The sequence below is a fragment of the Nocardia sp. NRRL S-836 genome, assembly GCF_001279525.1.
Lineage (GTDB): Bacteria > Actinomycetota > Actinomycetes > Mycobacteriales > Pseudonocardiaceae > Lentzea.
On the sequence record NZ_LGDY01000118.1, the window covers coordinates 1 to 55515 of the forward strand.

At 71.3% G+C, this 55515-nt stretch carries 60 protein-coding genes and 2 pseudogenes (1 of these 62 only partly in view); 13 read left to right on the forward strand and 49 right to left on the reverse strand.

The window, feature by feature from the left end; genetic code table 11:
- The 5 genes and pseudogenes from ADL03_RS47535 to ADL03_RS30475 all read right to left on the reverse strand — a co-directional run.
- A pseudogene (locus ADL03_RS47535) lies at positions 1 to 2313 on the reverse strand (hypothetical protein); the annotation flags it as partial.
- On the reverse strand, positions 2310 to 2615 hold the full coding sequence (locus ADL03_RS30460; RefSeq protein WP_053737029.1) for a hypothetical protein: 306 nt from the start codon (positions 2613 to 2615) through the stop codon (positions 2310 to 2312). The pseudogene ADL03_RS47535 and the gene ADL03_RS30460, both read right to left, overlap by 4 nt.
- Before the next feature lie 55 nt (positions 2616 to 2670).
- Positions 2671 to 3759 carry a PLP-dependent cysteine synthase family protein gene (locus ADL03_RS30465; protein ID WP_053737030.1) on the reverse strand — a complete coding sequence of 363 codons (1089 nt, stop codon included), beginning with the start codon at positions 3757 to 3759 and terminating at the stop codon, positions 2671 to 2673.
- A 27-nt stretch (positions 3760 to 3786) separates the two neighbouring features.
- The gene (locus ADL03_RS30470; protein ID WP_197288773.1) at positions 3787 to 4056 is read right to left on the reverse strand and encodes a DUF4229 domain-containing protein; all 270 of its coding nucleotides are present in this window, start codon (positions 4054 to 4056) and stop codon (positions 3787 to 3789) included.
- A 4-nt stretch (positions 4057 to 4060) separates the two neighbouring features.
- Positions 4061 to 4522 carry an Lrp/AsnC family transcriptional regulator gene (locus tag ADL03_RS30475; protein ID WP_053737032.1) on the reverse strand — a complete coding sequence of 154 codons (462 nt, stop codon included), beginning with the start codon at positions 4520 to 4522 and terminating at the stop codon, positions 4061 to 4063.
- Positions 4523 to 4902: 380 nt separating this feature from the next.
- On the opposite strand from ADL03_RS30475, the gene ADL03_RS30480 reads away from it, so the two are divergent.
- Both ADL03_RS30480 and ADL03_RS48845 read left to right on the forward strand, forming a co-directional pair.
- Positions 4903 to 5112 carry a BldC family transcriptional regulator gene (locus ADL03_RS30480; protein ID WP_053737033.1) on the forward strand — a complete coding sequence of 70 codons (210 nt, stop codon included), beginning with the start codon at positions 4903 to 4905 and terminating at the stop codon, positions 5110 to 5112.
- Between the two features lie 56 nt (positions 5113 to 5168).
- Complete coding sequence (locus tag ADL03_RS48845; protein ID WP_086667950.1) at positions 5169 to 5336, forward strand: hypothetical protein; 168 nt, start codon at positions 5169 to 5171, stop codon at positions 5334 to 5336.
- 55 nt (positions 5337 to 5391) lie between these two features.
- Here the strand turns inward: ADL03_RS48845 and ADL03_RS49885 are convergent, their stop codons facing one another.
- The 4 genes from ADL03_RS49885 to ADL03_RS30500 all read right to left on the reverse strand — a co-directional run bounded on the left by ADL03_RS49885 (position 5392) and on the right by ADL03_RS30500 (position 10054).
- On the reverse strand, positions 5392 to 6735 hold the full coding sequence (locus ADL03_RS49885) for an AAA family ATPase (RefSeq protein ID WP_082373603.1): 1344 nt from the start codon (positions 6733 to 6735) through the stop codon (positions 5392 to 5394).
- A gap of 102 nt (positions 6736 to 6837) precedes the next feature.
- Positions 6838 to 7761 (reverse strand): c-type cytochrome biogenesis protein CcsB, encoded by a 924-nt coding sequence (ccsB, locus tag ADL03_RS30490; RefSeq protein ID WP_053737034.1) that lies wholly within the window; start codon positions 7759 to 7761, stop codon positions 6838 to 6840.
- Positions 7761 to 9236, reverse strand: coding sequence for a cytochrome c biogenesis protein ResB (locus ADL03_RS30495; protein WP_053737096.1), 1476 nt, complete (start codon positions 9234 to 9236; stop codon positions 7761 to 7763). Before ADL03_RS30495 ends, ccsB begins: the two co-directional genes overlap by 1 nt.
- Positions 9237 to 9277: 41 nt before the next feature.
- The gene (locus tag ADL03_RS30500; protein WP_053737035.1) at positions 9278 to 10054 is read right to left on the reverse strand and encodes a cytochrome c biogenesis CcdA family protein; all 777 of its coding nucleotides are present in this window, start codon (positions 10052 to 10054) and stop codon (positions 9278 to 9280) included.
- Positions 10055 to 10182: 128 nt separating this feature from the next.
- Between ADL03_RS30500 and ADL03_RS30505 the strand changes: the two genes are divergently transcribed.
- Positions 10183 to 11172: a M64 family metallopeptidase gene (locus tag ADL03_RS30505; RefSeq protein WP_053737036.1), complete on the forward strand. Its 990-nt coding sequence runs from the start codon at positions 10183 to 10185 to the stop codon at positions 11170 to 11172.
- 263 nt (positions 11173 to 11435) lie between these two features.
- On the opposite strand, the gene ADL03_RS30510 is transcribed toward ADL03_RS30505, so the two are convergent.
- The 18 genes from ADL03_RS30510 to ADL03_RS30600 form a co-directional block, all read right to left on the reverse strand.
- A complete protein-coding gene (locus ADL03_RS30510; RefSeq protein ID WP_053737037.1) occupies positions 11436 to 11993 on the reverse strand; it encodes a TlpA disulfide reductase family protein in 558 nt (185 codons plus the stop codon).
- Positions 11990 to 12619 carry a histidine phosphatase family protein gene (locus tag ADL03_RS30515; RefSeq protein ID WP_053737038.1) on the reverse strand — a complete coding sequence of 210 codons (630 nt, stop codon included), beginning with the start codon at positions 12617 to 12619 and terminating at the stop codon, positions 11990 to 11992. The genes ADL03_RS30510 and ADL03_RS30515 overlap by 4 nt, the downstream gene beginning before the upstream one ends.
- A complete protein-coding gene (gene hemL / locus ADL03_RS30520) occupies positions 12616 to 13911 on the reverse strand; it encodes a glutamate-1-semialdehyde 2,1-aminomutase (protein WP_053737039.1) in 1296 nt (431 codons plus the stop codon). Before hemL ends, ADL03_RS30515 begins: the two co-directional genes overlap by 4 nt.
- Positions 13912 to 13922: 11 nt before the next feature.
- The gene (locus ADL03_RS30525; protein ID WP_157529494.1) at positions 13923 to 14408 is read right to left on the reverse strand and encodes a hypothetical protein; all 486 of its coding nucleotides are present in this window, start codon (positions 14406 to 14408) and stop codon (positions 13923 to 13925) included.
- Positions 14409 to 14413: 5 nt separating this feature from the next.
- A complete protein-coding gene (locus ADL03_RS30530; RefSeq protein ID WP_053737041.1) occupies positions 14414 to 14836 on the reverse strand; it encodes a DUF3093 family protein in 423 nt (140 codons plus the stop codon).
- On the reverse strand, positions 14836 to 15501 hold the full coding sequence (locus ADL03_RS30535) for a hypothetical protein (protein ID WP_053737042.1): 666 nt from the start codon (positions 15499 to 15501) through the stop codon (positions 14836 to 14838). Before ADL03_RS30535 ends, ADL03_RS30530 begins: the two co-directional genes overlap by 1 nt.
- Positions 15498 to 15914: a hypothetical protein gene (locus ADL03_RS30540; protein ID WP_053737043.1), complete on the reverse strand. Its 417-nt coding sequence runs from the start codon at positions 15912 to 15914 to the stop codon at positions 15498 to 15500. Before ADL03_RS30540 ends, ADL03_RS30535 begins: the two co-directional genes overlap by 4 nt.
- On the reverse strand, positions 15911 to 16354 hold the full coding sequence (locus ADL03_RS30545; RefSeq protein ID WP_053737044.1) for a hypothetical protein: 444 nt from the start codon (positions 16352 to 16354) through the stop codon (positions 15911 to 15913). The genes ADL03_RS30540 and ADL03_RS30545 overlap by 4 nt, the downstream gene beginning before the upstream one ends.
- A 9-nt stretch (positions 16355 to 16363) precedes the next feature.
- Positions 16364 to 16879, reverse strand: a complete 516-nt coding sequence (locus ADL03_RS30550) for a hypothetical protein (RefSeq protein ID WP_053737045.1) — start codon at positions 16877 to 16879, stop codon at positions 16364 to 16366.
- Positions 16864 to 17838 (reverse strand): porphobilinogen synthase, encoded by a 975-nt coding sequence (gene hemB / locus ADL03_RS30555; RefSeq protein WP_053737046.1) that lies wholly within the window; start codon positions 17836 to 17838, stop codon positions 16864 to 16866. The genes ADL03_RS30550 and hemB overlap by 16 nt, the downstream gene beginning before the upstream one ends.
- Before the next feature lie 80 nt (positions 17839 to 17918).
- The gene (locus tag ADL03_RS30560) at positions 17919 to 19451 is read right to left on the reverse strand and encodes a bifunctional uroporphyrinogen-III C-methyltransferase/uroporphyrinogen-III synthase (protein WP_053737047.1); all 1533 of its coding nucleotides are present in this window, start codon (positions 19449 to 19451) and stop codon (positions 17919 to 17921) included.
- A gap of 18 nt (positions 19452 to 19469) precedes the next feature.
- The gene (hemC, locus tag ADL03_RS30565; RefSeq protein ID WP_053737048.1) at positions 19470 to 20405 is read right to left on the reverse strand and encodes a hydroxymethylbilane synthase; all 936 of its coding nucleotides are present in this window, start codon (positions 20403 to 20405) and stop codon (positions 19470 to 19472) included.
- A complete protein-coding gene (locus ADL03_RS30570; RefSeq protein ID WP_053737049.1) occupies positions 20402 to 21718 on the reverse strand; it encodes a glutamyl-tRNA reductase in 1317 nt (438 codons plus the stop codon). The genes hemC and ADL03_RS30570 overlap by 4 nt, the downstream gene beginning before the upstream one ends.
- Before the next feature lie 37 nt (positions 21719 to 21755).
- Entirely contained in the window at positions 21756 to 22610 is an 855-nt protein-coding gene (locus ADL03_RS30575) for a redox-sensing transcriptional repressor Rex (protein WP_369809039.1), read from the reverse strand.
- A gap of 82 nt (positions 22611 to 22692) precedes the next feature.
- Positions 22693 to 24162 (reverse strand): molybdopterin-dependent oxidoreductase, encoded by a 1470-nt coding sequence (locus ADL03_RS30580; protein WP_063798752.1) that lies wholly within the window; start codon positions 24160 to 24162, stop codon positions 22693 to 22695.
- 401 nt (positions 24163 to 24563) lie between these two features.
- On the reverse strand, positions 24564 to 25460 hold the full coding sequence (locus tag ADL03_RS30590; RefSeq protein ID WP_053737053.1) for an HAD family phosphatase: 897 nt from the start codon (positions 25458 to 25460) through the stop codon (positions 24564 to 24566).
- Between the two features lie 74 nt (positions 25461 to 25534).
- Entirely contained in the window at positions 25535 to 26611 is a 1077-nt protein-coding gene (locus tag ADL03_RS47540; RefSeq protein ID WP_053737054.1) for a DUF5667 domain-containing protein, read from the reverse strand.
- A 54-nt stretch (positions 26612 to 26665) separates the two neighbouring features.
- Complete coding sequence (locus tag ADL03_RS30600; RefSeq protein ID WP_197288774.1) at positions 26666 to 27241, reverse strand: sigma-70 family RNA polymerase sigma factor; 576 nt, start codon at positions 27239 to 27241, stop codon at positions 26666 to 26668.
- A 207-nt stretch (positions 27242 to 27448) separates the two neighbouring features.
- Between ADL03_RS30600 and ADL03_RS30605 the strand changes: the two genes are divergently transcribed.
- Entirely contained in the window at positions 27449 to 28924 is a 1476-nt protein-coding gene (locus tag ADL03_RS30605) for an AMP-binding protein (RefSeq protein ID WP_053737056.1), read from the forward strand.
- 1 nt (position 28925) lies between these two features.
- Complete coding sequence (locus ADL03_RS30610) at positions 28926 to 29162, forward strand: glutaredoxin family protein (protein ID WP_053737057.1); 237 nt, start codon at positions 28926 to 28928, stop codon at positions 29160 to 29162.
- Here ADL03_RS30610 and ADL03_RS30615 read toward each other — a convergent pair.
- Entirely contained in the window at positions 29151 to 29804 is a 654-nt protein-coding gene (locus ADL03_RS30615; protein ID WP_231642486.1) for a helix-turn-helix transcriptional regulator, read from the reverse strand. The genes ADL03_RS30610 and ADL03_RS30615 overlap by 12 nt on opposite strands.
- Positions 29805 to 29870: 66 nt before the next feature.
- Between ADL03_RS30615 and ADL03_RS48855 the strand changes: the two genes are divergently transcribed.
- Entirely contained in the window at positions 29871 to 31103 is a 1233-nt protein-coding gene (locus ADL03_RS48855; RefSeq protein WP_197288775.1) for an isocitrate lyase/phosphoenolpyruvate mutase family protein, read from the forward strand.
- Here the strand turns inward: ADL03_RS48855 and ADL03_RS30625 are convergent.
- The 13 genes from ADL03_RS30625 to ADL03_RS30680 all read right to left on the reverse strand — a co-directional run bounded on the left by ADL03_RS30625 (position 31072) and on the right by ADL03_RS30680 (position 42515).
- On the reverse strand, positions 31072 to 32031 hold the full coding sequence (locus tag ADL03_RS30625; protein WP_053737060.1) for a lysophospholipid acyltransferase family protein: 960 nt from the start codon (positions 32029 to 32031) through the stop codon (positions 31072 to 31074). The two genes, ADL03_RS48855 and ADL03_RS30625, sit on opposite strands and share 32 nt — an antisense overlap.
- Positions 32032 to 32046: 15 nt before the next feature.
- Complete coding sequence (locus ADL03_RS30630) at positions 32047 to 33084, reverse strand: NAD-dependent epimerase/dehydratase family protein (protein WP_053737061.1); 1038 nt, start codon at positions 33082 to 33084, stop codon at positions 32047 to 32049.
- A gap of 261 nt (positions 33085 to 33345) precedes the next feature.
- Complete coding sequence (locus ADL03_RS45975; protein ID WP_015105422.1) at positions 33346 to 33447, reverse strand: 30S ribosomal protein bS22; 102 nt, start codon at positions 33445 to 33447, stop codon at positions 33346 to 33348.
- A 131-nt stretch (positions 33448 to 33578) separates the two neighbouring features.
- Complete coding sequence (locus tag ADL03_RS30635; protein WP_053737062.1) at positions 33579 to 33791, reverse strand: helix-turn-helix domain-containing protein; 213 nt, start codon at positions 33789 to 33791, stop codon at positions 33579 to 33581.
- 117 nt (positions 33792 to 33908) lie between these two features.
- Entirely contained in the window at positions 33909 to 34718 is an 810-nt protein-coding gene (proC, locus tag ADL03_RS30640; protein ID WP_053737063.1) for a pyrroline-5-carboxylate reductase, read from the reverse strand.
- A 10-nt stretch (positions 34719 to 34728) separates the two neighbouring features.
- Positions 34729 to 35511 (reverse strand): thioesterase family protein, encoded by a 783-nt coding sequence (locus tag ADL03_RS30645; RefSeq protein ID WP_053737064.1) that lies wholly within the window; start codon positions 35509 to 35511, stop codon positions 34729 to 34731.
- Complete coding sequence (locus ADL03_RS30650) at positions 35508 to 36380, reverse strand: proline dehydrogenase family protein (RefSeq protein WP_053737097.1); 873 nt, start codon at positions 36378 to 36380, stop codon at positions 35508 to 35510. Before ADL03_RS30650 ends, ADL03_RS30645 begins: the two co-directional genes overlap by 4 nt.
- A 113-nt stretch (positions 36381 to 36493) precedes the next feature.
- Positions 36494 to 37336, reverse strand: a complete 843-nt coding sequence (locus tag ADL03_RS30655; RefSeq protein WP_063798753.1) for a sugar phosphate isomerase/epimerase — start codon at positions 37334 to 37336, stop codon at positions 36494 to 36496.
- Positions 37333 to 38724, reverse strand: a complete 1392-nt coding sequence (locus ADL03_RS48860; RefSeq protein ID WP_053737065.1) for a hypothetical protein — start codon at positions 38722 to 38724, stop codon at positions 37333 to 37335. Before ADL03_RS48860 ends, ADL03_RS30655 begins: the two co-directional genes overlap by 4 nt.
- On the reverse strand, positions 38724 to 39704 hold the full coding sequence (locus ADL03_RS30665; protein WP_053737066.1) for a Ppx/GppA phosphatase family protein: 981 nt from the start codon (positions 39702 to 39704) through the stop codon (positions 38724 to 38726). Before ADL03_RS30665 ends, ADL03_RS48860 begins: the two co-directional genes overlap by 1 nt.
- Before the next feature lie 27 nt (positions 39705 to 39731).
- Positions 39732 to 40412 carry a response regulator transcription factor gene (locus tag ADL03_RS30670; protein WP_053737067.1) on the reverse strand — a complete coding sequence of 227 codons (681 nt, stop codon included), beginning with the start codon at positions 40410 to 40412 and terminating at the stop codon, positions 39732 to 39734.
- Positions 40409 to 41578, reverse strand: a complete 1170-nt coding sequence (locus ADL03_RS30675; protein ID WP_053737068.1) for an ATP-binding protein — start codon at positions 41576 to 41578, stop codon at positions 40409 to 40411. Before ADL03_RS30675 ends, ADL03_RS30670 begins: the two co-directional genes overlap by 4 nt.
- A 190-nt stretch (positions 41579 to 41768) precedes the next feature.
- The gene (locus ADL03_RS30680; protein WP_053737069.1) at positions 41769 to 42515 is read right to left on the reverse strand and encodes a phosphoglyceromutase; all 747 of its coding nucleotides are present in this window, start codon (positions 42513 to 42515) and stop codon (positions 41769 to 41771) included.
- Positions 42516 to 42631: 116 nt separating this feature from the next.
- On the opposite strand from ADL03_RS30680, the gene ADL03_RS30685 reads away from it, so the two are divergent.
- Entirely contained in the window at positions 42632 to 43189 is a 558-nt protein-coding gene (locus ADL03_RS30685; protein WP_053737070.1) for a dihydrofolate reductase family protein, read from the forward strand.
- A gap of 65 nt (positions 43190 to 43254) precedes the next feature.
- Here ADL03_RS30685 and ADL03_RS30690 read toward each other — a convergent pair whose 3' ends face one another.
- The 6 genes and pseudogenes from ADL03_RS30690 to ADL03_RS30715 form a co-directional block, all read right to left on the reverse strand.
- Positions 43255 to 44820 carry an AMP-binding protein gene (locus tag ADL03_RS30690; RefSeq protein WP_053737071.1) on the reverse strand — a complete coding sequence of 522 codons (1566 nt, stop codon included), beginning with the start codon at positions 44818 to 44820 and terminating at the stop codon, positions 43255 to 43257.
- A 395-nt stretch (positions 44821 to 45215) separates the two neighbouring features.
- Positions 45216 to 46085 carry a DUF4349 domain-containing protein gene (locus ADL03_RS30695; RefSeq protein ID WP_063798754.1) on the reverse strand — a complete coding sequence of 290 codons (870 nt, stop codon included), beginning with the start codon at positions 46083 to 46085 and terminating at the stop codon, positions 45216 to 45218.
- A 60-nt stretch (positions 46086 to 46145) separates the two neighbouring features.
- Complete coding sequence (locus ADL03_RS30700; RefSeq protein WP_053737073.1) at positions 46146 to 46625, reverse strand: YbjN domain-containing protein; 480 nt, start codon at positions 46623 to 46625, stop codon at positions 46146 to 46148.
- Between the two features lie 14 nt (positions 46626 to 46639).
- A pseudogene (mshA, locus tag ADL03_RS30705) lies at positions 46640 to 47869 on the reverse strand (D-inositol-3-phosphate glycosyltransferase); the annotation flags it as partial.
- Positions 47866 to 48252, reverse strand: coding sequence for an alpha/beta fold hydrolase (locus tag ADL03_RS47550; RefSeq protein ID WP_157529499.1), 387 nt, complete (start codon positions 48250 to 48252; stop codon positions 47866 to 47868). The pseudogene mshA and the gene ADL03_RS47550, both read right to left, overlap by 4 nt.
- Positions 48253 to 48373: 121 nt before the next feature.
- Entirely contained in the window at positions 48374 to 49513 is a 1140-nt protein-coding gene (locus ADL03_RS30715) for an Ig-like domain-containing protein (RefSeq protein ID WP_157529500.1), read from the reverse strand.
- A gap of 52 nt (positions 49514 to 49565) precedes the next feature.
- Here ADL03_RS30715 and ADL03_RS30720 point away from each other — a divergent pair, with 52 nt between their 5' ends.
- Together ADL03_RS30720 and ADL03_RS47555 are read left to right on the forward strand one after the other, a co-directional pair.
- Positions 49566 to 50339 (forward strand): SDR family NAD(P)-dependent oxidoreductase, encoded by a 774-nt coding sequence (locus tag ADL03_RS30720; RefSeq protein ID WP_197288776.1) that lies wholly within the window; start codon positions 49566 to 49568, stop codon positions 50337 to 50339.
- 54 nt (positions 50340 to 50393) lie between these two features.
- Entirely contained in the window at positions 50394 to 50552 is a 159-nt protein-coding gene (locus ADL03_RS47555) for a hypothetical protein (RefSeq protein ID WP_157529501.1), read from the forward strand.
- A 3-nt stretch (positions 50553 to 50555) separates the two neighbouring features.
- Here ADL03_RS47555 and ADL03_RS30725 read toward each other — a convergent pair whose 3' ends face one another.
- Positions 50556 to 51563, reverse strand: a complete 1008-nt coding sequence (locus tag ADL03_RS30725) for a hypothetical protein (protein ID WP_053737076.1) — start codon at positions 51561 to 51563, stop codon at positions 50556 to 50558.
- 76 nt (positions 51564 to 51639) lie between these two features.
- A complete protein-coding gene (locus tag ADL03_RS30730) occupies positions 51640 to 52752 on the reverse strand; it encodes a UDP-N-acetylmuramate dehydrogenase (protein WP_082373610.1) in 1113 nt (370 codons plus the stop codon).
- Here ADL03_RS30730 and ADL03_RS30735 point away from each other — a divergent pair.
- The 4 genes in view from ADL03_RS30735 to purU are tightly spaced (at most 13 nt apart) and all read left to right on the forward strand, a layout consistent with a single transcriptional unit that may run on beyond the window.
- The gene (locus ADL03_RS30735) at positions 52739 to 53227 is read left to right on the forward strand and encodes a DUF2505 domain-containing protein (RefSeq protein WP_053737077.1); all 489 of its coding nucleotides are present in this window, start codon (positions 52739 to 52741) and stop codon (positions 53225 to 53227) included. The two genes, ADL03_RS30730 and ADL03_RS30735, sit on opposite strands and share 14 nt — an antisense overlap.
- Complete coding sequence (locus ADL03_RS30740) at positions 53206 to 54012, forward strand: hypothetical protein (RefSeq protein WP_053737078.1); 807 nt, start codon at positions 53206 to 53208, stop codon at positions 54010 to 54012. Before ADL03_RS30735 ends, ADL03_RS30740 begins: the two co-directional genes overlap by 22 nt.
- Positions 54013 to 54022: 10 nt before the next feature.
- Entirely contained in the window at positions 54023 to 54757 is a 735-nt protein-coding gene (locus ADL03_RS30745; RefSeq protein WP_197288777.1) for a maleylpyruvate isomerase family mycothiol-dependent enzyme, read from the forward strand.
- 13 nt (positions 54758 to 54770) lie between these two features.
- Positions 54771 to 55515, forward strand: partial view of a formyltetrahydrofolate deformylase gene (purU, locus tag ADL03_RS30750; RefSeq protein WP_053737079.1) — the 5' portion only. The gene runs 131 nt beyond the window's last position; 745 of the gene's 876 nt are visible here — the first part of the coding sequence; the start codon lies at positions 54771 to 54773; its stop codon lies off the right edge, out of view.

Sequence of the window (55515 nt, forward strand, 5' to 3'; positions counted from 1 at the left end):
GGCGGGGGTGCCCAGGTCGGCCGGGGTGCCGGTGCCGTCGTGCGGACGCGGGCCGGACGGGTCGTGCGGGGTGGTGTCGTGCGGACGGGTGCCGCCGTCGTGAGCGGGCGGACCGTCGTGCGGGCGGGTGGTGCCGTCGTGCGGGGTGGCCGAGGGGGTCGTGTCGTGGGGACGCGGCGTCGGCTGGTCGTGCGGCGCGGGGCCGGACGAGGGCGTGTCGTGCGGGCGGGGGCTGGTCGGGGTGTCGTGGGGACGGGTGTCCGTCGGGGTGGAGGCCTGCGGGGTGCTGTCGTGGCCTGCCGGGGAGGGCAGGGCCGAGCCGTGGCCGGCCGGGGTGGGCAGGCTGGAACCGGGAGCACCGGGCGCGTGTCCGGCGGGTGAGGGCAGGCCGGAACCCGAGTTGCCGTGACCGGCCGGAGAAGGCGAGCCGGAACCCGTGTCGTGACCGGCGGGCGAGGGCAGGCCGGAGCCGTGTCCGGCCGGAGAGGGCAAGCCCGAACCCGAGTTGCCGTGACCGGCCGGGGAGGGCAGGCCGGAGCCTGGACCGCCGGGCGCGTGGCCGGCGGGCGAGGGCAAGCCCGAACCCGCGGTGCCGTGACCAGCCGGGGAAGGCAGGCCGGAGCCGGGACCGCCGGGCGCGTGGCCGGCCGGAGAGGGCAGACCCGAGCCCGAGTTGCCATGGCCAGCCGGAGAAGGCGAGCCCGAGCCCGGAGAGCCGTGGCCGGCGGGCGAGGGCAGGCCGGAGCCGTGCCCGGCGGCTGAACCTGAGCCCGGACTGGTGCCGTGGCCTGCGGACGAACCCGGACCCGTGCCGTGCCCGGCGGGCGAAGGCAGGCCCGAGCCACCGGAGCCGTGGCCCGCGGGCGACGGGAGGCCACCCGGCGTCGGCCGTGCGCCGGAACCAGAGCCCGAAGCCGAACCGGTGCCGGTGCCGGTGCCGGTGCCCGAACCAGAGCCGGAGTGGCCCGCCGGTGAGGGCAGGCCGGAGCCGGACTGCGGCGAGGGCAGCGCCGAACCGGACCCACCGGCCGGGCGGTGCTGCGGGGGCACGGTGGGAGCGGCGCCGGACGTGCCGGTGGAGCCGGGCCGGGGGCCGGAGCGTTGCGTGTCGCCGCCGCCGGGGGCCATCGGCGCGCCCATCGGCATGGCGCCGACCGGGGTGCTGGAGTGCGCAGGCGGGGCGGCTGCGGGTGCGGCACCGGCGGCGTGGGTGGTGTCCGGGCGGACGACCGGGGCGCCACCGGCGGAGGGGCCGCCGGACGAGACCGGGGCGGAGGCAGCAGGGCCGCCGGAGCCGCCGGGACGGACGGGCGGCGGTGCGGACACGGTGGGAGCACCTGAGCCGCCGGAGGCGCCGGGACCACCGGAGGGGGCGGTGGTGTCGGAGCCGTGCACCTGCGGAGGCGCGGAGACCGGTGCGGCCACGGGGGTCGAGACGGAGGCGGCCTTGGTGCCGTCGGCGCCGCCGCCGGAGGGTGAGTAGACCTCGCGGACGGTCGAGCCGATGTCGCGGCCGCGGTCGGCGATCTCGGTGGCCGAGTCCTTGACCGCGGAGATGTCGTCGTGGATGTCGCGGACGCTGTTGCGCACGTCGCGGGCGCCTTCGGCCACCTCCTGGGTGGCGTTCATGGCCTCGGCGAGGGAGTCGGCGTCCTTCAGCTTGCCCAGGGCGGAGGCGACCCGGCCGACGGCGTCGAACAGGGCCTTCACGTCCGTGACGAGCTTCTTGACCGTGTCGATGATGTCCATGACACGGCGGTAGATCTGGTAGGCGTTCCAGACCATCTCGGCGGCCTTGATCCAGCCGGCCACCGGGACCCAGACGGTCGCGGCCGCCTGCAGGAGCTTGTTGATCAGGTAGTCCAGCAGGCGTGCGGCCTGCCTGCCCAGCGCCTCGGCGCCGGAGGCGAGCGTGTCGAAGCCCTTCGCGATGAGCTGGGCGACGCCCATCTCCGCCAGCAGGCCGGCCTTCCAGCCCAGCGCGATGTACTTCTCGTGGGAGGCGGCCGCCTCGCCGTCCCACGAGTTGCGCACCTTCCCGACGGCGTCGGTGAGGTTGTAGGACATGTCGTTCATGGCGTTGCCGACCATGCGCCACGCGTCGCCGTCGGCACGGATCTTCGTCCAGTCGCCGGTGATCGGCGTGATGATCGTGGCGACCAGGCTCTCGCCGGTCACGGCCTCGAACACCCAGTTGACGGCCTGGACGCCCCAGCCCTGGTCCTGGAGGACGTCGTTCAGCGCGGCTCTGTCGACCTCCGGCTGCTGCAGCGAGCCCGAGACCGGGCGCGGCGAGGAGTACGCGGTCGTCATCGCAGGAGGCCCTCGAAGATCTTCCGCTGGGCCATCTCGACCTGCTCGTAGACGGCGGCCGTGGCCTCCACGCCGGTGGCGGTGCCCTCCAGCTTCGACTTTCCGAAGTCGAGCGTCTCGTCGAAGAGCGAGCGCACGAGGTCCACGCCGGGCTGCAACAACGTGAGCAGGCCGGTGAAGCCGCTCTTGTCGCAGGCCGTGGCGTGGACGTACTTGCGGATCGTCTCGAACTCGCTGGCCTCCGTGCGCAGGTACTCGGCGTACGCGCGCAGTTCGGCAGCGTCTGTGGAAAACAGCGCCACGGCGGTCCCCCTCGGACTCAAGGTGCTCAGGTCACGCTGTGACGCAGCGCTCTCGTCACCAGTTCCCCGTGCGGTGGAAGTTGTTCAGCCGGTCCAGGCACGGGGCGAGGTCCATGTCCTGGGCGGCTACCCATGAGTCGTCGTAGTAGGTGTTGGCGTAACGCTCGCCGCCGTCGCACAGCAGCGTCACCACGCTCCCGCGGGTCCGCGACTGCCGCATCTGGGCCACGATTTGGAACGCACCCCACAGGTTCGTGCCGGTGGAGCCGCCGACGCGCCGCCCGAGCAGGTCCTCGACGTGCCGGATGGTCGCCACGGACGCCGCGTCCGGAACCTTGATCATCCGGTCGATCACCTGGCCGACGAACGACGGCTCGACGCGCGGACGGCCGATGCCCTCGATCCGCGAGCCGCGGGTGCCGACCAGACCGGGGTTGCCGTCGCGCCACGCGTCGAAGAACACCGAGTGCTCCGGGTCCACCACGGCCAGGCGCGTGTTCAGCTTGCGGTAGTGGATGTACCGGCCGATGGTGGCCGACGTGCCGCCCGTCCCGGCGCCGACGACCACCCACTCCGGCTCCGGCGACGGCTCCAGCCGCATCTGCTCGAAGATCGACTCAGCGATGTTGTTGTTGCCGCGCCAGTCGGTCGCGCGCTCGGCGTGCGTGAACTGGTCCATGAAGTGGCCGCCCAGCTCGGCCGCGAGCCGGCGCGACTCGTCGTAGATCGCCGACGGCTCGTCCACGAAGTGGCAGCGGCCGCCCTGGCGTTCGATCAGCGCGACCTTCTCCGCCGACGTCGACCGCGGCATCACGGCGATGAACGGCAGCCCCAGCAACCGCGCGAAGTAGGCCTCGGACACCGCCGTCGAGCCCGACGAGGCCTCGATCACGGGCGTGCCGCCGGTCACCCAGCCGTTGCAGATCGCGTAGAGGAACAACGACCGCGCCAGCCGGTGCTTGAGCGACCCGGTCGGGTGCGTCGACTCGTCCTTCAGGTAGAGGTCGATGCCCCAGTCGAGCGGCAGCGGGTAGCGCAGCAGGTGCGTGTCCGCGCTGCGGTTGGCGTCCGCCTCGATGATCCCGACGGCCTCGCACACCCAGTGCCTGGTCCTGCTGCAACATCGGTCTACAGAAGTGCTCACAGCGGGCACGATATCCGCGCCCGGCCGTCACGCCCGGGTGAGAGGGCCCTCATCACCGCGCAGCTCGGCGCGCAGCTTGTCCCGTTCGGCCCTGCGGACGGCGTCACGCGCGTTCAGACCGGCCGCCACGCGCTCGCGCAGCCCCTTGAACACGAACAACGACGCGGGCAGCGCCACCACCACACCGACCGCCAAGGCGACCAGGAACGGCACGTTGAAGAGCATGAGAGCGCCCGTCACCACCGCGACGAGACCGAAGCGGGCGAGAACGTACAGGGTCACATCTCGAGCGAGCACCCGTTCAGGTTACGTCGCCTTCGTCGGAGGTGTTCGGCCGTCCTTCGAAACGGGTGGACAGCACCACGGTCGTGCGGGTCCGCGCCACGCCGGGGATGCGCCGCAGCCGGCCCAGCGACTTCTCCAGGTCGTCCACCGTGGCCACCCTGACCTTGACGATGAACGACTCGTCGCCCGCCACCCGGTAGCAGGACTCGACCTCGATGAGCTCGGCCAGCTCGTCCGCGACCTCGTTGTCGTCCGCGGTGTCGGTGGGGTGGATGCCGATCAACGCGGTCACGCCCAGGCCGACCGAGCTGGGGTCGACGACGGCGTGATAGCCGACGATCACGCCGGCCGACTCGAGCTTGCCGACCCGCTCGTGCACCGCAGAGGCCGAGAGCCCGACCTGTCGTCCCAGGTCAGCGTAAGTGGCCCGACCGTTGGCACGCAGCGCGGCGATGATCTGACGATCAAGTGCATCCACGCGGACACCTTAGGCGCTGCACACGCGTACACGTCGTCCCGGTCACACGTCGTGCCACGCGGGGAGCTTTCGCACGACAGGAGCGGACGCGTGGGGATCACATGCCCCACGGCTTCGCGCCGACCAGCACCTGCGGGTTCGCGCCGGTCGTCCGGTTACCCCTTCGTCGTGGATTCGGCGAAGCCCAATCCACGACGAAGCGGTGGCCGGATGACCGGCTTCCCGGCGAACCCGCCGCGCGAGCGGAGCGAGCGCCACAAGCACTGTCCGATACGCGCACCTCGTCCCATTACTACCTCTTTACCAAAAAACAAGCGTTCGAGTACCTGACGGGTGAGATGCCACGATCAGACCGGAACGTCTGATCTGAGGAGGCAGTAGTGACTGCTGCAGCGACCGAGCGCCTGTTGACGCCTGGGGAAGTGGCCAACCTGTTCAGGGTCGACCCGAAGACCGTGACCCGGTGGGCGACCGCTGGCCGTATCGGCTCGATCCGCACCCCTGGAGGACACCGCAGGTTCCGTGAGACCGAGGTGAAGGCACTGCTCACGGAGCTCACGACCGAGGCAACTGAACCCGTTCGCCACTGAACCCGTAGTAAACCTGTGCCGCGGGTAATCTCGTGGCAAAGGGAGGTGGCGACCAGATGATCTACCTGCTGGCGGTGATCGGTGCGCTCACCGTGGCTGTGCTCGTGTGGCGAGCGTTCGCCCCACAGCATTCGGAGTACACCCCGGGCCGCAAGGTGATCGCACCTGACGACGACCCGGAGTTCCTGCGCAAGCTCGACGAGCAGCGCAAGCGCGACGAGTGAACGAAAAGGGGCCCCAGCACACCGGGGCCCCTCTCGCGTGAGCTCGCGTTCCGCGTCAGGTGTTGGGGAAGTCGTCCGCGACCACGGCGGCGAGTTCCAGCAGCGCCAGACGCGTCTCCGGCGCGAGCTTGTCGAGCTCGATCTCGGCGCCTTCTTCGAGGTGCGCGTCGAACGGCATGCGCACCACGGACCGGCAGCGCTGCGCGAAGTGCGCGGCGAGCTTGTCCAGGTCGACCTTGCCCGACTTCGGCCGCACCGAGTTGATGACGCACACCGACTTCGCGACAAGCGCGCCGTAGCCGTGCGCCTCCAGCCAGTCGAGCGTGGCGGCCGACGTCTGCGCGCCGTCCACCGAACCGGACGACACCAGGACCAGCGAGTCCGCCTCGTCCAGCACGCCCTTCATGGCCGAGTGCATCAAACCGGTGCCGCAGTCGGTGAGCACGATGTTGTAGAAGTGCTCCAGCAACGTCACCGTGCGCCGGTAGTCGTCCTCGCTGAACGCCTCCGACACGGCCGGGTCCTGCTCAGAGGCGAGGACCTCCAGGCGTGACGGCGACTGCGAGGTGTACGCGCGCACGTCGCTGTACTTCGTGATCCGCGAGGAGTCGCGCAGCAGGTGCCGCACGGTCGCCGTGGTCTCCCGCGGGATCTTCAACGCCAGCGTGCCGCGGTCGGGGTTCGCGTCCACCGCGATGACCCGGTCGCCGCGCAGCGACGAGAACGTCGAGCCCAGCGTGGTCGTCGTCGTGGTCTTGCCGACGCCGCCCTTGAGCGACAACATCGCGATCTTGTAGCACCCGCGCAGCGGCTGGTTGATCCGCGCGATCAGCTCACGGCGGCGCAGGTCCGCGGGGCTCTCGCCGAGGTTGACCAGGCCGCCGGTCATCGAGTGCAGCGACTTGCGCCAGCCGGAGGCCGGTGGGCGCTTCTCCTTCTTGATCAGCTGCTGCGACGAGACTTCCTGGGCCTGCGAGCGGTACGGCTGCTGCGGGAAGTTGTTCGGGTACTGCTGGCCGGCGAACTGGCCGTACTGGGCCGTGTTGTGCTGACCGGACGGCCCACCGCCCACCTGGTGCGGACCCGACTGGCCGGCCACCTGGTAGGCACCGGACTGACCACCGGGCACCGGGTAGGCGCCGGACTGACCACCAGGCACCGGGTAGGCACCGGACTGACCACCGGGCACCGGGTACGGGCCCGATCCGCCGGGCACCTGGTACGGGCCGGACGCTCCCGGCACCGGGTACGAACCTGACTGGCCACCGGCGACGGGGTAGGGACCTGATTGGCCGCTGATCTGCTGCGGACCGGACTGCTGCGGGTCGAGGTATGCCGTCTGCGGGTCGACGTACTGCGGGCCGGGGCCCTGTTCCTCACCCGGTGGTTGCCATGTCACCGCTGTGGCCCTCCCTGAGCAAGGAGGATCGAGACCTCCCCGACCCCCAGGTTGCGACGGTACGCAACCGGCATCGGTTCCATCGACGTGGGTGCCAACTCGTTAGAGACCCGCGTACGAATGCAACCCGCTGGTGACCAAGTTGATGAAGAAGAGGTTGAACACGTTCAGCGCGAAGCCGCCGACGTTGATCCAGGCGGCCCCGCGGCCACGCCAGCCGGCCGTCGCCCGCGCGTGCAGGTAGGCCGCGTAGACCACCCACGACACGAACGCCACGGTCTCCTTGGGGTCCCAGCCCCAGAACCGGCCCCACGCCGCTTCCGCCCAGATCGCGCCGCAGATGATGCCCGCGGTGAACAGCGGGAACGCCAGCACCGTCGTGCGGTAGGCCATCCGGTCGAGCACGTCGGCGGAGGGCAGCTTCGGCAGCCGGTCGTCCCTGCCGTCCTTGAGCAGGTAGAGGATCGAGGCGATGCCGGGGATCAGCAGGATGCCGGACGAGATCGAGATCACCGAGACGTGGATGACGAGCCAGTACGAGCGCAGCGCCGGCTGCACGGGCGCGGACTCGGCGTAGAGCACCGTGCCGCCGAGGAACAGCAGGACCCAGATCGGCACCAGCACGAACGCGCCGAGGCGGCGGATCGGGAACTTCGCCATCAGCACGATCCACGCCACCACCGCGGCCAGGCACAGCAGCGACATGTACTCGTACATGTTGCCCCAGGGCGCGCGCCCGGCGGACAGGCCGCGCATGACCAGCGAACCCAGGTGCAGCAGCGCGCCGAGCACGGTCAGCGCGGCGCCCATGCGGCCGAACCGCTCCGGGCGCGAGACCTCGCGCTGCTCCGGCTCGTCGGTCAGCCCGGTGATCGGCGCACCGGCGCCCACCAGCGCTTCGGCCTTGCGCGGCGCGCGCGTGAAGGCCTGTTCGACCAGGTAGAACGCCATCGCGAAGAAGTAGACCGCGAGCGCGCTGCGGTACAGCCAGTCGCTGTAGGTCGCGAGTGTCTCGTCAACCGGCATCAGGACTTCTCCCCTATCAACACCGCGCGGGCCAGCCGCGTGAACTCCTCGCCGTATCCCGCCTGATCAGTGCGGGCGAGGCCACCGACCTCGACCAACGTACGCCCGTCCGGCCGCGGCGTCGCACGCACCCAGACACGACGGCGCTTGACCGTGAGCGAGACACCGAGCCCGAGGATGATCAGCAGCGCGAACACGAGCACGTACCCCTGCGTCGGGTCGTGCGAGACCTGCAGCGACACCCAGTCGTTGACCGAGTCGAACCTGACCCTGGTGCCGTCGTCGAGGGTGATCTCCTCGCCGAGCGCGAGGTTCTTGCGGGCGACCTTCTGCAGCCGGCCCTGCTCGACCAGCTTCTGGTCGATCGAGAAGATCGACTGACCGCGCCCGTCGTCCACGCCCAGGTCGCCGCGGTACACGTCGACGGCGACCATCGGGTTGTTCAGCTCGGGGAACTTCGAGTTCAGGATGTTGCCGTGCAGCAACGGCGTGGGCGCCAGCAGACCGGTGACCGCGATCTGGTTCTTGCGGCGCTGCTCGGAGTCGAGCACGCCGGGCGGGTCGAACTTCGTCGCGCCCTCGGAGGCCAGGGTGCGCTGGTCGGTCGGCAGCCACTGGATGCCCTGCGTGCGCTTCTGGCCGTTCGGGAACGTCACCGTGAACGTGGGCGTGTAGCCGTGGCCGAGCAGGTAGAGCCGGTCGCCGCTGGTCCGCAGCGGGTGGTTGACCTGGAGGTTGTACGGCCGCCAGGTGTTCGTGGCGAGATCCGCGCCGGACTGGTAGCGGATGTCGGCCCGGTAGCCGACCGGCTGGCCGTTGTCGAGGTACTCCGCGGAGAACTTGCCGATCTCGACGCAGAACGGCGTGAGGTCCGTGCCGTCGACGCGCAGGCCGGGCCGGAACTGGTCGTAGTTGAAGATGCCGCCGTTGCAGAACTGGCCGCCGTCGGCCTGGACGATGACCTGGCCCTCGTAGTTGTACATCTTGCCCAGCGCGAACGAGACGAGCAGGCCGAGCAGCGCGAAGTGGAAGACCAGGTTGCCGGTCTCGCGCAGGTACCCGCGCTCGGCGCTGACCGTGCCCTCGCCGGTCTCCATCCGCCAGCCGCGCATGGCCTTCTTCGCCCGGCCGAGCGCCTCGTCGGGCGTGATGTCGAGCTCGGCCTGCGCGTGGTGCGGCATGCGCGAGAGGTTGCGCGGCGTCAGCACCGGCTTCGCGCGCATCTGCTTGAAGTACTCGACCGTGCGCGGCAGCAGGCAGCCCACGAGAGAGGTGAACAGCAACAGGTAGATGGCCGCGAACCACGGTGTCGCGTACACCTCGAAGAAGCCGAGCTTCTGCAGGAGCTCGCCCCACCAGCCGTGGTCGCGGACGTACTGGTCGACCTTCGCCGCGTTCAACGACAGCTGCGGCAGCAACGCGCCGGGCATGGCCGCGAGCGCGAGCAGGAACAGCAGGGTCAGCGCGGTCCTCATCGACGTGAGGCCGCGCCACGTGTTGCGCAGGAAGGCGATCACTAGAGCGGCAACTCCACGACGTCGACGAACGAGTAGCGCAGCCACCCGACGAACTCACCCCAGAGCCCGGTGACGAGCGCGATGCCCACGAGGATGAGCAGCACGCCACCGAAGATCTGCACCTGCCGCGCGTGCCTGCGCAGCCAGCCGGTCACGCCCAGCGCCCACCGGGCCCCGAGCGCCAGCACGACGAACGGCAGCCCCAGCCCGAGGCAGTAGGCCAGGACCAGCACCACACCGCGTGCCGTCATCGACCCGACGTCGGTGCTCTGCGCGACCGCGAGCACCCCGGCGAGCGTCGGACCGAGGCACGGCGTCCACCCGAGCGCGAACACCGCGCCGAGGAACGGCGCCCCGACCAGCCCGGCCCTGGGCCTGGTGTGGAACCGCACGTCCTTCTGCAGCTGCGGCACCAGCCCGAGGAACACCAGCCCCATCAGGATCGTGACCACGCCACCGACGCGCTGGAACAGGTCGGCGTTGAGGAACAACGCCTGCGACGCCCCGAGCACCGCGATCGACGCCAGCCCGAAGACCACCGTGAACCCGAGCACGAACAGCAGCGACGCACCGGCGACCCGCCACCGCCCCGCCTTGGCCGGCTCGTCCGCGTCGACCCGCGGCGCCTCGGCACCGACCAGCCCGGCCAGGTACGCCAGGTAGCCGGGCACCAGCGGCACGACGCACGGGGAAGCGAAGGAGAGGAACCCGGCGAGCAGAGCAACCCCGGTGGCCAGCAGCAACGGCCCGGAGATCGCCAGATCGGTGGGGTTCACACACCTCAGGGTAGGTAGTTGCCCAGATCACGCCACGACCGGTGTCACCTTTCCCGCCAGGCGGCTGGGCCGGAAGTGCCGACGATTGCCGCCTTGTGGGTGACATCATGTGTGCTTAGCGTCATCACATGCGACGTTCCCGGCTGGTCCTCCCCGCGTTGACGGTCTCCGCCCTCGCTCTCTTCGCGCAGGTACCGGCCGGTGGCGCGGCGCCCGCGATGGAGTGGCGCGAGGTTTTCCACGAGGACGGCTCGATAACGCAGGCCCTGACCCCGCGGGCGCCGAAGGAGAGATCCTCGGACCTGCGGACCCTCGCCGCGACCGACGTCGTCGGCGTCCAGGTGACCGGCGACTCCGCCGACCGCTTCGACCTCGTCTTCGTCGGCGACGGCTACACCGAGGCCGACCTGGAGACCTACACCGCCAACGTGCTGAGCAAGTGGACCGAACTGTCCGCCGTGGAGCCGTTCGCGTCCTACAAGGACTACTTCAACGTCTGGCAGGTCAACGTCGTCTCGCCCGAGTCCGGTGTGGACAACGACCCGGCCAGGGGCGTCGAGAAGAACACCGCGCTGGACATGGGTTTCTGGTGCCAGGGCCGCGACGCCAACACCGAACGCCTGCTCTGCGTGAACGAGACCAAGGCCAAGCAGTTCGCCGCCCTCGCACCGGCCGCCGACCAGGTGATCGCCCTCGGCAACACCGCGAAGTACGGCGGCGCCGGCGGTTCCGTGGCCACCGCGGCCGGCTCCAACGCCCAGGCGGGCCAGATCGCCATCCATGAGCTCGGCCACTCCATCGGCGGCCTCGCCGACGAGTACGACTACCCGTACGGCACCTACACCGGCACCGAACCGCGCGAGATCAACGTGACGAAGGACCCGACCGGCGCGCTGAAGTGGGCGTCCTACCTCGGCCAGCCCTCCCCGGACGGCGGCGTGATCGGCGCCGTCGAGGGCGCCCGGTACTACAAGAACGGCCTGTACCGGCCGACGGCGAACTCGATCATGCGCACGCTCGGCAAGGAGTTCAACTCGATCGGCCGGGACGCGATGGTCAGGGCGTTCAAGGCGAAGATCCCGTCGTTGAACACTCCCGTGGCACCGCCAGCGGGGTGATCGGGCCCCGAAGGCCCCGGCCGCACCCGCCATCGAGGGCCGAAGGCCCGGCTGTCCAGGTATCGAGGGCCGCAGGCCCGAGCCGTCTTTTCGAACGAACCGCCCGCAAGCACCAACGCAACAGCAAGCCGCCCAAAGCACCAGGCGTGCCATCTACCCACGCACGGCGCTGGCCAGTCTTTGATCAGTTGTCAGGGGGTCGAGGGGGACGGAGTCCCCCCGAAACGCCGAAGGCGTTGCACACAACCAGCCCCGGCCCCGACTCACTCCTTCGCCAACTCCTCCACCACCGGCTTCAGGTCCGACTCCAGCACCGGCAGCAGGAACACGGCGGCCACCCGGTGCTCCTTGTCCACGACGAACGTCGACGGCACGGCGTTCGGCGACAACCCCTTGAACACGTTGATGAAGCTCCGCCCGGACGGGTCGTAGATGGACGGGTACGTCAGCTTGCGGTCGTTCATGAAGTCGCGCGGGTGATCCGGCGACGTCTCCTTGACGTCGACCCCGATGACCTGCGTCCCCGACTCGAACAGCTTCTGCATCTCCGGCGCCTCGGTGCGGCAGGGCCCGCACCACGCACCCCAGATGTTGATCACGACCGGCTTGCCCGCGTGGTCGGAGAGCCGGACCGTCTTGCCGGGCTCCAGCAGCGACTCGCCCTCGAGCCCCTTGAGCTGCTTGCGCTCCTCCGGCGCGAACCGGAGCTTCACCTGGCCGCCGGGGGCGACGAGGTAGAAGTCGCCGCCGCCGATCTGGGCCGCGTCCTTGCCGACCGTGCAGCCGGAGACCAGCAGCAGCAACACGAGCAGCCGCTTCATGCGCCGGTCACCCGCGGGTTGGTCGCGCCGACCGGCTCGGAGTACCTGATGCGCACCAGCTGCTCGCCGTCGAAGTGCAGCGAGGTCAGCGACGCGAGCGAGCACTCGCGGCGGCGCGGGTCGTGCCACATGCGCTTGCCCTCCAGGAACCGGCGGACGGTCCAGATGGGCAGCTGGTGCGACACGCAGACGGCCTCGTGGCCCTCGGCCTCGACGCGGGCGCGCTGGATGGCGCCGAGCATGCGGTGCGCGATCTCGATGTACGGCTCGCCCCAGGACGGCTTGAACGGGTTCACGAGCTTCGGCCAGTGCTCCGGGGAGCGCAGGGCGCCGTCGCCGACGGACACCTTCAGGCCCTCGAACTGGTTGTCGGCCTCGATCAGCCGCTCGTCGGTGGCGAGCTCCAGGCGGTGCGAGTCGGCGATCGGTGCCGCGGTCTGCTGGGCGCGGTCCAGCGGTGAGGCGACGACGTGCACGATGTCGTGGTCGGCGAGGTGCTCGGCCACGGTCAGCGCCTGCTTCTGGCCGCGTTCGGACAGCTTGAAGCCGGGGATGCGGCCGTACAGGATGCCGGTCGGGTTGTGCACCTCGCCGTGGCGGAGCAGGTGGACGACGGTGCTGGTCACTTGCGGGCCTCCTTGGCGGCGCGGGCCGCGTGCGGCAGCGCGTCGGCGATCACGGCGAACTCCTCTTCACCCATGGCGGCGTTGACGAACCACGCCTCGAACGCCGAGGGCGGTGCGTAGACGCCGCGTTCGAGCAGCGCGTGGAAGAACGGCGGGAAGCGCCACGTCTCGCACGCCTGCGCGCCCGCGTAGTCCGTCACCTCTTCAGAACCGAAGAACACGCTCACCAGGTTCCCGGCGAACTGCACGCGGTGCTCGACGCCGGCCTCGGTCAGGGCGGCGGTGAACAGGGCGCCCAGGCGTGTCGCGTTGCGGTCCAGCGCCTGGTAGACGGCCTCGTCGGCGGCCCGCAGCGTCGCGAGACCGGCGGCCACGGCGACGGGGTTACCGGACAGCGTGCCGGCCTGGTAGACGGGGCCGGAGGGAGCAAGCCTGGCCATCACGTCCGCGCGGCCGCCGAACGCCGCCGCAGGCAGCCCACCGGACATGACCTTGCCGAACGTGTACAGGTCGCCGCGGACGCGCTCCAAGCCGTACCAGCCGGCCCGCGAGACGCGGAAGCCGGTCATGACCTCGTCCATGATCAGCAACGCGCCCTCGGCGTCGCAGAGGTCGCGCAGGCCCTGGTTGAACTCCGCCAGCGGTGCGACGGCGCCCATGTTGCCCGCCGCGGCCTCGGTGATCACGCAGGCGATCTCGCCGGGGTTCTCGGCGAACGCCGCGCGCACGGCCTCGATGTCGTTGTAGGGCAGCACGAGCGTGTCCGCGGCCTGCGCGCCGGTCACGCCGGGCGAGGTCGGCAGGCCCAGCGTGGCGACGCCGGAGCCGGCCTGGGCCAGCAGCGCGTCGACGTGGCCGTGGTAGCAGCCGGCGAACTTGATGATCTTGCGGCGCTCGGTGAAGCCGCGGGCGAGGCGGATCGCGCTCATCGTGGCCTCGGTGCCGGAGTTGACCAGGCGGACCTGGCGGACCGGCTCGACCCGGTCGACGATCTCGGCGGCGAGGTCGATCTCACCCTCGGTCGGCGTGCCGAACGACAGCCCGTGGACGGCGGCGGACCGCACGGCCTCGACCACGGCGGGGTGGGCGTGCCCGAGGATCATCGGACCCCACGACGACACCAGGTCGACGTACCGGTTGCCGTCGGCGTCCCACAGGTGCGGGCCTTCGCCGCGGACCATGAACCGCGGGGTGCCGCCGACGGAGTGGAACGCCCGCACCGGAGAGTTGACCCCGCCGGGGGTCAGCGTCGACGCGCGCTCGAACAGGGCCTGGGATCGACTCGCAGTCACGTACCCCAGTCTCACACGTCGGCGTCGGCGGCTTTCCCCGGCCGGGTGCGCGCGGCCAGCAGGCCCTGGCGGACGGCGTCGAGCAGGAGGATCGCGGCGACCGTGACGGCGGCGACGGCCGTGCCCAGCCAGTTGCCCTGGTAACGGGTCGAGATCAACGGCTCGTGGCCGTCGATCGGGTAGGCGAGCTTGCTGATGCCTCGGTTCCACGCCCACACGGCGACCAGAACCAGTGCGACGGCGGCCACGACCTCGGCGGCGGCGATGAGGGCGCGCCGCGGCTGGTGCAGCTCGGGGCCGCTCTGCGGTGACGGCTGCGGGTCCGGCGGGAACGCCGCCGCGTAGGAGCGCTCCTCCGCGGTGGGCTCGAACTCCTCGGCCAGTTCCGCGGGCCTGCCGCCGGTCGGCGACGCCGCTTCGGCCGATCCGGTGCCCGCCGCGTCCGGTCCGGCGTCCGGCGCTGCGCCCGACCCGGTGTCCGACCTTGCCTCTGTCACGTCACTCACCCTCTCACGACCTTGCGCAGCGCGGCGACCAAGGCTTCCGGGTCACGCGCCCACCCGAGCACCACCGTGCCGTCGAGCAGCCGCAACGGCACCGCCGTCGTGCCCTTGGGCACCGACCAGCCGCCGCCGAGCACCCGTGCCCCGGCCGGCGCGCCCACGTCGCGGAAGGCCTCGACCATCGCGAGCGGCAGCCGTTCCCGCCCGAACTGCACGTCCTCGGCGGTGAGCCGCACGCTGCCGACCTTCACCCGCCCGTAGACCCACAGGAACGCGCCGAGCAGCAACCCGAGCCCCACGATCGTCCACAGCGCGGCGGACGCGGGCCCGGTGATCAGTTCGACCAGGTATCCGGCCACGGCGAACGCCGGGCCCCACAGGAGCGGCCACCAGCTGCTGCCGGACTCGCGGTACAGGGGCACTAACGCACGTACCTGTTCGACGCGGGCAGGAACTGCAGGACCACGGCCGCGACGGTCAGCCCCAGCACCAGGACGCTCAGCACGACGCCCGGCTGCCACGCCGGTGCGTTCAGCGCGAACAGCAGGGTCCCGATCATCGTCGGGACGCCGAGCGCGCCCAGGATGGTCAGCAGGATCCGCGCCCAGCTGTGGCCGTTGCGCAGCACGACGGCGAACGCGACGTACGGCGCGGCCGCCACGAGCATGCCGAAGCCCGCGAACACCGCCAGCGACGTGACCCCCAGCTCGGCCGCCGACCGGTCCTCCGCGGTGACCGTCGAGTCGCCGATCAGCGACGCGGCGTTGCCGAGGATCAGCACCGGCAGCACGGCGATGGCCAGGACCGCCGCCGCGATCCACGTCCACATCGCCGCGGTGATCGTGGCCGGCCGCGGCGGTGCCATCTCCTCCGGCAGCACCGGGTTCAGCGGGGTCATCGACCACGCCGGGTTGTGCACCGGCTGCACCTGGTACTGGCTCGTCGGCGGGTACTGGCCGGCCGGGTGCTGATCCACCGGGTACTGGCCCGGCTGGTACTGGCTCGCCTGGTACTGGCTCGCCTGGTACTGGCCGGTCGGCTGCTGCCACTGCTCCGGGTTCTGCCAGGGGTTCTGCGGGTCGGTCACTCGTCACGCACCTCCGCGAACCACTGTGCCGTACGCGCCTGCCACGTGAAGACGATTGCGACGCAGATGAGCAGCAACGTGACCAGGTTGGCCGCGCTGACGCCGAGGAACAGCAGCCAGACCATGTGCAGGACCGCGATGGCCGACAACGCGATCCGCGCCCAGTTCCGGCGGCGCAGGAACAGCCGGGTCAGCCACGCGTAGGCGGCCGCGAAGAGCACCGCGATCACCGTCAGCGTGGTCAGGAAGCTCGTGACCTGGCCGGAGGTCCACCGGGTCAGCTCCTGCACCTGCCCGCGCTGGAACCACAGCCCGGCGGTCACGAACAGCACGAACACGGCGATCGCGAGCCACAGCCCGACGGCGATCCGGACCGGCCTGGGCGTCGCGTCGTCCTTCAGCGGTCCGGTCACAGCGCCTGCTCACGGGTGAGGTACTCGGAGGACTGCCGGAAGAACATCATCGCCAGGCCGCCCAGCGCGATCACGACGACGACCAGCCCGAGCAGGTTGTCCACGACCAACTGGAAGAACAGCGCGATCATCAGCGTGATGAACAGCCCGGTCCGGCTCTTGCGGACGCCCTGGCGGACCCGGTTGCCGAGCAGGACCGCGATGGCGGCCAGCAGGACGTTCACCCCGAGCGCCACGAGCAGCACGACGTTGACGGCGGAGGCGACCTGGTCCGGCGTGAACTCCGGGTTGAGGCCGGCCTTCACCTGGGCGTCGACCAGCACCTGCCGGTTGACCCACAGGTAGACCGAGGTGAGCACGACGAACGCCATGCCGACGACGACGAGCCAGAAGCCCGCGGTGATCGTGCCTGGGGCGTCCGGTTGCTTCGGAGACGTCACGGTCGGAACTTAGGGCCGCAGGAAGTCGGTGTCCACCGTGACGCGCGTCCTGAAGTGCGCGGACGCCCGCCACATCAGCACGACCGCGGTGGCGTCCAGTCCGGCGGTGACGACCGTGACCGCCAGGTCCACCGGCCGCAGCACCACGCCGACCTCGGCGGCGAGCCCGCTCGCCCACGCGACCACCCGGAACAGACCGAAGAGGACGGACGCGGCACCGAGGACGGTCAGCACGATCCGCGCCCAGTTCTTCCCGCGCGCCATGGCGTTCGCGAGCCGGGTGTAGGCCAGCAGGACCGCGGTGACGATCAGGAGTCCGAAGAGGATCCCGCCGTTCACGCCGGCGTCGATCTGGTCCTGGCCCATCTCCGGGTTCTGCCGCCGGGCCTCCGCGACCAGCGTCTCCCGGTCGAACAGCTCGGCGACGAAGCGCAGCATCCCGAGCAGCGCGCTGGAGATCCACAACCAGCGCGCCGCGTCGACGAGCTTCGGGACGGGCCGCGGTGTGGTTACCGGTCCAACCACCGCGCGGCTTCCACGGCCCAGTAGGTCAGCACGATGTCCGCACCGGCCCTGCGGATGGCCGTGAGCGACTCCAGGACCGAGCGCTCGCGGTCGATCCAGCCGTTCGCGGCGGCCGCCTCGATCATCGAGTACTCGCCGGAGATCTGGTACGCCGCAACGGGAACGTCCGAGATCTCGGCCACGGACCGCAGCACGTCCAGGTACAGCAGCGCGGGCTTGACCATGACCATGTCCGCGCCCTCGGCGAGGTCCAGCTGCACCTCGCGGATCGCCTCGCGGGCGTTGGCGGGGTCCTGCTGGTAGGTCTTGCGGTCACCCGCGAGCTGCGACTCGACGGCGTCGCGGAACGGGCCGTAGAACGCGGAGGCGTACTTGACCGCGTAGGCGAGGATGCCGGTGCCGGTGAAGCCCGCCGCGTCCAGGGCGTTGCGGATGAACGCGGTCTGGCCGTCCATCATGCCGCTGGGGCCGACGACGTGGGCACCGGCACGCGCCTGGGCCACGGCCAGCTCGCCGTACGCCTCCAGCGTCGCGTCGTTGTCCACGGTGCCGTCGGGGGCGAGCACGCCGCAGTGGCCGTGGTCGGTGAACTCGTCCAGGCAGCAGTCCGACATGAGCACGGTGCTGTCGCCCAGCTCCGAGCGCAGGTCGGCCAGTGCGACGTTGAGGACGCCGCCGGGGTCGGTGCCGGCGGAACCGACGGCGTCGCGCTCGGTGGGCACGCCGAACAGCATGATGCCGCCGACACCTGCCTGCACGGCCTCGACTGCGGCTTTGCGCAGCGAGTCACGGGTGTGCTGGAGGACGCCGGGCATGCTCGTGATCTCGGCCGGCTCGCGCAGGCCCTCCTTGACGAACATCGGCAGGATCAGCTGCCTGGGGCGCACCTCGGTCTCGGACACGAGGCGGCGCATGGCGGGCGTCGTGCGCAGACGCCTGGGCCGGTGCAGTGGGTACATCGCTTGACTCCCTGACTTCGAGAGAGTCGAAGGGGCCACCCAAAAGGATCTTGGAGTGGCCCCGACGGCTTCAGTGTCTTCTAGCTCCTGCGCAGGCGCTTGGTCTTGCGGGGAGGAGGCAGCGCTCCCTCGGCGCGCAGCCGGGCGGCGTGGGCGGCCAGCGCGTCGACCAGCGCGGGCACGTTCGCCTCCTCGGGCTGCACGTCGACCCGGAGGCCGAACTCCCGCGCCGTCTCGGCGGTCTGCGGGCCGATGCACGCGACGAGCGTGCGGGCGTGCGGCTTGCCCGCGATGCCGACCAGGTTCCGCACGGTCGACGACGAGGTGAAGCACACCGCGTCGAAGCCACCGGACTTGATCATCTCGCGGGTGTCGGCGGGCGGCGGGGCCGCACGCACGGTGCGGTACGCCGTCACGTCGTCGATCTCCCAGCCACGGTCGCGCAGGCCGGCGGCCAGCGTCTCGGTGGCGATGTCGGCCCGCGGCAGCAGCACGCGGTCGACCGGGTCGAGGATGTCGTCGTAGGGCGGGAAGTCGTTCAGCAGGCCCTCGGACGACTGCTCACCGGACGGCACGAGCTCGGGGATGATGCCGAACGAGCGCACCTTCGCGGCCGTGGCCTCACCGACGCAGGCGATCTTCACGCCGGAGAACGCACGGGCGTCCAGGCCGAACTCGCGGAACTTCTCCCACACCGCGCGGACGGCGTTGGTCGAGGTGAAGATGACCCACTGGTAGCGGCCGTCGACCAGACCCTTGACCGAGCGTTCCATCTGCGCGGGGCTGCGCGGCGGCTCGACCGAGATCGTCGGCACCTCGACGGCGATCGCGCCGTGCGAGTGCAGGCGCTCGCTCATCGCACCGGCCTGCTCCTTGGTCCGCGGGACCAGCACGCGCCAGCCGTACAGCGCCCGCGACTCCCACCAGGAGAGCTTCGAGCGGGCAGCGGCGGCGGCACCGACCGTGACGACCAGCGGGCCGCCCAGGTCACCGGCGTCCGCGGCCGCGGCGGCCAGCGTCGTGTCGATGGTGCGCTGCTGGAAACCGGTGCCCTCGGCGGTCACGGCGACCGGTGTCTGCGGCGCGAGGCCGTTCTCCACCAGGTTCGACGCGGCCTCCGCGAGGTGCGAGCCGGTCGCGTGCAGCACGAGCGTGCCGGGCGCGGACGCGAGTCCGGCCCAGTCCGTCACCGTGCGCACGTCGACCTCGGTGTGCACGCCACCGAGCGCGACACCCGCGTACGCCGGTACCGCGGTGCCCGAGGGCACGCCGGGTACGACGTCGAACGGGATCGTCGACTTCGCGACGGCCTGCGCTTCCTTCACGACCGAGTCGAGCGTCAGCGGGTCACCCGCGACGAGGCGAACCACGGTCGCGCCGTTCTTCGCCTCGTTCACCAGGTCCTTGGCCACGTCGGCGGACTCACCGACGGCGGGGCGGACCTCGACTCCCTCGGCCACGGTCGCGAGGACGTCCGCGGGGACGTCCGGGTCGGTCACCACGAGCTCCGCCCTGGTGAGCAAGTCGCGGGCCCGGACCGTGAGCAGCCCGGTGTCGCCTGGGCCGGAGCCCACGAAGGCGATGCGTCCGGGGGTCTTGCGTGCGCGGGTCATCAGGGCACTCCCCATCGATTACGCCTCTGGGCCGCTGAGCACCGCGGCCCCGAGGTCGAGCAACTCGGCGGCCAGCGCCCGGCCGAGTCCCTCAGCTTCGGTCAAGTCACCGGTGGCGGACGCGCGGAGGAGATCGTTCTCCGGCGTCGCTGCGACCCCGCGCAGGGAAAGTCGGTACACGACCTTGCCCTCGTCGTCGAGGTCTTCCACCACATCGGCCAGCGCGCCGACCGGCGCGCTGCAGCCCGCTTCGAGCGCGGCCAGCATGGCGCGCTCAGCGGTCACAGCGGCCCGGCTGGCCGAATCGTCCAAAGTGGACTGGATCAGGTGCTCGGCATCGACGTCGTCGATCCGGCACTCGACTGCCAACGCACCCTGCGCGGGTGCGGGAAGCATCTGGATGGGCTCCAGGTTCTCGGTGATCTCGCTCGTGCGACCGAGGCGCGCGATGCCGGCACGGGCCAGCACCACCGCGTCGAGCTCGCCCTTGCGGACCTTGCCGATGCGGGTGTCCACGTTGCCGCGCAACGGAACGATGTTCAGCCCGAGGCCCAAGGCCTCCAGCTGGGCCGCGCGGCGCGGGGAACCGGTGCCCACAGTGGACCCCGGCGGCAGCTCGCCGAGCGTGAGGCCGTCGCGCGCCACCAGGGCGTCGCGCGGGTCCTCGCGCAGCGGCACGGCCGCGAGCACCAGACGGGGGTCCGGCGCGGTCGGCAGGTCCTTGTAGGAGTGGACAGCGATGTCGATCTCGTTGCCGGCGAGCGCGTCGCGCAGGGCGGACGTGAAGACGCCGATGCCGATCTGCGCGATGGGTGCGTCGGAGAGGTCACCCGGCGTCTTGACGACGACGATCTCGACCTGGGCTCCGGCAGCCTTGAGCGCCTCGGCCACGGTCCCCGTCTGGGCAAGCGCCAGCGCGCTGCCACGGGTACCGATCCGTAGGGTGCGGGTCACCGCGTTTCACCATCCACAGGAGCTTGCTTGGTCTGACTGACAACCCCAGGCGACTGGGGGTCGAGCCCGAACAGTTCGCGGAGAGCCTCCGCGTAGCCGGTCCCACCGGGCGAGGTGGCGAGCTCCTTCACCCGGACGGTCGGCGTGTGCAGGAGCTTGTCTACAACGCGGCGCACCGTCTTGGCCAATTCGCCGCGTGTCGCCGGGTCCAGTTCGGGAAGTCGCGAATCAAGGCGGAGCAGCTCGGCGTCGACCACCTCGGCCGCCCGCTTGCGCAGTGCCGTGACGGTCGGCGTGACCTCGGCGGACCGCTGCGTGGCCAGGTACGCCTTCACCTCGTCGGCGACGAGCTGGGCGGCCATCCGGGCGTCCACGCCGGCGGGGGCGTCGGAGAGGCGCCGCTGCAACGTTTCCAGGTCCACCACACGAACGTTCGGCAACCCGGCCGCGGCCGGGTCGACGTCCTTGGGCAGGCCGAGGTCGCACACGACGAGCGGGCGCGTGCGGGTGCCGATGTGGTCCGCGCGGACCACCGTGTCGACCGACCCGGTGCACGCGAAGACGATGTCCGCGAGATCGATCTCCACGGTCAGCGCGGAGAGGTCCACGGCCAGCGCGGGCACGCCGTCGGCCTGCAGCGAAGTGGCGAGACGCACACCGTTGGCCTGCGTCCGGTTCGCGATCACGACCTCGCCGATGCCCGCCCTGCGCAGGTGCGCGGCGGCCAGGCCGCCCATGGCGCCCGCGCCGACGAGCAGCGCGCGCTTGCCCACGAGGGTGCCCAGCTCGGCCTCGGCGTCACCGAGCGCCTCGGACACGACCGACGCACCCGCGTGGTCGATCCCGGTCTCGGAGTGCACGCGCTTGCCGACACGCAGCGCGTTCTGGGTGAGCTCGTGGACGGTCCTGCCGACGGTGCCCGCCTCGTCCGCCGCCGCGTACGCGCCGCGCAGCTGGCCGAGGATCTGGGCCTCGCCGACGACCATCGAGTCGAGGCCCGCCGCGACGGAGAACAGGTGCTCGACGGCGGCGGCGGCGTAATGGACGTAGAAGTGCTCGTACAGCGACTGCGGGTCGACCTGGGCGTGCTGGGCCAGCACGTCGACGACCTCGGACATGCCGCCGTGGAACGACTCGACGACGGCGTAGACCTCGACCCGGTTGCAGGTCGACAGGACCATCGCCTCGGAGACGCTCGGGGCGGCGAGCAGCTGGCCGAGTACCTTGGGCAGGTCCGGTTCGGCCACGGTGACGCGTTCGAGGACCGGGACGGGTGCGGTGCGGTGCGAAAGACCGACTACGAGCACGCTCATGCACTCACCACGTCTGCCGGAGCCGTCTGGCTCACGCTCACGGGCGAATCACCATCCCGTCCACACCGAGTCCGTTGTTGCCTGCCGAGCCGATCCCCGCCGAAACGCTGGCAGCCTCGTCCGCACGTCGAGCGACGTGGAACGACAGGATCTGCATCTCGACCGCCAAGTCAACCTTGCGCACCTCGACGTTGTCTGGAACCTGGAGGACAACCGGTGCGAAGTTCAGAATGCACTGCACGCCCGCAGATACCAAACGGTCGCAAACCGACTGAGCGGCGGGCGGCGGCGTCGCGATCACGCCGATCGACACCTCGCGCTCGATGCACACGTCGGTGATCTCGTCGATGTGGTTGACGGGAATGCCCCCAACAGGCACTCCGACGAGATCGGCGTCCACGTCGAAGAGCGCGGTGACCGGGAACCCGCGGCCGGGGAAGCCGCCGTAGTTGGCCAGAGCGTGACCAAGGTTACCGATGCCGACGACGGCCACGGAGTGGTTGCGGGTGAGGCCGAGGATGCGCTCGATGTGGCTCACGAGGACCTCGACGTCGTAGCCGACGCCCCTCGTGCCGTACGAGCCGATGTAGCTCAGGTCCTTGCGGAGCTTGGCCGCGTTGACGCCCGCGGCCTGGCTGAGCTCCTCGCTGGAGACGGCGGTCACACCCTGCTCCGACATGCCGGACAGGACGCGGAGGTACACGGCGAGCCGGGCCACGGCGGCCTCGGGGATCGCACGGGCGCGCTCCCTGTCGGCGGGCTCCAGAGGGGTGGCGGACGTCTCACCTTCGCCCCGCTGTGCTGCCACGCGTCCGACCTCCGGGTGTGCTCCACCGCAGGGACCCCGCGGCGTTGGTGACACCCACACCGTACCGCTTGTGAACGCATGCACAAAGTCGGCGCTCGCCGATCAGGGCGGCGGTGACGGGCTGTGACCAGCGCTTCCTTCGCCCATGATCATTACGGGTGAGCGCCTACTCGACGGTGAAGGTGACCGAGTGCCATCCCGTCGCACCGTCGGGAACCGGGTCGAGCCGCGCCTGGTCCTGGGTGAACCCGGACTTGTCGGTGGCCCGGCACTCGGCCGTGTGGCTGCCGGGCCGCAGGTCCACCTCGGCCCGCCACATCCGCCACGTGCTGTCGCTGACGTCGGCGGCGAGCTCGGCCTCCTGCCACGGTCCGCCGTCAACCCTGACCTCCACCTTGGCCACGCCCGTCGGCTGCGCCCACGCCGTGCCCGCGAGCACGGTCTTGCCGCGGACCCTGTCCATCCGGCCGGGACGGTCGATCCGCGAGGAGGTCTTGATCGGCGCCCTGGTCGCCCAGCCGCGGGGGATCCAGTAGCCCTGCTCCTTCTCGAACGTGGTCACGTTGAGGTCGGTGACCCACTTGGTGGCCGACACGTACCCGTAGAGCCCCGGCACGACGAGCCGCGCCGGGAAACCGTGCTCGGCGGGCAGCGGTTCACCGTTCATGCCGATCGCGATCATGCCGCGCTCCAGCACGTAGTCGAGCGGGCTGCCCGCGGTGAACCCGTCGTCGCTGGTGCTGAACAGCTGGTCGGCGCCCGCCTTCACGCCGGCCTCGCGCAGCACGTCGCCGATCGGCACGCCGATGAACCGCGCCGTGGAGATGTAGGGGCCGCCGATCTCGTTGGACACGCAGGTCAGCGTGACGACCTCTTCCTTGAGCTCGCGTTTGCGCAGCTCGTCGAACGTCAGCACCATCGGGCGCTCGACCATGCCGTGGACCCGCAGCGCCCACTCCTCCGCGCGGATCCTGGGCACGCTCAGCGCCGTGTCGATCCGGTAGAAGTCCTTGTTGCCGGTGATGAAGCTCGGGGTGCCGTCCTTGACGAAGTCCGCGTTGAACGGCGGCTCCGGCGCGGGCGTCGCGGCCTTGAGCTCGCCGATCGCCTGCCGCGAGCCCTCGACGTCGGTCCGGCTGCCGAACACCTGCCCCGCGATCCCGGCGACGGCCGCGAGCCCGGCCGTGACGAGGAAGTCCCGCCGCGAGCCGCTCTGCTCGCTCTCCCGGTGCAGGTAGCGGAACACGTAGAGCCCGGCGGCGAGGCTGGCCACCGGCGCCAGCACGCTGAGCTGACCGACGTCCGGCCTGCTCAGCACGGCCGCGATGCCCACCACGCCGAGCGCGACGGCCACCACGGACCCCGGCGTGGCGCTGGTGCGGCTCAGCAGCCCCGCCGCGACGCCCACACCGGCCAGGACCAGCGCCATGCCGGTGAGCAGCACGAGCTTGTCGTAGGTGCCGAACGTGCTGACGGCGAAGTCCTTGAGCCACGACGGCGTGAGGTCGATGGCCGCGTTGCCGACCGCGAGGTACGGCGACGAGCCCAGCCCCACGAAGGCGGCGACCAGGTGCCCGGCCGCGAGCGCGGCGACGACGGCGAGCAGACCGGTGAGAGCGGCCTTGGCGGGCTTCATGCTCCTCATTCGACACCTGTCCGGCCCCGGTGCGCACGGCTCGTAAGGGGTCGGTAATCAGCTCGTGCCGACTTACGCTCGTCGCGTGACCGACAGGCCGTGGGCCGAAGCGGACTACGTGGCGTACCTGGAGACCGAGCGCGCGCACTACGCGTGGGCCATGCGGCACTACGCCGGACTACCCAGGCCGGATCGCGGGCGGGTGACGTGCCGGCGGCTGCGCGGCTCGCGGCCGGTGGGCCGGTCACCACGCCGACTCAGCGCCGCCGCATCCCCGGCCGACTTGTCCCGCCGCCATGACGCCTCGTCGAACTCGACCCAGCGCGCGTCCGACCCGCCGCGCCAGACCCGGTCCAGCACCACCGCGCCGCGTCTGACCTGGCCCGAAACGGCGTCCCGGTCTACCGGACCCGGCGCCGCCACGCCATCGTCGCCGCCACGGCCCCGGCCAGCGCTCCCACGCCCAGCACGGACGGCACGCCGATCTTGGCCGCCTTGCGGCCGGTGCGGAAGTCGCGGATCTCCCAGCCCTTGCGGCGGGAGATCTCGCGCAGCTGCGAGTCGGGGTTGACCGCCACCGCCGTGCCGACCACGGACAGCATCGGCACGTCGTTCGACGAGTCCGAGTAGGCCGTGCACCGCCGCAGGTCGAGGCCTTCCTTGGCGGCCAGGGACCGGACCGCCTGCGCCTTGGCCTTGCCGTGCAGCAGGTCGCCGACGAGCCGGCCGGTGTAGATGCCGTCGGCCGACTCGGACACGGTGCCGAGCGCGCCGGTCAGGCCCAGGCGGCGGGCGATGATCTGGGCCAGCTCGACCGGGGTGGCGGTGACCAGCCACACCCGTTGACCCGCGTCGAGGTGCATCTGGGCCAGTGCCTGGGTGCCCTTCCAGATGCGGTCGGCCATCAGCTCGTCGTAGATCTCCTCGCCCAGCGACACGAGCTCGCCGACGCTGCGCCCGGCCACGAACGACAGCGCCTGTTCGCGCGAGGCCTTCACCGAGGACGGGTCCTCGCGGCCGCCGACGCGGAACTTGAGCTGCTGCCAGACGAAACCGGCCAGGTCGGACGTCGAGAAGTACTTGCGCGCGGCCAGGCCGCGGGCGAAGTGGAAGATCGACGCGCCCATCATCATCGTGTTGTCGACGTCGAAGAACGCGGCGGCCGTCAGGTCCGTCGGCACCGCCAGCGAGGCTTCGAGCTCGGGCGCGGCGGCAGCGGCGGCCAGGGCCGCTTCGGCCGACGCCTCGCCCGCGAGTTCGGCCAGCCGGTCGCTCTCCACCTCACGCTTGCCTGCCATGTGACAAGCCTAGCGATCTGGTCCGTCCGCGAGCCTGCAACTGCGCCGAAGCCGATTCCAAGTCGAGACGCCGGTCAGCCGAAGCTGATCCCCGGCAGCAACGGCAGCGAGATGCTCGGCAGCGGCAACGGCAGCGGGATCGTGATCCCCGGCTTCGACGGCGACGGCGGCGTGGACGTACCCGGCTGCCCGGACGGAACGGGCGCCGACGGCAGCCCCGGCGTCACGGACTGCGTGGGCAGCACCGGCGGCTGCGCGGACCCGGAGGGCACCGGCAAGCCGGACGGCGTGGGGTTCACCGACGACTCGCGGCCGGGCGTCGTGCGCGGGTCGGCCACCGCGGAGCAGTCGTCCTTCGACGGCACCGGTCCGAGCGGGTCCGACGAGCCGCTCACCACGGCGGCGCACGAGGCGCGGGCGGCCAGGTCGTGGGCGCGCTGGGCGATCGACGCGAGCAGCCACATGGTCGTGTCGGCGTGCTCGCCGGCGTCACCGGGCAGCCGCGGCCGCAGCGTGCCGAGCTTCTCGTACTGGTCGAGGGCCCAGTCGCGCAGCGACGGCAGCACGGTCTTGTCGGAGGAGGTGCCGTACGCGGTGAGCTGGCGCGCGCCCTCCACGGCGTCGGCGTCCAGGTCGGCGAGGGCGGTGAGCTGGCTGGCGGAGTCCGCGCCGCGGTCGGCGAGGGTCTCCATCTCGGTCACGCGGGAGGCGGCGAACTCCAGGTGCTTGAGCGCACGGGACTCGTCGTCGAAGGTCAGGCCGAGCGAGGCGCCCTCGGCGGTGCGCTTCACGCCGTAGAGCGGGTCTCCGGGGAGCGCGTCACGGCTGAGCAGCACGCTCATGCCACCGAGCGACATCAGCAGGCACAGGACGGCGGCGGCCGCGACCGCTAATCGGCCACGCGCTCCCACGCGTCTTACCGACGGCAACACCAGCGGCCGCTCCTGCGGTGGCGCGGTGAGGACGCGCCGTCTCATCCGCTCGCGCGTCTCGGCGTCCGGGCCGACGTCCATGCCGCGGAGCAGCTCGACCACCGCCAGCTCCTCCGCGAACGAGTCACCCCCGACCGGCTGAGGGCCGCCTTCCACGGCACGGGCGAAGCGCTCGTGCTCTGTCTGCCGCCACCGCGGTGTTCTTCCCTTGCCGTCCATCTCAGCCCGAGTAACGAAATTGATCTTCTTTGGGTTACGCGCCTGCGATCACGATCACCGCAACCACGACGGGAGGATCTGTGCGAGCCGCCGCACGGCCCGGTGCTGCAACGCCTTCACGGCGCCCTCGTTGCGGTCCATGAGCTCCGCGACCTCGGACACCGACTTGCCCTCGATGAACCTCAGCCGGATGCACTCCTGCTGGTCGTCCCCCAGCTGGGAGACGCAGCGGAGCAGCTCGGCGTTGGTCGCCTCGGTCATCACTTCCTGTTCGGGGCCGCTGGTCTCCTCGCGGTTGTCCTGCAGCTCCGCCGTCGTGACCTCCAGCCGGTAGCGACTGGACTTCACGTGGTCATACACGATGTTGCGGGCGATCGTCACGAACCACGCGCCGACGTCACGGCCCTGGTAGCTGACCGATCCGATGCTGCGCAGCGCGCGCAAGAACGTCTCACTGGTCACGTCCTCGGCGAACGCGCGATCGCCGCCCACCCGGAAGAGGACGTAGCGGAACACCATGTCGACGTAGTTGTCGTAAAGCACCCCGAACGCGTCGGTGTCACCCTCTTGGGCGGCCCTGACGAGCTGCCACGGCTCGTCGCCTGCGTCGTCGTGCTGACCCCCCGTCATGGTCCGGGTGGTCCTGATCGTCGGTCGTGCCCGCGCGGTCATCGGCTCGCGGCACCTCCACAGAGTCGCCGTGGCGGCAGCATACGTGTTGTTACTCCGTAGTAGGTAGTGGGCGGGTTGTGATGTGAGGACGCACGAACCGCGTATTCGTGACGCCGGCCAGGCGTGGAAGACTGCCCGGAGCGCCCTGTTGTTCATGAGGAGGCCATGTTGACTTCCGCTCGCAATGTCGCAGATCTGGTCCGCACGTCGGCACAGCGGGGGCCTGGCCACGTCGCCCTCGTCGACGTCGCGAGCGGTAAGAGCCTCACGTGGGAAACCATCGACGGTGCGGTCGACGCTTTCGCCCGCCGTTTGGCCGATTCCGGTCTCGAACCCGGCGACCGAGTGGCGGTACGGCTGCCCACCTGCCCCGAGTTCGTGGTCGCCGTGTTCGGCGTGCTGCGCGCGGGCGGTGTCGTGGTGCCGGCCGGTCCCGGCAACCCGCCGCGCGAGCTGCAGCGCATCCTGGCCGACTCCGGTGCCGCGTTCCTGGTCGGCGACGGCGAGGGATCCGACGCCACCGTGCTCGACCTGCCCGACGTCACGGCGACCGCCGAGCCGTTCGAGGCGGTCCGCGGCGGCGAGGACCTGGCCGTGCTCGGCTACACCTCCGGCACCTCGGGCGTGCCGCGCGGCGCGATGCTGTCGCACCGGGCGCTGCTCGCGAACGTCGCCCAGTGCGCCTCGCTGCGTCCCGCCCCCGTGACGGCGGGCGACCGGGTGCTGCTCGCGCTGCCGCTGTTCCACGTCTACGGCCTCGGACCCGGCCTGCTGCAGGTCGCGGGCGCGGGCGCCACGGCCGTGCTGCTGGAGCGCTTCGACCCGGACACCGCGCTCGACGTGATCGAGCAGCACCGGATCACCACGATGGTCGGCGTGCCGCCGATGTACCGGGCGCTGCTGGCGCACCCGGTCGAGGTGCTGCGCGAGAAGCTCGCCACGGTCCGGCTCTTCACCTCCGGCGCCGCACCGCTGCCGGCCGCGCTCATCACCGAGATGCGCACAGCGGTCGGCATCCCGGTCTTCGAGGGCTACGGCCTGACCGAGACGGGCCCGGTGCTGACGTCCACGCTGGTCGGCGGTGTGCCGAAGCCGGGGTCGGTCGGCCAGGCGCTGCCCGGCGTCGAGATCCGGCTGGTCGACACCGACGGCTCTGTCCTCGACATCGACGAGGACGAGCCGGGCACGGGACTGGTGTCCGCGAAGGGCGACAACCTGTTCTCCGGCTACTGGCCCGACGGCGCGCACGGGCCGGACGCGTCCGGCTGGTTCCGCACCGGCGATGTCGGCTTCATCGACGCCGACGGTGACCTGCACCTGGTCGACCGGGCCGGCGACCTGATCATCGTCAACGGCTTCAACGTCTACCCGCACGAGGTCGAGCAGGTGCTCTGCGAGCTACCGGCCGTGCTGGAGGCGGCGGCGGTCGGCGTGCCGGACGAGCGGACCGGCGAGTCGGTGAAGGTCGTCATCGTGCTGCGCGACGGGCAGGAGCTCACCTCCGACGAGGTCGTGGCGCACTGCGCGGCCCGGCTGGCGAAGTTCAAGGTGCCGGCGTCGGTGGAGTTCGCGCCCGCGCTGCCGCACTCGCCGACCGGCAAGCTGGCCCGTGCCGTGCTGCGCAAGCCGCTGGGGGCCTGAGATGCACCACGTGACCGTCATGGGCCGCAAGGACTGCCACGCGTGCGAGGTCGCCCAGGCCGAGATCGCGCGCATCTGCGGCGAGACCGGCGCGACCTGGTCCGTCGAGGACGTCGACACGAACCCGGAGTGGCGGGCCGAGTACGGCGACCAGGTGCCGGTGTTCCTCGTCGACGGGATCGAGCACGGGTACTGGCAGGTCGAGGAGGACCGCCTGCGGGCAGCGCTAGCCGAGTAGTCCCAGCTCACGCCAGCCGTGCTCGCCCGCGGGGGTGAGCACGACGGCGCGGCTCGTGCCGACCCGCCGGACCCAGCCGCGGCCGAGGAACTCGGCGCACAGGTGGGCCCCGGCGGCACCGGCGACGTGCGGCACGCGTTCGGTCCAGTCCAGGCACGCCCTGCTGACCTGATGTGTCGACGGCGTGAAGCTGAGCTGTCCCAGCCACGCCAGGCCGTGGTCGGTGACGGCCAGGTCGGCGGTCAGCACGCCCAGCCCCAGCAGGCCGGTCTTGAGCGCGATGCCGAGCTGACCGGCGAGGTGGTCGTAGCAGGTCCGGCCGCGTGCCATGGCCTCGGACGCGGAGGCCGCCCTGAGCGTGCGCGGCCGTGGCCGCGGCCCGGCGAACGCGGTCATCGACTCCAGCAGCTCGGCGACGTGCGGGCCCGCGAGCGAGACGTACCGGTGCCGGCCCTGGCGGTGCTCCACGAGCAGTCCGCCGTCGACCAGCCTGGTCAGGTGCTCGCTGGCGGTCGAGGGCGCCACCCGCGCGTGCCGGGCGAGCTCGGTCGCGGTCCAGGCCCGGCCGTCCAGCAGCGCGGAGCAGAACGCGGCCCGCGTGCCGTCCGCCAGCAGCGCGGCCACCTGCGCCAATGCCTCCATGTCCGCCATTCTGCGCCCGTGACGCTTCGGCCGGCGCCGAAGCGTCACGGCCCTAGCGTGCTGACCATGACCGAGAAGCTGCTGACCCTGCCCGTGCCGCACGTCCCCGCGGGTGAGAGCGGGGTGGCGTGGCTGCGCTCCACCGTCGTCCGCTTCAGCAACGGCACCGAGCACGCCCGCCGCCGCGCGCTCACGACCGCCTTGCTGGAGGGTGTCGACGCCACCACGCTCGACGAGCTGGCCGCGCAGGTCCTGCCGGGCGCGCTGGACGACGTCGCGGTGATCGCGCCGAGCTACCAGCCGCACGAAGACATCACCTCAGCGGCTGACAGGGCCGTGGAACGTCTGGTGGCCCGGCACGGGCGCACGGAGACCACCGCGGCCCGGATCGGGCTCCTGGTGCAGGCCTGGGCCGCAACGCGGGCGTTCGCCGGGCACCTGACCGCCGGGAACCCGGCTCCCCCGGTCCCGCTGACCCGCCGCGAGACCGCCGCGGGCGTGGTCGAGGTCGACCTCACCGGCCACCCGTTCGGCCACGGCGCGCACGCGTGCCCCGGCCGCGAGCTCGCCACGAAGATCGCCAAGAACATGGCGTTCCGCGCCCTGCACCACCGCGACGAGCCGTTGCTGCTGCCGAACGCCTGGGACCACGCCACCGCCGTCGCGCTCCAGGAGGCCGGCTACCTCGCCGTCGGCACGACGAGCTTCGGGGTGTCGGCCGCGCACGGCGTGCCGGACGCGTCCGGACTGGCCGAGGAGCCCACCCGCACCCTCGCCCGCCTGCTCACGACCCTGCCGTGCCCGGTCACCGCCGACGTCGAGGCCGGCTTCTCCGCCGACCCCGGCGAGGTCGCCGAGTACGTCGCCTCGCTGGGCGTGTCCGGGGTGAACCTGGAGGACGGCCGCGCCGACCACCTCGCGGACCCGGCCCACCAGGCCGAACTCGTCGCGGCGGTCAAGCGGCGCTGCCCCGGCGTGTTCGTGAACGCCCGCGTCGACACGCACTGGCTCGGCATCGACGCGACGCTGCCCGAGGTGCTGACTCGCGCGGAGCACTACCTCGCCGCCGGCGCCGACGGGATCTTCGTGCCGCGCCTGCCGCTGCCGGACGTGGCGGCGTTCACGGCCACGTTCGACGCGCCGCTGAACGTGCTGGCCGGGGAGCCGGTGCGGCGGCTGGCCGACCTGGGCGTGCGGCGGATCAGCACGGGCTCGCAGCTGTTCCGCGCCGCCCGCGCCGCGGCCGTGGCGACCGCTGACGCCCTGCTCAGCCCAGGAACACGTTCCGGCGCTGCGTGAGCAGCCGGTACAGCGTCTGCTGGATCGTCTCGCGCACCTGGTCGGTCAGGTTGAACACCAGCATCGGGTCGTCGGCGGCGTTCTCGCCGAAGGCGTCCGTGCGGATCGGCTCACCGAACTCGATGTACCACTTCGACGGCAGCGGGATCGCGCCCAGCGGCCCCAGCAGCGGGAAGAACGGCGTCACCGGGAAGTACGGGAAGCCGAACAGCCGCGCCAGCGCCTTGATGTCGCCGATCATCGGGTAGATCTCCTCGGCACCGACGATCGAGCACGGGATGATCGGCGTGCCGGTCTTGAGCGCCGCCGCCACGAACCCGCCGCGGCCGAAGCGCTGCAGCTTGTAGCGGTCCTTGAACGGCTTGCCGATGCCCTTGAAGCCCTCCGGCCACACGCCCACCAGCTCGCCGGACGACAGCAGCCGCTCGGCGTCCGGGTTGCACGCGAGCGTCTGCCCCGACTTGCGGGCCAGCGCGCCCAGCACCGGCGTGCGGAACACCAGGTCGGCGCCCAGCATGCGCATGTGCCGCTGCGCCGGGTGCTCGGACGCGATGCCGAACGACGTCATCAGCGCGTCGAGCGGCAACGTGCCGGAGTGGTTCGCCACGATCAGCGCGCCACCGTCCGCCGGGATGTTCGACATGCCGATCGTCTCGACCCGGAACCACTTCTCGTACAGCGGCTTGAGCGGCGGCATCAGCACGTTCTCGGTCAGGTCGCGGTCGAACCCGAACTCGTCGACCTGGTAGTCGCCCGTGATCCGCCTGCGCGCGAACGCCAGCAGGTCGGCCAGCCTGCGTTCCCAGTCCGGCGGCGCGGACCGGTGCTGCTCCGGCTCCGGGACCACCTCGACGTGCCGCGCTCTGCGTGCGGCGTCGCGCTCCGGGTCGTGCAGCGGGATAACGCGTGCACCTGCCACTGCGTTCATCTCCTCAGGCAAAGATCAGCGGAAACGAGCTGCCGCGTCGAGGATTCCCCGTTCCGCGGCGTCGATCGTCTCCTGGTCGACGAGCGGCTTGAGACCCCGGCCACTCACGTAGTCGTCGAAGGCCTGCTGGGTGGTCCACCGCGGCGTGAACCCGAACTCCTCCTTCAGCAGGGTGGTGTCAACCACGCGCCCCCAGTTGAGGAACCTCATCTGGTCGGGCGAGAAGTCGACGAGCCGGGCGCTCCGGAAGAAGCCGCCGACCGTGGGCACGGCCATGCTGGGCACCGGCAGGTTCAGCCTGCCCGCCCTGCGGATGGCCTGCGACAACAGCAGCACGCCGTCGCCGCCCACGTTGAACACGCCCGGCAGGTCGTGCAGCGTCGCGCGTTCGAGGACGGCGAGCGCGTCCTCGGAGTGCAACAGCTGCACGCGCGCGTCGTAGCCCAGGACCGTGGGCACGACCGGGAGCGCGAAGTAGCGGGTGAGGACCGTGTCGATGCGCGGCCCGATGAAGTTGGTGAAGCGCAGCGTGGTCACGTTCACGTCCGGCCTGCGGCGGCCGAACCCGCGCACGTACCCCTCGACCTCGACCGCGTCCTTGGCGTAACCGGACGACGGCAGGTCCTTGGGCCCCATGTCCTCGGTGAACACCGCCGGGTCCCGCGAGCTCGACCCGTATACGGCGCTCGTGGACTTCACGACGAGCTTGCGCACCTTCGGCGACTTCTGGCACGCGGCCAGCAGCTGCATGGTGCCGATGACGTTCATCTCCTTCATCACCGTGCGGCCGGTGGGCCCGGCCGGGTTGGCGGTGACGGAGGCGTGGACCACCGTGTCCACGTTCGCCGTGGCGATGACCTTGCTGATCAGCGGGTTGCGGATGTCGGCCCGCACGAACTCCGCCCGTCCCATCCGGCGCAGCAGGTCACGCGGTGGCGGCTCGGTGTCGACCCCGAGCACGCGCTCGACGTCCGGGTTGGCGGCGAACCGCGCGGCGAGGTGGCCGCCGAGGAAGCGGCTGACTCCGGTGACGAGGACGACCCTGGGCGTCATGCGACTCCAAGCAGACGGGCGTGGCGATTGGTCGATGTTACAAGCCGGATGTGAAACCGAGCGGGGCCGGAACGCCGTCTTGACGCAGGTCACGCGGGCTTCACGGCCCAATCACCCGATCGGCGGCGACCGTTCCCGTGTTTCCGGGCAAGCGTCTCACTGGGTGAAATTCCGTGCCACCGCAACTACCCGGCGTGGCCGGAAAAGCAACCACCGCCGGCCCCTGCGAGAGGGACCGGCGGTGGTGAGAGCCGCACGGGCTTACTTACCGCGCTTCCTGCGCTGGACGCGAGTCTTGCGCAGCAGCTTGCGGTGCTTCTTCTTCGACATGCGCTTGCGGCGCTTCTTGATGACCGAGCCCATGCGGGTTCCTTAGCTCTAGACGTTGCTTTGACTGGCGCGCCCCAGCCTTGGCCGTGTCAAGCACGGCGCGCCGGTAAGCACGATCGGCCTACCAGTCTACCCGCTGGGGTTCGCCCGTCCTGCAACGCCCTTCAGCCGGCGTCGAAGTACGCGTTCTCGAGGTAGGCGTGCACCGCTTTCTCGGGCACCCGGAACGACTTGCCGACCCGCACAGCGGGCAGCTCACCGGAGTGCACCAGGCGGTACACGGTCATCTTCGAGACCCGCATCATCGAGGCCACCTCAGCCACGGTCAGGAACTGCACCTGAGCGAGACCAGTTCGTTCGTTCTCCTTCGCAGACATACATCACCGCATCCTTCGACACGTGTCGTGCCGTCGGTCTTCCCCACCGACGGTTCGACACGCACGTGCTGCTCTGAGAGTAGCGGGACTGGTGTGACTCCTGCGACGACCAACCGGTCAGTCCTCGTGCTGGCGGCCCAGTTCGACGGAGCGGTCGCGGGCGGACTCGATGGCGGCCAGCAGTGCGGCGCGGACGCCGTGCTTCTCCAGCTCGCGGATCGCCATGATCGTCGTACCGGCCGGCGAGGTGACCGCCTCGCGCAGGATGACCGGGTGCGACTGGCCCTGGGCCAGCATCGTCGCCGCGCCCACGGCCGACTGGATGATCAGCTGGGAGGCCAGGTCGCGCGGGATGCCGAGCAGGATGCCCGCGTCGATCATCGCCTCGACCAGGAAGAAGAAGTACGCCGGTCCGGAACCCGACAACGCCGTCACGGCGTCCTGCTGCGACTCCGGCACGACCGCGACCTTGCCCACGGTCGACAGCAGCTCCTCGACGACCTTGAGGTGCTCGGGCGTGGCGTTGGAACCGCCGGAGACCGCGCTCATCGCCGCACCGACGACCATCGGCGTGTTCGGCATCACCCGGACCACCGGCGTGCCCTCGGGCAGCCTGCGTTCGAACAGGGCGGTCGGCAGGCCCGCGCACAGCGACACGATCAGCGTGCCGGCCCGCAGCACCGGCGCGAGCTCGGTCAGCAACGGCTCGATGTCCTGCGGCTTGACGGCGACGATCAGCACGTCCGCCTTCTGCGCGGCACCGGCGACCGTCACCGCCTCGAACCCGTACTGCTCGGTGAGCGAGCGCGCACGGGCCTCGTGCTTCTCGGTGAACATCAGATCGGCGGCCGGCCGGCCGCCCTGCAGAAGCCCGGACAGCAGCGCCTCACCGATCTTGCCCGCGCCGAGCACCGCGATCTTCGTCATCGGTCAAGTCTCACACAGCCGGCGTCAGCGCCAACTGCCGTGCCTGGCACACCAGCCGGCCCGCCGCGTCGATCACGGTGGCGTCCTCGTCGAACCACTGCCCGTGCACCGCCCGGCAGCTGACGTGGATGCGCAGCCACCCCGGCACCGGCCGTGCCCGCAGCAACGCCGTCAGCTGCACCGTCGGCGACCAGCCGAAGCGGCCCAGGTTGAACGTCACCGGCATCGACAGGTCGCCCGCCAGCAGCGCGAAGTACGGGTCGGGGTGCTCGTCGATCGGCCGGGCCCACAGCTTGAACTCCAGCGGCCCGTCCGTGCGCCGGTCGAGGAACGCCGCCGACTCGCGGTCCACCCGCAGGTCGCACAGCGCGCCGACCTTGTAGGAGCCGCCCGTCGGGAACGACGCCAGCTCGATCGACCCCGGCGGCGGTGCGGCGGGCATCGCCGGCAGGTTCACGTAGTCGGCGCGGTGCTCCGGGATCCGCCCGAGCGTGACCGACGCCTCGACGCACACCTGGCCGCGCTGCTCCATCGTCACCGCGACCACCGTCGCCGTCCGCCCCGCCTTGCGCAGGTCGGTCCTGACCAGCACCGGCCCGACCTCCGGCGCGCGCAGGAACTGCGCGGCCACGGCCAGCGGGTCGCCGTCCACCGACTGCGCCGCCGCCCTCGTCATCACCGCCAGGAGGAACCCGCCGTGGGGCTTCGGGCCCACCGTCCACTCCGCGGGGAGCGAGGCGGTGAAGGTGCCGTCGCCGAGCGAGCGCACCGCGCTGGACTTCGTGAAGGTCATGAGCGGCTGACCAGCGACCGCAGGAAGAAAGTCACGTTGGCAGGCCGTTCTGCAAGTCGCCGCATGAGATATCCGTACCACTGCTCGCCGTAGGGAACATAAATGCGCGCGCCGAGCCGTACCTGCTCCTGCGGCCGCACGCCGTACAACATCTGGTACTCGAAATCCGTTTTGTCGTACCACCGGGCGCGTTCACCGATGATCTCGATCAGCCGCGGGTCGTGGGTGGCGAACATCGGGTAGCCCTCCCCGGCGAGGAGGACGTTCAGGCACCGCACGTAGTTCAGGTCGACCTCGTGCGGGTCCTGGATCGCGACCTCCGCCGGTTCCGCGTAGGCGCCCTTGACCAGGCGCACCCGGCTGCCGGGCCCGGCGAGCTGACGGCAGTCGTCCAGCGTCCGGTGCAGGTAGGTCTGCAGCACCGCCCCGACCCACGGCCAGGTTCTGCGCAGCTCGTGCAGCACCTGCAGCGTCGAGTCCGTGGTGGTGTGGTCCTCCATGTCGAGCGTGACCGTCGTCCCGCACTGCTCGGCGGCCGCGCAGATCCGCGAGGCGTTCGTCAGCGCCAGCGACCCGTCGAGCGCCTGCCCGACCGCCGACAGCTTCACGCTGACCTCGGACCGTTCGGCCAGCCCAGCGGCGTGCAGCGCGTCGAGCAACTCCAGGTAGGCCTGGACCGTCCGCTCGGCCTGCGCCTCGTCGGTGGCGTCCTCGCCTAGGTAGTCGAGCGTGACCGGCAGCCCCAGGCCGCGCACGACGCCGACCGCGTCCGCCGTCGTCTCGCCCGCCACGAACCGCTGCACGACGTTCCGGCTGACGGGTGCGCCGGCGACGAGGCGCCGGACCGTCTCGTTGCGAGACGCGGCCATGATCAACGCTCGCAGCGGGTCCACACCCGAACCCTAACCCGCTGGCCTCCGCCGCTCAGCGCACGCGGGGTCCTTTCGTGCGCCGCGGGAGTGCGGAAGCTCCCCGCGTGCGCTCAGGACCGGGCGGAGCGAGGGGTGGTGGAGGTGCCGTCGGCCGGCCAGTCGAGGTGCAGGCGGGCGAACAGCAACGCCTCCGCGAGCATCTCCCGCCGCGCCGCCGGGGTGGCCGCCCGCCGGGTGTTGACCTCCAGCACGACCTGGCCGTCGAACCCGCCGCGCGCCAGCATCTCGCACAGCTCGGCGCACGGCTGCGTGCCGCGTCCCGGAACCATGTGCTCGTCCTTGGGCGCACCGGACCCGTCGGCGAGGTGGACGTGCCGCAGCCCGTCGCCCATCCGCTTGGCCAGCTCCAGCGCGTCCATGTGCGCCGCGGCCGAGTGCGACAGGTCGAGGGTGTAGTTGCGGTGCCCGACGTCGGTCGGGTCGATCGAGGGCTTGAACGCGGTCATCTGCACCGAGCGCCCACGCCCGAGGGGCCGCTTCACCGGGAACATGTTCTCCACGGCGATCGCGATCCCGCTCTCGTCCTCCAGCTCCTCGACCAGCGCGGCGAACCCGTCCGCGTACCGGCGCTGCCACCGGAACGGCGGGTGCAGCACCACGGTCGGCGCGTTCAGGTCGGCGGCGGCCCGCACGGCCTTGCGCAGCCGTTCGACCGGGTCGGGCGACCACACGCGCTGCGAGATCAGCAGGCACGGCGCGTGCACGGCCAGCACCGGCAGGCCCGAGCGGTTCGACAACCGGTCGACGGCGCGGATGTCCTGCGACACCGGGTCGGCCCAGACCATCAGCTCGACACCGTCGTAGCCCAGCTCGGACGCGATCTCGAAGGCCGCTCCGGCGGGCTGCGGGTACACCGATGCCGTGGACAGCCCGACCGGGACGCGGGCCGTCAACTCTTCACCAGCAGCATCGCCGCTGGTGAGACGGTGACGATGAGGCCCACGAGGATGGCGAGCAGGGTGGTCTGGAGGTCGTCGGCGCGGCGGATCTTGCGGACCAGCAGCACCAGGCCCACGGTCACAGCGAGCGCGACCACGAGCGCGGCCACGGCCTGCGTGCGCCACAGGAAGTTGAAGGCGAGCCACAGCGCGGCGCCGCCGAGCACGCCGACGGCGAGCTGGCCGATCATGACCAGCCACTCCTTGGCCGGCGAGCGCTGGACGTCCTCCTCCGGCTCCTCGTCGGCCTCGGCGGCGTCGTCCAGGCCGGCCGGCCGCTCGTCGTCCTCCTCGGACTCGGAGTCGGCGAGGTAGTCGTCCTCCTGGCGGTAGACGTCGTACTCCTGCGAGTCGTCGTCGTCCACGTACGGCGCGGGGTGGGCCGCCGTCGCCTCCATCGGCGGCAGCGACAGGTCCGTCCGCTGCAGGTCGACCTCGTCGTCGCCGAACCACGCGTCGGCGTCGTTGCCGGGCAACGGCTCGGGCAGCTTCGGCGGGGCGGGCGGCACGATCAGGACCGACTCGGTCTCCAGCGCGGCGATCTGGTCGATCGGCGCCTTGGCCGGGATGCGCGGCAGCTGCTCGGTCATCGCCTCGCGGGGCGGACCGGGGACCGGCATCTGCACCGGCGGCTGACCGGGCTTCGGCGGGCGCACGAGGTTCGTGCGCGACGGCGGCGGGGCGGCCGGGTCGAGCCTCGACTCGATGCGGCCACCATCAGGGCGCGGCAGGTCCGGCCGGGACAGGTCGGCGGGGCGGGGCAGGTCCGGGCGCGAGAGGTCCGGGCGCGAGAGGTCGGGACGCGGCAGGTCCGACCGCGACACGTCGGGGCGCACGCCGTCGGGGCGGGGCAGGTCGGAACGCGACGGCTGGTCGCGGACCTGCGGCACCTGCCTGGTCTGCTCGGCGGCAGCGGCGGGCGGTGGCACGGGAGCGGGCGGAGCGGGTCTGCGCACCTGCGGCGCGACCGGCGGCTGCGGCGCGGGCAGCTGCTGCGAGGGCTGCGGCTTCGGCAGCTGCTGCGACGGCTGCGGCTGGGCGGCGGCGGGTGGCGGCGGCGGTACCGGCGGTTGGGGCTGGTAGGCGGTCCGCTCGGCGGCCGGTTCCGGCTTGGCGCGACGGCCGGTCGGTGCCGGGTCGTCGTCGCGCACGGCCATCAGCCGGCCGCTGTCGGACAGGACCCGCTCGATGATCGTCTGGGGCGCGGTCTCCGGCTGCTGGACTTCTTCGTCGTCCTCCGCGCGGCGGCGTCGCCGACGTGGCGCCTCCCCCGAGCTGCCGTATTGGGCGAGCAGCTCAGCGACAGTGCGCTGCGTGTGCTCCGATCCGCTCTCTCGACTCATCAACTCCACCGTGCCCCGGTCTGGCTGGTCCGTCCAGTATCGCCCTGGTCGGTCCCATCAGTGTGGTCCAGCCGCCGGAGGATGACACCCTCCCGGAGCGCCCACGGGCAAATCTCCAGCTGCGTGAGTGACAGGGCTCGCATGGTTGCCTCCGCGACCAGCGCGCCCGCGACGAGCTGGTGCGCACGCGACGTGCTGACACCCTCCAGCTCTGCGAGGTCACTGGCCGACATCCGGGAAATGAACGCGATCAGCTGCCGCAGGCCGGCGTCGGTGAGCACGCGACGCGCCCTGGGCCCGGCAGACGATGGCGCGGCCCCGGTGAGCCGCGCCAGCGTTCGGAAAGTTTTTGAGGTCGCAACCACCCGATCGGGTTCACCCGCGCGTTTCAGCTTCCGCGCCACGGGCGCGAGCTGCTCGGCGAGCCATTCGGTGGTCTCGCGGACCTCGGACCGCCGCGGCGGGTCCTTCTTGAAGCGGGTCCTGGTCAGCCGGCCGGCGCCCAGCGGCACGGAGAACGCCATCTGCGGGTTCTCGTCGCGCCCGACGGCGAGCTCGAGCGAACCGCCGCCGATGTCGAGGCACAGCAGCTTGCCCGCCGACCAGCCGTACCAGCGGCGGACGGCGAGGAACGTGTACTTCGCCTCGTCCTCGCCGGACAGCACCCTGAGGTCGACCCCGGTCTCGGTGCGCACCCGGTCGAGCACCTCGGCGGAGTTGCCCGCCTCGCGCACCGCCGAGGTCGCGAACGCCAGCAGGTCCTCGCAGCCGGAGCGCTTGGCCGACGCCTTGGCGGCGGCCACCGCGCGAACCAGCTGGTCAGCACCTGCCTTGCTGAGCATCCCCTTCTCGTCGAGCTGCTCGGCCAGACGCAGGATCGACTTCTCGGAGTTCGTCGGAATCGGGTGGGCACCACGATGCGCGTCCACCACCAGGAGGTGGACGGTGTTCGAACCCACGTCAAGGACGCCCAGGCGCACGCCGGAAACGGTACCTGGTCGTGTCCGTCAGGACTCGAACTTGTAACCGAGACCCCTCACGGTCACCAGGTGCCGCGGTGCCGACGGGTCCGGTTCGATCTTCGAGCGCAGCCGCTTGACGTGCACGTCCAGCGTCTTCGTGTCGCCCACGTAGTCCGCGCCCCACACCCGGTCGATCAGCTGACCGCGGGTCAGCACCCGGCCGACGTTGCGCAGCAGGTACTCCAGGAGGTCGAACTCCTTGAGCGGCAGGCTGATGTCCTGGCCGCCGACGGTGACGACGTGGCGTTCCACGTCCATCCGCACCGGTCCGGCCTCCAGGATCTGCGGGAGCAGGTCCTCCGACTCGCCGCCGCGGCGCAGCACCGCGCGGATGCGGGCGATGAGCTCGCGGGCCGAGTACGGCTTGGTGACGTAGTCGTCGGCGCCCAGCTCCAGGCCCACGACCTTGTCGATCTCGCTGTCGCGCGCCGTCACCATGATCACGGGCACGGCGGAGCGCTGCCGCAGCTGCTTGCAGACGTCGGTGCCGCTCATGCCGGGCAGCATGAGGTCGAGCAGCACGATGTCGGCGCCGTTGCGGTCGAACTCCTCCAGCGCCTCCTGGCCGGTGGCCGCGAGCGCGGCGGTGAACCCCTCCTTGCGCAGCAGGAAGGCGAGCGGATCGGCGAAGGACTCCTCGTCCTCCACGATGAGCACCCTGGTCACAGCTCTCCTCCGGTGTCACCCGCGCCGGTCGGGACGAGGGTGGGGTTGGGTTCGGTCGCCGCGGCCGGCAGCCGCAGCGTGAAGGTGGACCCCGTTCCCGGGAGGCTCCACAGCTTCACCTCACCGCCGTGGTTGGCGGCGACGTGCTTGACGATCGCGAGCCCCAGACCGGTCCCGCCGGTCGCACGCGACCGGGCCTTGTCGACGCGGTAGAACCGCTCGAAGACCCTGGTCTGCTGCTCCTCGGCGATGCCGATGCCGCGGTCGGTCACGGCGATCTCGACGTGCCCGTCCACGAGCCGGCGGCTCACCGAGACCGGGCTGCCCGGCGGCGAGTACGCCACGGCGTTGTCCAGCAGGTTCGTCAGCGCCGTGACCAGCAACGACCGGTCGCCCGGCACCACGAACCCGCTCGGCTCGTCGGTGGTGATCGAGATGTTCACCGACTCGGCGGCGAGCTTGGACCGCGACAGCGCCTCGTTGATCACGACGTCGATCTCGGTGTCGGACAGCTCCGGCAGCTTCTCGGCGCCCTGCAGGCGGGACAGCGCGATCAGCTCGGTGACGAGCGTGCCGAGGCGGGTGGCCTCCTGCATGATCTTGGCGCTGAACCGGCGGACCTCGTCCTGGTCGTCGCTCGCGTCGAGCACGGCCTCCGCGAGCAGCGCCAGGGCGCCGACCGGGGTCTTGAGCTCGTGGCTGACGTTCGCCACGAAGTCGCGCCGGGTCTTCTCCAGCCGCACGGCCTCGGACTCGTCGGTCGCGTCCACCACGGTGAAGCCCTCGGTCAGCAGCCTGACCTCGGCGTGCACGGCGGCGGGCTGGCGGCCCCTGGTGCCCTCCGGCGGGGAGATGTCGACGTAGACGACCTCGTTGCTGTTGCGGACGGCCTCGGCGGCCTTGCGCGCGCGGTCGTCGACGCGGTTGTTGCGGACGACCCCGAGCTCTTCTGCCCGCGGGTTGTGCAGCACGACGTCACCGAAGTGGTTCAGCACCACGATGCCGTCGTGGGAGTCCTGGACGATCCGCTGCATCAGGTCGGCGACCGTCAGCCCCTGCGGGGCCTTCGGGGAGCGGGGAGCGGTGAACCTGCCGACGAAGAATGCGGCGATCGCGGCGATGAGCGCGACGCCGATCGACACAGCGAGGTAACCCGTTGTGGTCACGAGGCGAATGGTAAGCAGCTCAGAGGTGACTTGGCCTAGTGCGGAAGCGTGAACCGTGACACCCGCGACACCTCAGTGGACGGTTGTTCCGTCCCTGGTCAGCCCCTGTTCACCCAACCGTGATGCACCGGGTGGAACGCGCGGGGGCCCCGCGTCCCCCTGAAGGGAACGCGGGGCCCCCGCGTGACTTTCAGCGACCCTGGTTCGCGACGGCCGCGATGGCGTCCTTCGCGGCGTCCGGGTCGAGGTACTCGCCGCCCGGCTTGATCGGCTTCAGGTCCTCGTCGAGGTCGTAGCGCAGCGGGATGCCGGTCGGGATGTTCAGCCCGGCGATCGCCTCGTCCGAGATGCCGTCGAGGTGCTTCACGAGCGCGCGCAGCGAGTTGCCGTGCGCGGCCACGAGCACCGTCTTGCCGGTGCGCAGGTCCGGCACGATCGCCTCGTCCCAGTACGGCAGCATCCGCTTCACGACGTCGAGCAGGCACTCGGTCAGCGGCAGGTCCGGCCCGAGGCCCGCGTAGCGCGGGTCGGCGTCCTGGCTGAACTCGCTGCCCGGCTCGATCGGCGGCGGCGGCGTGTCGTAGGAGCGGCGCCAGAGCATGAACTGCTCCTCGCCGAACTCCTCCAGCGTCTGCTTCTTGTTCTTGCCCTGCAACGCGCCGTAGTGGCGCTCGTTGAGCCGCCAGTCGCGGCGGACCGGGATCCAGTGCCGGTCGGCGGCGTCGAGCGCCAGGTTGGCGGTCATGATCGCCCGGCGCATGAGGCTGGTGTGCAGGACCTCCGGCAGGACACCGGCGTCTTTGAGGAGCTGACCGCCGCGACGGGCCTCCTTCTCGCCCTTCTCCGACAGGGGAACGTCCACCCAGCCGGTGAACAGGTTCTCCGCGTTCCACGTGCTCTCGCCGTGGCGGAGCAGCACCAAGGTTCCGACAGACATGCCGGCAAGCCTGCCATGCCGGCCCCCGCGCCGTACCCCGGCCGGCCGGCGTGATCCACGCCATGGGATCCGGCCGGCGCCGATGAGTTCGCGGCCCGCGCCCGGTCTGCACCGGCATGAGTGATTCGGATGCGGGCCCGGGCAAGGTCGTGGTGAACAGGTCGATGTCGCTGGACGGGTTCATCGCCGGCCCCGACCACGAGATGGACTGGGCGATCGAGTACTTCAAGGACGACCGGTTCGCCGAGATCATGCACGCCACCGGCGCCATGCTCGTCGGCCGCCGCACCCACGAGGTGGCCAAGCGGATGGCGCCGGAGAACACCGAGTACGACGGTGGCCCGGTGTTCGTCCTGACGCACCGGCCGCCCGACGAGCCGGAGCGCGGTGTCACGTTCCTCTCGTGCGACCTCGCCGAGGCCGTCGCCACGGCACGCGCGGCGGCGGGCGGGAAGAACCTGGAGGTCCTCGGCGCCGACCTGGCGAGCCAGTGCCTGCGGGCCGGGCTCGTCGACGAGGTGCTGGTGTACGTGCTGCCGGTGCTGCTCGGCGACGGCGTGCGGTTCTCGGCGCCGGGGCTCGGGCGGATCGATCTGGAACCGTTCGAGGCGACGCGGTCGGGGCAGGTGACCGTGCTGCGGTTCCACGTGCGCAAGCCCGCGGCCGAGCGGTGACGACGGGCCGGGCTGCGAGCTGAACGCCCTGGCAACGGCCGTTGCCAGGGCGTCCGGCAGCTCGCTCAGGCGCTTTCGCGGGCCCGCAGGTCCTTGCGCAGGATCTTGCCCGCCGCGGACTTCGGGATCGCCTCGATGAACTCGACCACGCGCACCTTCTTGTGCGGCGCCACGTGCGCGGCCACGAACGCCATGACGGCGTCGGCGTCCAGCGTCGAGCCCGGTTGCCGCACCACGAACGCCTTCGGCACCTCCTCGCCGTCCGCGTCGCGCACGCCGATGACCGCCGCGTCGGCGATCTCGTCGTGGGTGAGCAGTACGGCCTCCAGCTCGGCCGGGGGCACCTGGTAGCCCTTGTACTTGATCAGTTCCTTGACCCGGTCGACGATCGAGACGATGCCGTCGGCGTCGATCACGGCCACGTCGCCGGTGTGCAGCCAGCCCTCGTCGTCGAGGGTGGCGGCGGTGGCGCCGGGGTTGTTCAGGTAGCCCTTCATGACGTTCGGGCCCTTGCACCACAGCTCGCCGCGCTCGCCCACGCCGACGTCGGCGCCGGTGGCCGGGTCGACCAGGCGGCACTCCAGGTTCGGGATGATGATGCCGACGGTGCCGACCGAGATGTCGTCGCGGCCGTCCGGGATGGCGTGGCTGACCGGCGACATCTCCGTCATGCCGTAGCCCTGGACGACTCGGCAGCCGATGCGCTTGCGCACCGTGGCGGCGAGGTCCTCGTCCAGCGGCGCCGCGCCCGAGAAGAGCGTCTTGAGCGGGGAGAGGTCGTAGTTGTCGACGATCGGGTGCTTGGCCAGGGCGACGGCGATCGGCGGGGCGATGTAGACGCGGTCGGTCTTGTGCTCCGCGATGACCCGCAGGAACTCCGGCAGCTCGAACCTCGGCAGCGTCACGACGACACCGCCGATGTACAGGCCGCTGTTCATCAGCACCTGCATGCCGTAGATGTGGAAGAACGGGAGCACGGCGAGGATCCGGGTGTGCGCCCCGACGTCGGCCATGATCGGGTCGCACTGCACGAGGTTCGCGACCAGGTTGCGGTGCGTCAGCATCACGCCCTTGGGCAGCGCGGTCGTGCCGGACGAGTACGGCAGCACGGCGACGTCCTCGGCCGGGTTGATCTCCACCGACGGCACCGGCTCTGAGTTGGCCAGCAGCTCGCCCAGCGACGGGTAGCCCTCGGCACCGTCGAGCACCACGACGTCGGTGACGCCCGCCTTCTCCGCGCCCGGTGCGGCGTTGGGCAGCAGGATCGACACGGTGAACAGCATCTTCGCGCCCGCGTCGTGCAGCTGGTGCGCGACCTCGTCGGGCGTGTAGAGCGCGTTGATCGTGGTCGCGGTGGCGCCCGCGCGCAGGATGCCGTGGAACACGACGGCGTAGTAGGGCGTGTTCGGGCTGAGGATGCCGACCACGTCGCCCTTGCCGATGCCCCGCGCGGCCAGTGCGGCGGCCAGGCGGTCGATGGCGCCGGCGAGCTGGCCGTACGTGAGCGTGGCCCCGGACATGCCGTCGATCAGCGCAACGCGGTCCACCCGGTCGGCGATGTCGCCGAACAACAGCTGGTGCAACGACACGTCGGGGATCTCGACATCGGGGAACGGACTGCGAAAGACCATGCGGCGACCTCATTCACTCGCTGTACACCCAGCCTGCGAGGTCATCGTGATCCAGGCCACTGAACAGGTCAAGCAAGTCGGGATCGCTACAGAGACGTTACTTCGCGCCGCTAAATACACTCGAATGGAGCAATCCGAGCACTTGTGATCGCAACCAGGTATCTGGGAAGTTGGTCACGCCTCCGCGAGCCGGCTCCCACGTTTTCCTCGGCGAGCGGACGGCAAGCGCGCGGTTCGTCACCCCCCGTCGAATCGCGTGGCCCGCTTGGGATCCGGACCTCCCCCCGTCCATGGACCCAGTGCAGCGGGGACCTTTGACGCGGGACGGCTCGATGCGACTCCCCCTCTCTCCCGAGCCGTTCCGCGCTTCACAAAGGGCCACTCTCAGTAGAGTTTTAGGCCTCTGCCTCGACCGTTGGAGTGACACGCTTCCGGCGACGCAGCCAGTAGATCAACGCCACCGTGGGCGCACCGAACACCAGTGCGAACGGCAGCACACCGCCGACACCCACCAGGACCAGCCGCAGCACGTGCACGAGCGCGCCCCACCCGGCGGCGAACGCCCCGAGGAACCCGGTCTTCTCCTCGACCGGCGGCGGAATCGGCGTGGTGCTGACCTGCACCGTCAACGTTGCCAGCGCGACCTTGCCCTTCAGCGACTCGCTGCGCCGCTGCAACGACTCCAGCTCGCTCTGCCGCTTGGTCAGCTCACCCTCGACCTGCGCGATCTCGGCCGTCGTCCCGGCACGCTCGAACAGCACCCGCAGCCGGTCGACGCTGGCCTTCTGCGTCGCGATCCGCGCCTCGACGTCGACCAGCTGGTCGGTGACGTCCTCGCTGCGCACCTCGCTGCGCGTGACCTCGCCGATCCGCTCGGTCTCCAGGCTCCGCACGATCCCGTCGAGCTCGTTCGACGGCACCCGCACGGTCACGGTCCCGTAGCTCTTGGTCGAGTTCTCCTGCCCGGCGAACCCGCCGGCCTGCTGCGCCTTGGCCTTGATCTGCCCGATGGCCCTCAGCACGTCGTCACTGCGCAGGTCGACCGTGGCCGTGCGGACCAGCTGCCGTTCCTGCTGCTGCACCGACTGAGCGGACTGGTTCGACTGCCCGCTCCTGTCCTGCTTCTGCGCTTCCTGCGGCGCTGCCCGCTGCTGCGGCGCGGCGTTCTCGACCGCCGCGCCACTCGAACTGTCCGAGCTCGCGCCACACCCCGTCGCAACGAGGGCCAGCAACGCGACTCCCACCCACAGCACTCGTCTGCCCATGCACGTCGGACGGAACCGGGCGCCGCGGCAGTTGCCGCCGGAGCCGAAACGAGGCGGGGTCTACTCCGAAACGAGATGTTGGAACGCCCGCAGGTTCGCCAGCGACTCGCCGCGCGACACCCGCCAGGCCCACTCCCGCCGGATCGCGTCGGCGAACCCGATCTCGAGCAACGGGTTGAAGTCGCCGTCCGCGGCTTCCAGCACCTGCCCCAGCACCCGGTCCAGCTCGTCCGCGGTCACCGCGTGCTTGCCGACCCGGCCGACCAGGTAGATGTCGCCCTCGGCGTCGATCGTGTAGTGCACGCCGTACAGCCGTGCGTTGCGCCGCAGCAGGAACCGGTAGACGTCCTCGAACGACTGGTCCGGTCGCCGGCACACGAACGCCTCGACCACCAGCGCGTGCTTCGTCTCGACCAGCCAGACGTTCGTCTGCAGCTTCTTGGTACCCGGCAGCGTCACGAAGAACCGGCCCTCTTCACGACGGTCGTACTTCAGCTCGCGTTCGTCCAGGAACGACTTGATGACGGCGTCGACGGTCACGCGAAAACCTCCCGGCGGAACACTTCTGCCGCCTCCTGGTACCCCGCCAGCAGGGCATCAGTCGTGCGGTCCCACGAGAAGCGTCGCGCATGCCCCACCGCGTTGCTCGCCAGGTGCTCGCGCTGCGGCAACGCCACGGTCGCGAGCGCCGTCGCCCAGGCCCCCGCCTCGTGGCCGTGCACCAGCACCCCGGACACGCCGTCGTTGACCGCCACCGGCAACCCGCCGACGGCCGCCGCGACCACCGGCGTCCCGCACGCCTGGGCCTCCAGCGCCACCAGCCCGAACGACTCGTTGTGGCTCGGCACCGCCACCAGGTCCGCCGCCCGGTAGACCTCCGCCAGCGCCGCACCCGGCTGTGGCGGCAGGAACCGCACCACGTCCGTGATGCCCAGCTGTCCGGCCAGCTCCTCCAGCGCCTTCGGCTGCTCCAGCCCGCTGCCCGACGGCCCGCCGACGACCAGCACGACCAGCCGCGACCGCAGCCCCGGATCACGCACCAGCATCTCCGCGGCGGCGCGCAGCAGCACGTCCGGCGCCTTCAGCGGCTGGATCCGCCCCACGAACGCCAGCACCACGGCGTCACGCGGGAGCCCGAACCGCTGCCGCGCCCGGTCGCGGTCGCCCGGCGTGAACCGGTCGAGGTCCACACCCGGCGGCACCACGGCCACCTTCGACGGCTCGGCGTCGTACAGCTTGATCAGCTCGGCGGCCTCGATGTCGGTGTTGGCGACCAGCCGGTCGGACTCGTTGACGACCTGTTCCTCGCCGATGACGCGCATCCGCGGCTCCGGCGCGTCCCCCTCGGCCAGCGCCAGGTTCTTGACCTTGGCCAGCGTGTGCGCGGTGTGCACGAGCGGCACGCCCCAGCGTTCCCGCGCCAGCCAGCCGACCTGCCCGGACAGCCAGTAGTGCGAGTGGATCGCGTCGTAGTAGCCCGGCTCGTGCCGTGCCTCGGCCCGCAGGACGCCCGCCGTGAACGCGCACAGCTGGCCGGGCAGCTCCTCCTTGCCCAGCCCCTCGAACGGCCCGGCGGCGACATGCCGCACGCGCACGCCCGGCGCCAGCTCGGCCACCGGCGGCAGCTCGCTGGAGGTCGCGCGCGTGAAGATCTCCACCTCCACGCCCCGCCGCGCCATCCGCGTCGCCGTCTGCACGATGTAGACGTTCATGCCGCCCGCGTCACCCGTGCCCGGCTGCTCCAGCGGCGACGTGTGCACGCTCAGGACCGCGACCCGCTTCACCGGACCACCTCCTCCAGGTCGGCCGCGAACTGGTCTCGCCGTTCGGGGAACGGCACGTGCGCGGTGTCGGGATACCAGCTCAACTCGGCTCCGGGGATCAGGGCGGCGGAGTACTCGGCGGCGGCAGGGGCCACCACCCGGTCTTGGGTGCCGTGCACCACAGGGGCCGGCACGACGAAGGCCGGCACGTCGGGGGCGGTCAGCACCGCCCGCGTCGGCGCGGGCAGCCCGCCTCGCACTTTATGGCTCGTGGCGGTGGCCGCGGCTGTGAGCTTGTCGACCGTCTCACCAGGGCCGGCCGCCCGCCGCTCACCGTCCCGCGGTCCCGCCGCACGGACGGCCGGTCGTCCCCCACCGGCCACCGTCACGTGTGTCAGCTGCACACAGGCACGAACGACCTGGTGGGGGGCCGCATTCCCGCTAGTCCGGATGTCACGCGGGGGCCCCGCGTTCCCCTGAGCGGAACGCGGGGCCCCCGCGTGACGGCCGAGCCGGAGGAGTCGCCTACTTGGCGGCGGACTTCTCCTTCCACTGGGCCCACGGGATCTGCCAGTCGTACCAGTCGAACTGCGCCGGCAGCGTCGTGATCGACCCGGTCACCTCGACCGGGTCGCCGACCAGTGCCGAGTCGAAGTACGCCTTGGCGTCGGCCTCCAGCAGGTTCGCGCAGCCGTGCGAGGTGTTGTTCTTGCCGATGTTGCCGGCGTTGTCGTTGTTCTCGTGGATGAACTCACCGTGGTTCGAGAACCGCACGGCCCACTTCTTCACGACGTTGGTGTAGCCGTAGCGCGGGTTGTCGAACGAGAACGTCTCGTGCTTCGACATGACGACGAACGTGCCGTTGGGCGTGGTCAGCTCCGGGTCGGCGTCCTTGCCGAACGACGCCGGGTAGGCGGCGACCTGCTGGCCGTCGCGCAGCACCACGAGCTGGTGCGTCGGGTTGTCGATCTTCACGACCTGGTTGCGGCCGACGGTGAAGTCCGAGGTCACGTCGGCCTTGCCGAACGCGCCGCCGCCGTAGTTGACGCCGTAGAGCTTGGCCTCGACCTTGACCTGCGTGTTCGCCGGCCAGTACTTCTCGGGCCGGTAGTGCACCTCCTGGGCGTTCAGCCACGCCCACGAGCCCTGCACGTTCGCCGAGTTCGTGACCTTCAGCGCCTTCTCGACGGTCGCCTTGTCCTGCACCGGCGCCTCGAACTTGACCATGACCGGCGCCGCGACGCCGACGGTCTGGTTGTCGCCTGGCCACAGCGTCGCGCGGGTCTGCGTGCCCGGCGCCACCGTGGTGAAGGAGCCCTTGAGCTCGACCGGCTTGCCGTCGGTGCCGACCGCCTTGCCGGAGTAGCTGTAGGTCTTGCCGTACCCGAGGGGCTCGGCGTTGGTCCAGCCCGACCTGTCCTCGGTCAGCGTGCCCTTGACCTCTTTGCCCTCCGGCGACTTCAGCGCCACCGCCTCGATCTTGCCGTCCACGACCGTCACCTGGACGGGGGACGTGACCTGGACGTCCTTGGTGCCGTCCACGGGGGACACGGTCACCTTGGCGGACGGGAGCGAACTGTCCGGCTTGGCGGATCCTGCTTCGACGCTCGAACACGCGGACAGCAGCATCAGGCCGGCGAGCAACGCACCAACGGTTCTCTTCACGGTTCTGACCTCCACAAAGCAGGACGTCCAGCACGACCGCCTGGTGCGAGTGATGTCAGTCACACCGGTGTCGGCGCCTACGATCGGGATCGTGAATCGACCTGTCGCAGTAGTGACCGGAGCGAGCGCGGGCATCGGCGAGGCCACCGCGCGGCGGCTTGCCGCCGAGGGGTTCCACGTCGTGCTCGGCGCACGTCGTCTGGACCGTCTCCACGTTATCGCGAAAGAGATCGAGGGGACCGCGATCGAGCTGGACGTCACGGACGCCCCCTCGGTCGCGGCGTTCGCCGAGCAGGTGCCCGAGGCGAACGTGCTCGTGAACAACGCGGGTGGTGCGCGCGGTCTCTCCACCGTCGCCGAGGGGGATCCGGAGGAGTGGCGGTGGATGTGGGAGTCGAACGTGCTCGGCACGTTGCTCGTCACCAAGGCGTTCATCCCCAAGCTGATCGCGTCCGGTGACGGCCACATCGTGTCCGTGACGTCCGTCGCAGCACGTGACGCTTATGACAACGGCTCCGGCTACACGAGCGCCAAGCACGCGCAGTCGGCGCTGCACCGGACGTTGCGCGGCGAGCTGCTCGGGCAGCCGGTGCGGGTGACGGAGGTCCTGCCGGGCATGGTCGAGACCGACTTCTCCGCCAACCGGTTCGGCGGCGACACCGAGCGCGCGGCCAAGGTCTACCAGGGGCTCACGCCGCTGACGGCGGACGACGTGGCGGACGTGATCGCGTTCGCCGTCACCCGGCCGTCGCACGTGAACCTCGACGAGATCGTGCTCAAGCCGCGTGCGCAAGCGTCCGCGACGCGGGTGCACCGGGACCAGTAGCGTGGATCTCCTGCGGAGCAGCGGCTCCGCAGGAGAAACCGCCTGGGGGCAAACATGATCAAGAAGCTGGCGGCCGCCGTCGCGGCCACCGCGGTGCTGGCGCTCGCGTTCGTCCCGGCCGCGGCCGGCTCGCAGGACTGCGGCATCCCGCAGGCCAACCCCGGCTGCGCGGACCCGGGGTCCGTCGCGCAGGTGCTGCCGCAGGACCGCTGACGGCTACTGGCCCTTCCGCGACTCCGGCACGCCGGGGGTGAGCAGCTCCACGTCCAGCTGACGCAGGACGGGCTCGATCGGGTTGGCGAACCCGACCGGGCCCGTTCCGCCGACGTAGAGCCCGACGACCCGGTTGTCGGCGTCGACGAGCACCGCGCCCGAGTCGCCGTGGTCACCGAACCGCTCGGCCGAGTAGACCCTGATCTGGTCCCGCAACGTCCGCACGCCGATCCCGTCGCCGAAGTCCAGCCGCAGCGTCGCGTCCACCGACGTGATCACGCCGTACGTCAGACCCGTTGTGCGGCCTCGTTTGCGCACCGACGACCCCACCACGGCGGCCGCGGTCCCGGTGAGCGCGCCGACGTCGAGCACCTCCGGGCGGAACGGCCGGGCGCCCATCCGCAGGCCCGCCGCCGACACCGAGCCGGCCAGCGCGGCCCGGTCGAGCACCGCCACCTGGTCGGCGCCGGGCACGCCACCGTCCACCCTGGACGGGTGCAGGAACTCGTCGCCCACCGACCACGAGTCGTCCACGCAGCCGACGTGGAACGTGGTGAGCCCCAGCACCTCGCGGTCGGAGCGGGTCACCACGAACGCGCCCAGCGTGCCGACGATCACGTACTCGCCCGCGACCGGCACGTCCGGCGGCACCACCCTGACCGCGCGGGCCGGGCCGATGCTCAGACCGCCGCGCAGCACCGGATGCCGTTCCGCCACACCGGGTTCGCCCAGGACCTCCGAGGACCGCGACAGCCGTGCGCGGTGCAGCAGGACCGTCTCCGCGACCACGTCCGTCGGCACGCCGCCGACCTCGGGCGGGATCTGGTGCGGGTGCTCGGGTCCCTTGGTGCACACGTACACCACGATCGCGGCCCGGCCGGTGGGCCGGCCGCCGGTGTACTTCTCGCCGATGTCGACGCCGATGACGCCGGGCCGGGCGAGGAACTCGTCCTCGACCATCCGCTTGACCGGCCGGATGACCTCTCGCGCGTGCTCGTCGAGGTAGCTCATGGCAACCTCCGTTCCACCCCTACGTCAATGAAACACGCGACGTAGCGAATCGTCACACGGAGTCACCCGGACGGCCTCAGAGATGGACGCCCACGAAGACCGGTTCGGGGTGCAGCTCCACCCCGAACGCCGCCCGCACGCCGTCGCGCACCTCGCGCGCCAGGTCGAGCAGGTCCTCGGTCGAGGCCCCGCCGCGGTTGGTCAGCGCCAGCGTGTGCTTGCTCGACAACGCCACGCGGCCGCCGGGACCCTGGTGCCCCCTGCGGAACCCGGCACGTTCGATCAGCCACGCGGCGGAGAGCTTCCTGAAGCCGTTGCCCGCCGGGTAGGCCGGCACGTCGACGTCGCTGCCGAGGCGCTCGGCGACGCGGATCAGCACACCGCTCAGCGTCGCGTCGTCGAGGACCGGGTTGGTGAAGAACGAGCCCGCGCTCCACGTGTCGTGGTCGGCCGGGTCGAGCACCATGCCCTTGCCGCGGCGCAGTTCCAGCACGGCCTTGCGGGCCTCGTCGGCCGGCACGCGATCACCTTGCGCCACACCGAGAACGCGCGCGAGCTCGGCGTAGCGGATCGGCGCGGACATGCCGCCCGCGGTCAGCGAGAACCGGGTCCGCAGCACGACCGCCTGATCGGTGTTCTTCAGCACGCTGGTGCGGTAGTCGAGGCCGAGCTTGGCCGCGGGCACCTGGTGCACCTTGCCGCTGCGCCGGTCCAGCAGGTCGACCGACTGCAGCACCTGGGCGATCTCGACGCCGTACGCGCCGACGTTCTGCACGGGCGTGGCGCCGTTGGAACCGGGGATGCCGGACAGGCACTCGAGTCCGCCGAGGCCCTGCGCGACCGCCTCCGCGACGACGGCGTCCCACTCCTCGCCCGCCTCGACGGTGAACTGGACGATGCCGCCGCCCAGCGGGTCGAGCCGGAAACCCTTGGTGCCGACCTGCACGACGGTGCCGTCGAAGCCGGAGTCGGCGATCACGACGTTGGACCCGCCACCGAGCACGAGGACCTTCTCGTCGGCGGCGGCGTCGGCTGTCCGCACGGCTTCGACCAGCTCTGCCGCGGTCGTGGCGTGGACGAACCGCGCGGCCGGTCCACCGAGTCGGAGCGTGGTGCGCTCGGCCAGAGGCACGGACTGCGTGGTGGTCACGGACGTCAACGGTAGCCTCCGCGACATGGCACGCCGCATCGAGCACCACACCACGTCACCCCATTCGGCGGAGAAGGTCTTCGGCGCGTTGGTCGACGAGACCTACCTGCGCGACCGGCTGGCCGCCATCGGCGGCGCGAACGCCGAGCTGCTCTCGTTCACCTCGGTCGACGGCAAGACGTCCTACCAGCTCAGGCAGGGTGTGCCCGCGGAGCACCTGCCGTCGATGGCCAGGGCGGCGCTGGGGGGCGACCTGGTGATCCAGCGGACCGAGAACTGGGCCGCGGGTGCCGGCACGTCCGAGGTGACGATCAACGGCGTACCCGGCCGGCTCGACGGCGCGTTCACCATCACGGACAACGGATCGGGCTCGAAGCTCACCCTGACGGGCGAGGTCAAGGTCGGCATCCCGCTCATGGGCGGCAAGATCGAGAAGATGATCGTCGAGCAGGTCGCGGTGCTGCTCGACAAGGAGAGCGAGTTCACGTCGGAATGGCTCGCAAACCGCGGCTAGCGGCCGGCCGGGCCCGCGCGCTCGGCCTGCCCACGCGCGGCACGACGAACCCGAACCGCCTGCGCAGGGTCGACCGGTGGACGACCGGCACCCTGGCGGAGTTCCTGCGGGAGGCGGCCGACCCGCTGGTGGTCGACCTCGGGTACGGCGCGACGCCGATCACCACCGTCGAGCTGGCCACCCGGCTGCGGGTGGTGCGGCCGGACGTGCGCGTGCTCGGGCTGGAGATCGACCAGGACCGGGTCGACGCGGGCAAGGCCGTCGCCGATCCCCCGTTCCTCGACTTCCGGCGCGGCGGGTTCGAGCTCGCCGGTGCGCGGCCGGTGCTGTTGCGCGCGTTCAACGTGCTGCGCCAGTACACCGAGCAGCAGGCGTTCGAGGCGTGGGACACGATGCTGTCCCGGATGGCGCCCGGCGGCCTGGTCGTCGAGGGCACGTGTGACGAGATCGGCCGCCGCTGCACGTGGGTGACCTTGAACGCCGACGGTCCGCAGACGTTCACGCTGGCGTGCAAGCCGTCCGGCATCGAGGTGCCGTCCGACCTCGCCGAACGGCTGCCCAAGGCGCTGATCCACAAGAACGTGCCCGGCGAACGCGTCCACGCGCTGCTGGCCGAGCTGGACGCGTGCTGGGCGACGGCGGCGCCGTTCGCGCCGTTCGGGCCCCGTGCGCGGTGGGTCGAGTCGGCGCGGCTGCTGGCCGAGCGCGGGTGGCCGGTGCTGGACGACCGGAAGCGCTGGCGGCTCGGGGAAATCTCGCTCGAATGGGCCGCCGTGGCACCCTAGGGTGGACCACGTGGACTTCGTCGCGGAGATCGAGAAGCAGGCCGCCGGGTTGCGTGCCGCCGCGCTTGCGGCCGGCCCCACCGCCCCGGTGCCGACCTGTCCGAAGTGGACGGTGCACGACCTGGTGTGGCACCAGTCGAGCATCCACGCCTGGGCCGCGGAGGCGCTGGTGACGCCGCCGTCGGCGCACCCGCCGCGGCCGGACGAGATGCCGGAGTCCGGCGGCCCGGCCAAGTGGGACGACCTGCTGGTGTGGTGGGACGAGAAGCTCGCGGTGCTGCTCGACCGGCTGCGCACGACGCCGCCGGACACTCCCGCGTGGACGTTCGGCGACGACAAGACCGCGTCGTTCTGGGCCCGGCGCCAGGCGCACGAGACGTCGATCCACCACCTCGACGCGCTGCACGCCCGCGGTGACGTGCCGTCCCTGCTGTTCTCGCCCGAGTTCGCCGCCGACGGCGTCGACGAGTACTTCACCCTGATGCTCCCCCGCGCGGTCCGGCGCGTACCGGTCGAGGTCGAGGGCACGATCCTCTTCCACGCGGCGGACGCGGGCCGCACGTGGGAGGTGCGCCTCACGCCCGGTGAGCCGGTCGTCGTCGGGCCGCCGCAGGACGCGGCCATCCACGAGGACGCCACCGTGGCCGGCACGGCCGACGCCGTCTACCGCGCGGTGTGGGGCCGCCCCGGTCACGCGATCGTGTCCGGCGACCAGGCGCTGTTGGACGGTTTGCGCAGGCCGTGAATACTTCTGCGGCGTGTCATCGCCAGAGCGTCGCTATGTGATCACCTTCGGCTGCCCGGACCGCACCGGCATCATCGCGCGGATCTCCACGTTCCTCGCGGAGAACGGCGGCTGGATCGTCGAGGCCGCGTACCACACCGACCCGGAGACGGGCTGGTTCTTCACGCGCCAGGAGGTCCGGGCGGACTCGCTGCCCTTCGACGCCGCCGAGCTGCGCACCCGGTTCGCGGGCGTGGCGGCGTCGCTGGGCGCGCAGTCGACGTGGACGGTGACCGACACCGGTGAGCGCAAGCGCGTGGTGATCCTCGTGTCGAAGGAGGGCCACTGCCTGTACGACCTGCTGGCCCGCGTGTCGACCGGCGAGCTCGACGTCCAGGTCGCCGCAGTGATCGGCAACCACCCCGAGCTGGGCCACATCACGCGCGCGCACGGCATCCCGTTCCACCACGTGCCGTTCCCCGCCAACGACCCCGAGGGCAAGCAGGCCGCGTTCGCCCAGCTGCGCCGGCTGGTCGACCAGCACGACCCGCACGCCGTGGTGCTGGCGCGCTTCATGCAGATCCTGCCGCCCGAGCTGTGCGCGCACTGGTCCGGCCGCACGATCAACATCCACCACAGCTTCCTGCCGTCGTTCATCGGCGCCCGGCCCTACCACCAGGCGCACCGGCGCGGCGTGAAGCTGGTCGGGGCCACGTGCCACTACGTGACGGCCGACCTCGACGCGGGGCCGATCATCGAGCAGGACGTGCTGCGTGTGC

What these genes read in the sequence shown, in the direction of transcription:
- ADL03_RS48845 (WP_086667950.1), top strand. Translation starts at nt 5,169, where the DNA reads ATGATCTACCTGCTGGCGGTGATCGGTGCGCTCACCGTGGCTGTGCTC.
- ccsB (WP_053737034.1), bottom strand. Translation starts at nt 7,761, where the DNA reads ATGCCGGTTGACGAGACACTCGCGACCTACAGCGACTGGCTGTACCGC.
- ADL03_RS30495 (WP_053737096.1), bottom strand. Translation starts at nt 9,236, where the DNA reads ATGAGGACCGCGCTGACCCTGCTGTTCCTGCTCGCGCTCGCGGCCATG.
- ADL03_RS30505 (WP_053737036.1), top strand. Translation starts at nt 10,183, where the DNA reads ATGCGACGTTCCCGGCTGGTCCTCCCCGCGTTGACGGTCTCCGCCCTC.
- ADL03_RS30510 (WP_053737037.1), bottom strand. Translation starts at nt 11,993, where the DNA reads ATGAAGCGGCTGCTCGTGTTGCTGCTGCTGGTCTCCGGCTGCACGGTC.
- hemB (WP_053737046.1), bottom strand. Translation starts at nt 17,838, where the DNA reads ATGTACCCACTGCACCGGCCCAGGCGTCTGCGCACGACGCCCGCCATG.
- ADL03_RS30560 (WP_053737047.1), bottom strand. Translation starts at nt 19,451, where the DNA reads ATGACCCGCGCACGCAAGACCCCCGGACGCATCGCCTTCGTGGGCTCC.
- ADL03_RS30570 (WP_053737049.1), bottom strand. Translation starts at nt 21,718, where the DNA reads ATGAGCGTGCTCGTAGTCGGTCTTTCGCACCGCACCGCACCCGTCCCG.
- ADL03_RS30580 (WP_063798752.1), bottom strand. Translation starts at nt 24,162, where the DNA reads ATGAAGCCCGCCAAGGCCGCTCTCACCGGTCTGCTCGCCGTCGTCGCC.
- ADL03_RS30590 (WP_053737053.1), bottom strand. Translation starts at nt 25,460, where the DNA reads ATGGCAGGCAAGCGTGAGGTGGAGAGCGACCGGCTGGCCGAACTCGCG.
- ADL03_RS47540 (WP_053737054.1), bottom strand. Translation starts at nt 26,611, where the DNA reads ATGGACGGCAAGGGAAGAACACCGCGGTGGCGGCAGACAGAGCACGAG.
- ADL03_RS30600 (WP_197288774.1), bottom strand. Translation starts at nt 27,241, where the DNA reads ATGACGGGGGGTCAGCACGACGACGCAGGCGACGAGCCGTGGCAGCTC.
- ADL03_RS30605 (WP_053737056.1), top strand. Translation starts at nt 27,449, where the DNA reads ATGTTGACTTCCGCTCGCAATGTCGCAGATCTGGTCCGCACGTCGGCA.
- ADL03_RS30610 (WP_053737057.1), top strand. Translation starts at nt 28,926, where the DNA reads ATGCACCACGTGACCGTCATGGGCCGCAAGGACTGCCACGCGTGCGAG.
- ADL03_RS30615 (WP_231642486.1), bottom strand. Translation starts at nt 29,804, where the DNA reads ATGGAGGCATTGGCGCAGGTGGCCGCGCTGCTGGCGGACGGCACGCGG.
- ADL03_RS48855 (WP_197288775.1), top strand. Translation starts at nt 29,871, where the DNA reads ATGACCGAGAAGCTGCTGACCCTGCCCGTGCCGCACGTCCCCGCGGGT.
- ADL03_RS30625 (WP_053737060.1), bottom strand. Translation starts at nt 32,031, where the DNA reads ATGAACGCAGTGGCAGGTGCACGCGTTATCCCGCTGCACGACCCGGAG.
- ADL03_RS30630 (WP_053737061.1), bottom strand. Translation starts at nt 33,084, where the DNA reads ATGACGCCCAGGGTCGTCCTCGTCACCGGAGTCAGCCGCTTCCTCGGC.
- ADL03_RS45975 (WP_015105422.1), bottom strand. Translation starts at nt 33,447, where the DNA reads ATGGGCTCGGTCATCAAGAAGCGCCGCAAGCGCATGTCGAAGAAGAAG.
- ADL03_RS30635 (WP_053737062.1), bottom strand. Translation starts at nt 33,791, where the DNA reads ATGTCTGCGAAGGAGAACGAACGAACTGGTCTCGCTCAGGTGCAGTTC.
- proC (WP_053737063.1), bottom strand. Translation starts at nt 34,718, where the DNA reads ATGACGAAGATCGCGGTGCTCGGCGCGGGCAAGATCGGTGAGGCGCTG.
- ADL03_RS30645 (WP_053737064.1), bottom strand. Translation starts at nt 35,511, where the DNA reads ATGACCTTCACGAAGTCCAGCGCGGTGCGCTCGCTCGGCGACGGCACC.
- ADL03_RS30650 (WP_053737097.1), bottom strand. Translation starts at nt 36,380, where the DNA reads ATGGCCGCGTCTCGCAACGAGACGGTCCGGCGCCTCGTCGCCGGCGCA.
- ADL03_RS48860 (WP_053737065.1), bottom strand. Translation starts at nt 38,724, where the DNA reads ATGAGTCGAGAGAGCGGATCGGAGCACACGCAGCGCACTGTCGCTGAG.
- ADL03_RS30680 (WP_053737069.1), bottom strand. Translation starts at nt 42,515, where the DNA reads ATGTCTGTCGGAACCTTGGTGCTGCTCCGCCACGGCGAGAGCACGTGG.
- ADL03_RS30685 (WP_053737070.1), top strand. Translation starts at nt 42,632, where the DNA reads ATGAGTGATTCGGATGCGGGCCCGGGCAAGGTCGTGGTGAACAGGTCG.
- ADL03_RS30690 (WP_053737071.1), bottom strand. Translation starts at nt 44,820, where the DNA reads ATGGTCTTTCGCAGTCCGTTCCCCGATGTCGAGATCCCCGACGTGTCG.
- ADL03_RS30695 (WP_063798754.1), bottom strand. Translation starts at nt 46,085, where the DNA reads ATGGGCAGACGAGTGCTGTGGGTGGGAGTCGCGTTGCTGGCCCTCGTT.
- ADL03_RS30720 (WP_197288776.1), top strand. Translation starts at nt 49,566, where the DNA reads ATGTCAGTCACACCGGTGTCGGCGCCTACGATCGGGATCGTGAATCGA.
- ADL03_RS47555 (WP_157529501.1), top strand. Translation starts at nt 50,394, where the DNA reads ATGATCAAGAAGCTGGCGGCCGCCGTCGCGGCCACCGCGGTGCTGGCG.
- ADL03_RS30725 (WP_053737076.1), bottom strand. Translation starts at nt 51,563, where the DNA reads ATGAGCTACCTCGACGAGCACGCGCGAGAGGTCATCCGGCCGGTCAAG.
- ADL03_RS30735 (WP_053737077.1), top strand. Translation starts at nt 52,739, where the DNA reads ATGGCACGCCGCATCGAGCACCACACCACGTCACCCCATTCGGCGGAG.
- ADL03_RS30730 (WP_082373610.1), bottom strand. Translation starts at nt 52,752, where the DNA reads ATGCGGCGTGCCATGTCGCGGAGGCTACCGTTGACGTCCGTGACCACC.
- ADL03_RS30740 (WP_053737078.1), top strand. Translation starts at nt 53,206, where the DNA reads ATGGCTCGCAAACCGCGGCTAGCGGCCGGCCGGGCCCGCGCGCTCGGC.